The sequence below is a fragment of the Aeromonas sobria genome, assembly GCF_006243315.1.
GTDB classification, from domain to species: Bacteria; Pseudomonadota; Gammaproteobacteria; order Enterobacterales; family Aeromonadaceae; genus Aeromonas; species Aeromonas sobria_A.
In genome coordinates, this window is record NZ_NKWE01000034.1 from 1 (window position 1) to 54,907 (window position 54,907).

Genomic DNA, 54,907 nt, shown 5'->3' on the forward strand with positions numbered 1-54,907 from the left:
ACGTAATTGGGACATAGCCATAAAATTGCGGGGACTATGGCCATTGCCTGCGGTGGCCAGCCACTCCCAATCCAGTTTTGGTGAGCCGGCTTTGAAGCGTTGATAGGCAACACCCTGATGGATGGTCAGAAAGAGGGTCGTGGGGAGTCCCAGCTTGTTGCTGTAGCGCACCATCAGCTCGCCCTGATAGTCCTTGCTTATTCTGACTTTGAGCGCCTGCAGTGTCAGACCGGTTGCATGGCCATGCTCGTCCCAGACTTCAAACATGATGTGAATACTCTGATGTTGATGCTGCCACAATCAGCGATATTGAATGCAGTTACAACTGTCAAATCTGACATGCTCGGGGAAAAATCGGGAGGAGGGCAGAAAGCGAAAACCCGGCGCGAGGCCGGGTTTTCTTGAATGATGGTGGAGGGAGAAGGATTCGAACCTTCGAAGGCAGAGCCGTCAGATTTACAGTCTGATCCCTTTGGCCGCTCGGGAACCCCTCCACAGGGGTAAAGCATATATTATTCGGCCATATCAATCTGGAAAATGGTGGAGGGAGAAGGATTCGAACCTTCGAAGGCAGAGCCGTCAGATTTACAGTCTGATCCCTTTGGCCGCTCGGGAACCCCTCCACGGGGTATTTCCTGATTGTCACTACTTTTGCACTTGAATGGTGGAGGGAGAAGGATTCGAACCTTCGAAGGCAGAGCCGTCAGATTTACAGTCTGATCCCTTTGGCCGCTCGGGAACCCCTCCCCAAGTGCGAGGCGCATACTAGCAGATCCCCAGCGTTTGTGAACCCCTGACAGGCTGATATGGCAGTAAAAAATGACTGTTCGTTGTTTTTTGATACAGCAAGCTCAAAATTCAAACTTATCAGCTAGTTGTAAGCTGATTTTCTGCGCAAACCAGCACAGTACAGCTTGGCGAGCGTGGGGGAGAGGAGGCCAACAGCAGAAGACCGCCAGTGTCGGCGGTCTTCTCGGCTATCACATTTAGCGCTGGAACGGGTAGATAGATCCGAGTTTGAGGATCTGTGTCAGCTCGTCCAGTGCACTGTGGGACTCCTGCACCAGCGCCGGGTCGCGCAGGTCATCGAGGCTCAGGCGGTCGCGATAGTGGCGATCGACCCAGCCGTCGAGGCGGGCGAACTGGCGGTCGTTGATAAGGCAGGCCTGATTGACCGCGGCGAGTTCCTGATCGTTCATGGCAACCCGCAGTCGCAGGCAGGCGGGGCCGCCACCATTGCGCATGCTCTGTTTTACATCCATGTAGTGCACTGCCTTGATCGGCGTGCCCAAGGTCAGCAGCTTGTCGAGATAGGCTGAGACAGCCGGATTGTCGCGACACTCGGTGGGGGCAATGATCGCCATCTCGCCATTGGCCAGGGTGAGGATCTGGGTATTGAACAGGTAGGATTTCACCGCATCCAGCACCGATACCTCGGCGGTCGGCACTTCGATAAAGTGCAGATCCCCTTCGCCAAACTTGCCGCTGATCTCGGCCAGCACCGCCCCGGTGTTGAGGAAGGCTTGTTGGTGGAAGAACAGCACGTTCTGGTTGCCCACCGCGATCACGTCGTTGTGAAACACCCCCTGATCGATCACCTCCGGGTTTTGCTGGATAAACACCACGCTCTCCTCGCCAAGGCCGTGCAGGCGGGCGATGGCCTGGCTCGCTTCCAGGGTCTGGCGGGCCGGGTAGCGCTTCGGCGCCGGGCGGGAGTGGTCGAAGGCACTGCGGCCATAGACGAACAGCTCTACCCCTGCTTCGCCATAGGCGCGGCAGAGCCGGGTGTGGTTGGCAGCCCCCTCGTCGCCGAAGTGATCATTTTCTGGCAGATGGAGGTGATGGCTGAAGTGGTGATCGTTGTTGAACACCGCGCGCAGGATGCGGCCGGTGACATCTGGCTCCAGGGAGCGGTGAAACTTGTTGGTCAGGTTGGCGGGGGTGAAGTGAATGCGGCCATCCCGGGTATCGGCACTGGGCGAGACAGTGGCGGCGTTGGCGGTCCACATGCTGGAGGCGGAGTAACAGGCGGCCAGCACGGCGGGTGCCTGTTTGGCGGCTTGCTCCAGCACCCGGGCATCGTTGCCGGTGAAGCCAAGGCGGCGCAGGGTGGCGAGATCGGGGCGCTCCTGCGGCGCCAGAACTCCCTGGGTCATGCCAAGGTCGGTCAGCGCCTTCATCTTGCGTAGCCCCTGTTTGGCGGCCTCTTTCGGATTGGAGGCTTCCTGGGCATTGCTCTGGGAGGCAACGTTGCCGTAAGAGAGACCGGCGTAGTTATGGGTCGGGCCGACCAGACCGTCGAAATTGACCTCGAAGTGCTTCATTGAGTACATCCTTTTCGATTTTTATGAGAGGTTGCGGTTCCTTCCGCGCGTGCTGCGTCGGGGTTGGGCCATTATAAGGAGATTTTATTTTTTTGTAACAAGCCGGTAACTAGCAGCCGTTTTTATGTCGTTTCAGATATAAAAAGAGGGGCGGTATGGCAGAAAAATGAAAAAGCGGTTGCGTCTGGCCCGCTGCCTTCGCATTAATAAATAAAGAAGCGATAAAAGATGTAATGCGGTTCGGGCTGGTCAGGCAAATTTGCTCACAAGATTGCTTTTTCGCGCCAAATCTCTTATACAGCCCCACAAAACCGCACACCAACCCCGTCGGGTGCAATGAGGATAATAGTTACAGCATGGGCAAATCACTGGTCATAGTGGAGTCTCCGGCCAAGGCCAAGACGATCAACAAATATCTGGGCAAGGACTACGTGGTGAAATCCAGCGTCGGTCATGTTCGCGATCTGCCCACCAGTGGCAGCGCCAGCACCGAGCCCAAGAAACCTGTCATTCGCGGCATCAAGTTGAGCGAAACCGAGAAGGCTGCCAAGGATCGCAAGGCTCTGTTCGCCCGGATGGGTATCAATCCGACCGCTGGCTGGCAGGCTAACTACCAGATTTTGCCCGGCAAGGAGAAGGTGGTCAGCGAGTTGCAAGCGTTGGCTGAAAAAGCTGACATCATCTATCTCGCAACCGACTTGGATAGAGAAGGAGAGGCGATCGCCTGGCACCTGCGCGAGATCATCGGGGGTGACGACAGCCGCTACAAGCGGGTGGTGTTCAACGAGATCACCAAGAGCGCCATCCAGGAGGCGTTTGCTCAGCCATCCGAGCTGAACATCCACCGTGTCAATGCCCAGCAGGCCCGTCGTTTCCTCGACCGGGTGGTGGGTTACATGGTCTCCCCGCTGTTGTGGAAGAAGCTGGCCCGCGGTCTGTCTGCTGGTCGGGTGCAGTCCGTAGCGGTGCGCCTCATCGTCGATAAAGAGCGTGAAATCAAGGCGTTCGTGCCGGTCGAGTTTTGGGATCTCAATGCCGACCTGCTGACCGGTGAGCAGTCTGCCCTGCGCATGGATGTGGTTAGCCGCAATGGTGCCGACTTCAAGCCGGTGACCCAGGCCGAAACCTTCGCCGCGGTCGCAGCCCTGGAAGGGGTCGATTACAAGGTAGTGAACCGGGAAGACAAGCCGACCGGCTCCAAGCCTTCCGCGCCGTTCATTACCTCCACCTTGCAGCAGGCTGCCTCTACCCGCCTGAGCTTCGGGGTGAAGAAGACCATGATGATGGCCCAGCGTCTCTATGAGGCGGGTTACATCACCTACATGCGTACTGACTCCACCAACCTCAGCAAAGAGGCGGTCGAAGCGCTGCGTGAATATATCGGCGAGCAGTATGGCGCAGCCTATCTGCCCGCTGAACCGCTGCTCTATGGTGCCAAGGCGGGAGCCCAGGAAGCGCACGAGGCGATCCGTCCCTCCAGCGTGCTGGTCACGGCCGAGATGCTCGAAGGGATGGAACCGGATGCCATGCGTCTGTACGATCTCATCTGGCGTCAGTTTGTCGCCTGTCAGATGACCCCGGCTCAGTACGACTCCTCCACCCTGACCGTCAAGGCCGGTGAGTTCGAGCTCAAGGCCCGTGGCCGTATCTTGCGCTTCGCTGGTTGGACCAAGGCGCTGCCGCCGATGGGTCGCAAAGGCGACGACAGCCAGCTGCCTGCGGTGACCGTGGGCGAGGTGTTGAAACTGGTCAAGCTGGATCCGCGTCAGCACTTCACCAAGCCGCCGGCGCGCTTTACCGAAGCGGCGCTGGTACGCGAGCTGGAAAAACGCGGCATCGGCCGTCCTTCCACTTACGCCTCCATCATCTCTACCATCGTCGATCGTGGTTATGTGCGGGTCGAGAGTCGCCGTTTCTTCGCCGAGAAGATGGGTGAGATTGTCACCGATCGTCTGGTGGAAAACTTCGTCGAGCTGATGAACTACGAGTTCACCGCCAAGATGGAAGACAAGCTCGATGGCGTTGCCGAAGGGAGCCTTGAGTGGAAGCAGGTGCTGGACAGCTTCTACGCCGAGTTTACTCAAGAGCTGGAAAAAGCGGACAAGTCATCAGAAGAGGGTGGCATGCGTGCCAACCAGATGGTGATGACCGATATAGATTGCCCGGATTGCAGCCGCAAGATGGGGATCCGTACCGCCACTACCGGCGTGTTCCTCGGCTGCTCCGGTTATGCCCTGCCGCCGAAAGAGCGTTGCAAGAAGACCATCAACCTGGTCTCTGCGGACGAGTTTGTCTCCACCACCGACGGGGATGAGGCCGAAACCGAAGCACTGCGCGCCAAGCATCGCTGCGAAGTCTGCGGTACCGCGATGGATGCCTACATCATCGATGACAGCCGCAAGCTGCACGTCTGTGGTCGCAACCCTGACTGCGATGGCTACGAAATCGAAAAAGGCCAGTTCAAGCTCAAGGGCTACGAAGGGCCGAGCATCGACTGCGACCGTTGCGGTAGCGAGATGCAGCTCAAGAACGGCCGTTTCGGCAAGTACATGGGTTGCACCAACGAAACCTGCAAGAACACCCGCAAGATCCTGAAAAACGGTGATATCGCGCCGCCGAAGGAAGATCCGGTACCGCTGCCAGAGCTCAAGTGCACCCAGTCTGACGCTTACTTCGTGCTGCGTGACGGTGCCGCCGGTCTGTTCCTGGCTGCCAGCAACTTCCCCAAGTCGCGCGAGACCCGCGCGCCGCTGGTGGAAGAGCTGCAACGCTTCAAGGATCGTATCTCCGCCAAGCACAAGTATCTGGCCGGTGCGCCGCTCACCGATCCGGACGGCAATCCCGCCATCGTGCGCTTCAGTCGCAAGACCAAGGAGCAGTACGTGATGAGCGAGGTTAACGGCAAGGCGACTGGCTGGACCGCGCACTACGACAACGGCACCTGGCAACAGAGCTTGCCCAAGCCGAAGAAAGCGTGATGAAAAGAGGCCCCGACCAGGGGCCTCTTTGTTTATTGATGTGCGTATACTGAGACAGCTGCAAGGAGTGTAGCGTTGTAACAAGGAGGTTGAGATGGAGATTAACGAGATCCGGCCAGGCATGAGCTGCATGACCCGGGAAGGGGCGGCCTATGTACTGGAGGTGGACCGGCAGAGCCTGCTGGTGCTGCTGCAGCGCGAGGACGAGACCATACCGGTGCAGGTGCGCAGCGACGAGATCCTGGCGCCGCTGGAGTGATCCGGCAGTGACCCCCTCAAAACGGCAGTAGAAAAAGCAGCTCGGCCAAGTCGGGCTGCCATTGCCACTCCTTCATTTTGACCCGCCCGCCGATCACCGGCACCCCCTCTTGCTGCAATCGTCCCGTCTGCTCGGCAAAGCCTTGCGACCCTTTTGGTAGCGAGATAGTGCCCGCTGCGCCCAATACGCGATGCCACGGCAGCACCTTGTCGGTTTCCCGCAATACCTTGCCCACCAGTCTTGCCCGTCCGGGCAGACCGGCCAGATCGGCCACCTGACCATAGCTGACCACCTTGCCAGCCGGGATCAGGGCGAGGATCGCCTCGATTCTGGCAACTTTGTTCAGCGGGACAGGGCTCGATTCCATTCTCATCAACATGACTCGTCAAAAATGACAGAAGCGCCATTGTGGCGCTTCTGTCATCGGGCTGGCAATGCTCAGCCGAAGGTCTGGCTGAGCCCCTTGAGTTGCTTGGCCCGCTCCAGCAGCTCCTGACTGGAGCTGTCGACCTCCTGCATCTTCTGGCTGTTGGCGTGGGAGTATTCGGAGATCTGGTGGATGCTGCGGCTGAGCTCCTCCACGACCGCCTGCTGCTGCTCAGCGGCAGTGGCGATCTGGGTGGAGTGCTCTGTGACCAGTTCAATTTCCTCCAGCACTGCATGCAGGCTGCTAGCGCCCTGGCGGGTCATCTCGGCGCACTCGCGGGTCTGCTGCAGGTTCTCCTGCATCATTCCCTGCCAGCGTCCCAGGGTGTGCTGGATCTGTTGGATGCTGCCCTGGATCTGCTCGGTCGCCTTGTGGGTACGAGTAGAAAGGGTGCGAACCTCGTCAGCCACCACCGCGAAGCCGCGGCCCTGTTCACCGGCCCGGGCGGCCTCGATGGCGGCATTGAGGGCCAGCAGATTGGTCTGGTCGGCGATGCCCTGGATCTCGCTCATCACGCTACCGATCCGCTCTGACTCGCTGGCCAGCTCCACCGCCGAGTTGAATGCCAGTTCAGCTTGTTTGGCGAGCTGTTCGATGCGCTGTTCGGTCTTGCCCAGCTGCTTGTTGGTATGTTCGCAGCGGCTGCGGGCTTCATTGACCTGACCGTTGGAGTCCTGAATGTTGCGGGCAATCTCGTGAGCCGTGCTGGCCATCTGGGTCATGGCAGTAGCCATTTGCTGGGTCTGGGCATCTTGCTTGTTGATGTCGAGGCAGGCCTGATGGGATGCCTGTTTCAGATTGGTCGCCAGAGCCTGCAAGGGATGTGTCGCATCGTTTATCCGGCCCAGTACGGTGCGGATCCGCGCTTGCAGCATCTTGATATGAAAATCGGCGATGGCACCGGGGCCATCCCCGGAATAGACCAGCCGGGTCAGGCTGTCATACTCCCGACCAAGCTGTTGCAGATAGAGGGGCAGCGCAGAGATCTCGCGCCAGTAAGCCCCGCCAATGAGCAACAGGGGCAGCAGCATCAGCAGGGTTGCCACAGCGCCATGGCTGAGAAAGGCCCAGCTGAACAGGCCGATCAACAGCACACCCAGTAACGGTATGCGCAAGTGGCTGAGGGAGGGGAGACCGCGCGAGCCACCTCGCTCGGCCTTGAGCAGAGCCTGATAGGTCTGGCTGGCAACGTGTTTGAGCTGGGGCTCCGGCTTGCAGCGTACCGATTGATAACCGCTAATCTTGCCATCTTCGTAGATGGGGGTGACATAAGCATCGACCCAGTAGTAACGGCCATCCTTGCAGCGATTTTTTACCATGCCACGCCAGGGCTTACCCTCCTTGAGGCGGGCCCAGAGGTCGGCAAAGGCGGCTTTGGGCATGTCGGGATGGCGAACCAGATTGTGGTTGTGGCCCACCAGTTCCTCAACCGAGTAGCCGGCGATATGGCAGAAGGCGGGGTTAGCGTAGGTGATCACACCGCGCAGGTCAGTGGTGGAAACCAGTTGTTGGTCGGCAGGAAACTCCACTTCGTTGTCCTGGGTATGGACGTCTCTGCGAGCCATAGGAAAATCCTCCGATGTTCTTGTTGATAGTTTTGTTTTTATATTGTGGCAGATCTGGATGCGGTTGCTGGCTATCCATGATGACGCATCAGACAAGCCTCATAGGGAGCTGCATTCTGCCCGCAATGAGAGGAGAACGGTAGTCGTAAGTAGATTTTTTGTTGGCAAATGGTAAAAAAAGGCGGCCGATTGGCCGCCAAAATAGAGACAACATTACCTCTGTGGCATCCGGTAGCGCACTTGCAACTGATCGAGGATCTGCAGCTGGCCCGGCAGGCGGGCGGCGAAGTGATCCCAGCCCTTGTGGGCAGGATCGCTCCAGGCCACCTCGGCCGTGGCCAGCATGCGCGGGAACAACATGTAGTCGAGACGATCACGAGAGGTGATCAATTCTGACCACAAGGGGCTCAGCACCCCGAGGATGTTATCGTTGGCATGGAAATCGGCTGGCGCAGGATCGCACGCATAGACCTGCTCCAGATTAAGGGTGCCCGCCCAGTAGAGGCCGGGTTCATGAATGTCCTGGCTCCAGGCCAGATCCAGATAGAGGGACTGGGCGGGCGCCATCACCACCGGATAACCGGCCGCTGCGGCGTCGAGCCCGGCCTGGAAGCTGGTCCAGGCACAGACGGCGGCGTTGCGGCTCACCTTGTCCCCGTGCAGTATCTCCTCCCAGCCGATCATCCGCTTGCCCTTGTCGGCCAGATAGCGCTGGCAGTGGCGCAGCAGATGGCCCTGCAGCTCGCGGCAGTCGGAGTAGCCCTGCTCGGCCATCAGTTGCTGGCAGGCGGGGCTGTCGGTCCAGACCCCGGTCGGCACCTCGTCACCCCCCATGTGGATCTGCGGGCCGGGGAAGAGCTCGCACACCTCGTCCAGCACCGCCTCCAGAAAGTGGTAGGTGCCGGGCAGGGCGGGGTTGAGCACGTTGTCATCGAAATGCTGGACCGAGAGGTAGCGGGAGTGATCCGCCGCTTCCACCAGCAGCTCGGGCAGCGCCTTGATGGCGGCGTGGCAGTGGCCCGGAATGTCGATCTCGGGAATGACGGTGATGCCGAGCGCACCGGCATAGCTCACCAGCTCCTTCACCTCGCTCTGGGTGTAGTAGCCGCCATAAGGCTCGGCGCCGCCGCTCAGCTGGGGGGCAATCGCCAGATCGTGGCCGCGCCAGGCGCCCACGTCGGTCAGCGTCGGGAAGGCCTTGATCTCGATCCGCCACCCCTCGTCATCGGTCAGGTGCCAGTGGAAGCGGTTGAACTTGTAGAGGCTCATCAGCTTGAGCAGGCGCTTGATGGTTGCCGGGGTGTGGAAGTGGCGGGCGCAGTCGAGAAAAATGCCGCGAAAGCCGAAGCGCGGGGCATCCTCCAGGGTGACGCAGGGCAGGCTCTCGCCATGTTGCAGATACCACTGGGCCAGAGTCACCAGCCCGTGGCGCCAACCCGCTTCGTCGGCGGCGGCAATCACCACCTCCTGCGGCGTGATGGTGAGCTGGTAGGCTTCGGGGGCCAGTTTGGCCTCGGTCAGGCGGATTTCAGCGTCGTGATCCTGCTCCAGCGCCAGTGATGTCAGCTCGTTGAAGTGAGCCAGCAGTCGCGGCACATCGCGGGGGGCGCTGACATGGGCCCGCTCGGCCAGCCGGAAGTTCCCCTCCAGCCGCACCAGATGGGCCGGTTGCGGCACTATGCCGTAGAGAGGTTCGTCGCACTCGGGGTCGACCTCGGGCAGGTCCGGTTTGTGGCTGAGCGGATTCTCCAGCGCGAGATCTTGCGCCGCCAGCGTCACCGGCAGTAGCTGGGCCCCGGTAGTCGCCTCTGGCAAGCTGAGAAAGAACCCCTGCGGCATGTCGGAGAGCTTCTTGATGGGGGTCTGACGGCAGCAAAAGCGCAGCTCACTGCTGCCAGCGTTCGGGACAATCACCTTGTAGCTGCCGCTCTGGCGCTCCAGCTCGCCCCCTTGCAAAGAGTCGGGGTCGATATGGCGAGCCAGACAGAAGTGCAGCTTCCACCGGGTGCCCGGCAAGCTGGACAAGGCGAAGGTGAACCAGACATCGTCGCCGTCACGTCGGGCGACCTGGGTGTGGATCAGGGGTGTAGACATGGAAAATCCTTCGATTGGGCAAACAGGATGGCACCATCGAGCGCATCTGCCTGGGGGGGGATCAGGTTAAGCTGGCCGAGACGGGGGGCGAGGCGAGTGCCAATTCCCCCCAGCAGGGCTATTTGTCTGGCACCGAGCTGGGTCATCCCCTCCAGCAGGATCCGCAGTTGTTCGCAGGTTTCGTCCAGCAGCTGGTTGGCGAGCTCGTCACCATCACTGGCGGCATCGAACACCCAGGGGGCAAAGTGGCCATAGTCCGCCGGAATGGCGCGGGCGGCCCAGCGCACCACCTCCGCCTGATCCCGCTTGAAGCGATCAAGCAGTCGCACCGCCAGGGTGCTGGGGGGCAGAATACCGTCGTGGCAGAGCAGGGATTGCTGGATGGCGCGCAGCCCCAGCCAGGCGCCGCTGCCTATGTCTGAAATGGGGAAGCCGCGGCCGGAGCAGGTGCGAATCTGCCCCTCCTGATAAACCAGTCCTACCGAGCCGGTACCGGCGATCAGAATGGCCCCCTCCCGGCCGCCAAAAGCGCCGAGGCAGGCGCCGAAGGCATCGGAGGTGAGCTGGACGCTGGCAAAGGGGAAGGGCATGGCGAGCATGGCGTGGTAGCAGTCGGCCAGCTCGGCGGAGGCGAGTGCCAGCCCGACCCCCATCTGCTGTTCGCACTCTATTCCTAGCCCGGCAGTGATCCGGGCGCTGGCGATGGCGGCCAGTACATTGGCGTGGGCATGGGCAATACCCAGCTCCAGATTGGAGCCTGCCGCGCGCCCTTCACCGAGCAGCTTGCCCGCTCGATCCCGAATGCGGGCGCGGGTGTGGGTGCCCCCGCCATCGACCCCGACCCAGTACTCAATCATGGCGACCTCCCTGGTCATTTCGATCACCCAGGGCACTCTGCCAGCTGATGGCCAGGGCAAACCAGGCGGCGTGAGGGATCCACTGCTCACCCCAGCGCCAGTTTTGATCCAGCCGATCCTTGTAAGCCTCCGGGATAAAGGCCACGTCGTTTTCGTCATCGAACCCGGCAGTGATGCCGTTGCAGATCCCCCCCTGCGCATTGGGATAACCGGCGGTATAAGCGGGGTTGTTGATGCCGTGGCCCGCCAGCATGCAGGCGTTGAACGGGTTCTGCCCGAGGATCCAGTCGAGCTGGCGCTGGCCGTAAACCATCAGCGGCTGGCTCTGGCGGGGGAAGTGGCGGGCGGCGGCAAAGGCCATGGTCGCCAGCGACGCGAGGCGGGCGTTCTCCCCCTGCCACCAGTAACCGGATTCGTTGTGGTGGGGGATAAAGAAGCTGACGCGGGGCGCTTCATCCACCCCTTTCACATATTGGCGGGCGAGAGAGAAGGGGTTGCCCGCCCGGGCGCAGAGCGCCAGCTCGGCAGCCAGCGCCTGTTCCACCACCGTTTGCACCCGAGCCTTGTGCCCCTGATCCGGCTCTACGCCTAGATATTCCAGCAGCGCCAGCACCGGCAGGCCCGCTTCGGCAGCATGATAGTAGGGGCGCGAGCCATCCTCGTTGGCCGACCAGTAGTGACCCAGCTCCGGATGGATGCGCTGGCGGGCACAGAGCTTACTGGCGCGGGCTCTCGCCTCGGCCAGCCACTCGGCGCCGAAGGTGCGGGTCAGCTCCACCGCCGCCAGCAGGGCGCAGTAGTCGTCGATGATGTTCTCGACCCCGTCATCGAGATAGGTGAGGTTGTGCTCGCACAGGTGCTGGTAGCCGCGTCTGGCCGCCTCGGCATAGCGGCTGGCATCGAAGTCGCCGCTGACGCTCTCGCGGGCGGCGCGGGCCAGCGCGGCGATGGCCATGCCGCCCCCTTGCCGGAAACCGGCCTGCCAGTTGGCGGACTTGATCCCCTGCTGGGTGGCGTAGGCGCACAGCTCGCGCTGCTCCGGGTCCTTGCTCCACTTGTCGAACAGGGTCATGTAGAAGAAGCCCGACTCATCCTGCATCCGGCAGAGGAAATCGGCGCCGTGCAGCGCCTCGTCATTGAGCCGCTTGCAGAGGTTCACCCCGTCGATATCGCGGCGCGGGGCCAGCAGTTCCCGGCACTTGAGCAGGGCCCACACCACCATGGGGGTCTGCTGGGGGTTGAGGTAGTTGGCGTAGGAGAGGTGGCTCAGGTACTTGCTCATGTCGCCGCTGGCATCGAACCAGCCGCCGTGCACATCTTTGTGCTGATCGGTGCCAAACAGGCGGGCGCTGCGGTCGGCCCGATCGAAAGTGCCGCTGGCGCGCTGGCCCTTGAAGTAGTGGATGACATCGGAGAGGCAGCGACTGGCCAGCAGATCCTGGCCGATGGCAAAGCGGGTGGAGCGGACAATGCCTTGGGCAGTGATCGCCTCCAGCCGGTAGTGGCCGGGCTCCTGGAATGCGGAGAAGTCGGCCCGCCAGTAAGCGCGGCCCTGCCAGCCGGGGACGCTGCCGGCCGCTTGCAGCGGGGTTTCAAACAGGATCTGGCCATCATCAAGGCGTTGCAGCCTGACATAGCCGCCGAGATCATGGGCGGGGGAGGTTTGCAGCAGGGCTACCTTGTGCCCGTCGCACTCGTAGCCCACTTGATTGATCAAGAGTTCCATCAAGGTATTACTCCTGTGGTTCACCGACGAACGGTGAGGCACATCACGGGGCTGTGGTTTCCCCGTATCGAGGCATGGCCGGACAGGGCTGTCCGGCCGGTATAAGGCTCACCCTCACTCGTAGAGGTAGCAGCGCACGAAGTGGTTGTCGGCAAGCTTGGTGATAGCAGGCAGCGTCTCCTTGCAGCGGGGCATCGCCTGATTGCAGCGCCCGGCAAACGGGCAGCCGCAGGATTCCGGCGTCCAGAGCGGGATCTCCCCCCTGCGGCCACCCTCCAGCTCGGCATGGATACTCTTCTCCGGGTCGGGCACCGCCGAGATAAGCAGTTGGGTGTAGGGGTGCTGCGGATGGTGCAGGATCTCGTCCACCTCGCCCCACTCCACCATGTGTCCCACATACATCACCGCCAGATCTTCCGCCACATAGCGGGCGGTGGCGATGTCGTGGGTGATGTAGAGCATGGAGACCCCCAGTTCGTTCTTCATCTGCTCCATCAGGTTGAGGATGCCGATGCGAATGGAGACGTCGAGCATGGAGGTGGGCTCGTCCGCCAGCACCACTTCCGCCTCCACCGCCAGATTGCGGGCGATGTTGACCCGCTGGCGCTGGCCGCCGGAGAGCTGGTGCGGGTACTTGGCCGCAGTCGCCTTGGCGGGGGTGAGCCCCACCTTCTCCAGCAGGGTGTAAACCATCTCCGGCAGATCTTTTTTATCGATCACCTTGCTGTGCAGCAGCAGGGGACGGGCGATGTGGTGATAGATGGTGTGGGTCGGGTTGAGCGAACCGAACGGATCTTGCCACACCATCTGCACGCTCTGGCGATAGTCCAGCAGGGCAGTGCCCTTGTTGAACTCCTCCAGATCGTGGCCACGATAGAGAATGCGCCCGGCACTGAGCTTGTACATTTTGGCGATGATCTTGGCGATGGTGCTCTTGCCGGAGCCCGACTCCCCGACCACCGCCAGGGCGCGGCCCCGGTGCAGGTTGAAGGTGATGTCGGACAGCGCCCGCATCTTGCCACTCTTGATGGCATTGGAGTTGATGGGGAAGTCCTTGTAGAGGTGCTGGACTTCGATGATGGGTGCATCGGTTTTGGCGATTTGCATGACAGACATCCTTAACAGCCAGCGGCCTTGTCCAGATAGATCACGGAATCTTGTTGCAGCCCCTGCTCTTCATAGAGGTGGCAGGCGGTCTGTTGGCCGGGGCGGATCTCGGCCAATTGGGTGTACTCCTGACGGCAGCGATCGTGCACCTTGTTGCAGCGGGCCTGAAAGCGGCAGCCGACTGGCACCTCCAGCAGGTTGAGCGGGGTGCCGGGGATCCCCTCCAACACGGTTTTCGGGCCGTGCAGGGGCGGGAAGGAGTTGCCGAGCCCCTTGGTATAGGGGTGTAGCGGCGCGGTCAGGATCGCCTTGGAGGGGGCAACCTCAATCAGTTCACCCGCATACATGATGCCGATGCGATCGCAGAACTCCACCATCAGCGACAGATCGTGGGTGATGAACAGAATGGAGAAGTTGAACTTCTCTTTCAGGGCGTAAACCTTCTGCAGGATCTCCCGCTGCACCACCACATCCAGCGCCGTGGTCGGCTCGTCCATGATCAGCAGCTCGGGGTTGAGCGCCATGGCGATGGCGATCACCAGCCGCTGGCGCATGCCGCCGGAGAACTGGTGGGGGTAATCCTTGAGCCGACTCGGGTGGATGTCGACGATGGTGAGCAGCTCTTGGGCACGTTTGATCGCTTCGTAGCGGGTCATGCCGGGGTTGTGGGCCAACAGCACGTCGCAGAACTGCTCCTCCATCCGCAGCACCGGGTTCAGGGCGTTCATGGCGGACTGGAACACCACCGACACCTGTTGCCAGCGGTAGGAGCGCAGCCGCTCCTCGTTGTAGTGGAGGATGTTCTCCCCCTTGAACAGGATCTCGCCGCCGCTGATGTAAGCGGGCGGCTTGTGCAGCCGGGCCACCGAGAAGGCGACGGTGGATTTGCCGCAGCCCGACTCACCGGCGAGACCGAAGATCTCGCCCTGTCTGATATCGAAGCTCACCGAGTTGACGGCGCGCACGTCGCCATTTTCGGTGATGTAGTCGACGCAAAGATTGCGTACTGACAGCAGGGGATGCTTGTTCATGCTGTCTTCTCCTGTGCTGCAGAGAGCGGTGTTGCGACCGGTGTGGCCAGTTTCTTCCAGCGGTTGAGCCCTTTGTGGGAGCGCAGCTGCGGGTTGGCGATCTCGTCGATGGCAAAGTTGAGCAGGGCCAGGCCCGCGCCCAGAGTGGCGATGGCGAAACAGGGGGCCAGGATCTCCCACCAGGCGCCGATCAGGATGGCACTGGAGGTCTGGGCGTTGTAGAGCATGATGCCCCAGCTGACTACGGTCGGATCGCCGAGCCCCAGGAACTCCAGGGTCGCTTCGGTGACGATGGCGTAGATGATGGAGCCGATGAAGCTCACCCCGATGATGGAGATGAGGTTGGGCAGGATCTCCACCAGAATGATGCGCCAGGCCGGCTCGCCCAGCACTTCGGCGGCGATGACGAACTCTTTCTCCCGCAGGGCCAGGGTCTGGGCGCGGATCACCCGCGCGCCATAGGCCCACGAGGTCAACCCTATTATCACGGCAATCACCGTCGGTGACGCCTCCCCGATAAAGCTCGCCAGCACCAGTAGCAAGGGGAGGTTGGGGATCACCAGCACCACGTTCATCAAAAAGGTGAGGCACTCATCGATCATGCCGCCGAAGTAACCGGCAGTGATGCCAATCGCCACCGCCAGGGTGCAGACCAGGATACCGGCACTGAAGCCAACCAGCAGCGAGATCCGGGCGCCGTTGGTGAACTGGGCCCAGATATCGTGGCCCATGCGGGTGGACCCCATCACGAACTCGGCACTGGGTGGCTGGTGCGGGCGGGCCACCCGTTTGGTCGGCTCGTTGCTGGCCAGTATCGGGGCAAAGATGGCCATCAACACGAAGGCGACCACGATGGCGAGGCCGCAGGCGGCTTTGCGGTTGCCCAACAAGATTTTCAGAATAGTCGGCATACGCATCTTATTTGCCTCCTGAACGCAGACGGGGATCCAGGAAGACGTAGAGCACGTCGGCCAGGAAGTTAAAGGTGAGCATGGTGATGGTCATGATGAGCAGCTGCCCCTGAATAAGCGGGTAGTCGCGCGCCAGAATGCCCTGATAGAGGGTCAGTCCCAGCCCCGGGTAGTTGAAAATTACCTCGGTGATGAGGGAGCCACCGATGACGAACCCGAGCGCCATGGAGAGGGCAGTGACGCTGGGCAGAATGGCGTTGCGGGCACCGTAGTTGAAGATCACCCGATTGCTGGAGAGCCCCTTGGCCTTGGCCATGGTGATGTAATCCTCACCGAGCAGGTTGATCATGTTGTTGCGCATGGTGATGAGGAAGCCCCCCACCTGCACGATGGCCAGGGTCAGCACCGGCATGATGGCGTGAGTCATGATGCTCTTGATGTGCTCCCAGCCAAAGTCCGCCGGGATCTCCGGGCTGTAGGCGTAGCCGATGGGCAGCCACTCCAGGCTGACCCCGAACAGGAACAGGGCGAGCAGCGAGACCACCACCGGTGGAATGGCCTGCATCACCAGGGTGAGCGGGGAGAGAATGCTGTCCATCCGGCCACCGCGATACCAGGCGGCAAAGATGCCGACGATGGAACCGATGGAGAAGCTCAGAATGGTGGAGGTGCCGACCAGAAACAGGGTCCAGCCAATGGCACGGCCCAGCACGTCAGAGACCTGCTGCGGGTAGAAACGCACCGAGGTGCCGAGATCCCAGGTGAAGACACTCTTCACATAGGTGAGAAATTGGGTGCCGATGGGGCCGTCAACAAAACCGAAAGTGGCTTTGAGGGCTTCCAGGCCGGCGGGTTCCATCATGGCGCCAGCGCGGGCAAACATCACGGAGACAGGATCGCCAGGCATGGCTCGAGGTAACAGGAAGTTGATGGTGGCGGCGACCAGAAAGGCCACCAGATAGAAGGAAAAACGTCTCAGTATGAATCCCATGATAGTACCTTTTACTGCAAGCCTGCCCCGCGTCGGGTATAGCTACCCCAACCCCGGCAGAGCCGGGCAAGAAGGGATTAACGGGGAAGATGGCCCCCCGCAGGGGGCCGGATTGTTTAGCTGTTTGGCTTGAGGGACAACACGTGCAGCAGACGCTCAGGGGTGTCCGGGTGGAGCTGAGGTTTGGCTACCGGGTTATCAGCACTGAACCAGCCGTTGAAGCGCTTGGTGCTGTACTCATACCAGGTCGGGTTGTTGAAGACCGGAATAATGGTCTGGTTGGCACCAACACGATCCTGAATGGCGAACATGATCTCCTTCTGCTTGGCCGCATCGGCGGTCTGGGTGAAGTCGTCGATCAATGAGTCAAGGGCGGGGTCTTTGAAACGGGGGGCCGCGAAGCGGTTGCCACGGTCACCCATGTTGCGGGAGTGGAATGCGGTCTCGAAGTACTTGTGCGGGTTGGCACCGGCAAAGTAGCCCTGCAGCGCCACGTCAAAGTCACCAGTGATCAGGTTCTCGGTCCAGACGGTGGCTTCCGGGGTGGAGGTCTTGGCGTTCAGACCCAGTGCCTGCAGCCCTTCTACGCCGATCTGTACTGTGTTGACCCAGTCAGTCCAGCCGTTTGGAACCAGTACCTTGAACTCGATCTTTTTGCAGCTCGGGGTGTCGAGGAACTTGTCGCCGTCACAATCCTTATAACCGGCCTCTTTCAGCATGGCCTTGGCGGCTTCCAGATCGAACTTGTTGTACTTGCCGTACTTCTTGTCCACTTCCGGGTTGTTCCAGGAGTCGAACGCCTTGCCCAGACCTGACGGGTACTCGTTGACGGTGGGGTAGCCGTAGCCTGCGATATCCACCATGGACTGGCGGTCCATCGCCATGGAGAAGGCGCGACGGAAGTTGATGTCGTTGAAGGCTTCGTTGTTACCCGGGTTCTTGGTCTGGAAGTTGACGTTGAACGCTACGGTGCCGGAGGCCGGGAACCAGTATTTGTTGTTCTTCGGATCGTTGCCGACGTAGAGGCGCTCGATGTCCGGTACGAAGGAGCCGAACCAGTCGATGTCACCCTTCATGACTGCAGCCAGCACCTGGTCGTTGGTGGCCATTTGCGGCATACGCAGGCAGTCGATGGCCAGGTTGGCGTTATCCCAGTAGTGCGGGTTGCGGCACTGGGTATAGAGCTGGGCGGAGAAGTTGTCCACTTCGGTGAATGGGCCGGTACCGACCGGTTTGTCGTTGGTGAAGGCAACCGGGTCTTTCACCGATTTCCACTGATGCTCCGGCACTATGGGCACCAGCACCAGATCATTCACCACGTTGGTGTTGACCTCGGCCAGCTCGAACTTGACCTTGTTGGGAGCCAGCTTCTCGATGCTCTTGATCTGGGTCCAGATTGAGCGCTCATCCAGCGCCTTGTTGGCCTTGACCAGATTGAAGGAGAAGATGATGTCATCGGCATCAAAGGCTTCGCCGTCAGACCACTTCACGCCGTCACGGAGATCGAAGGTGACGGATTTCAGGTCATCGCTGAACGCATAGTTGGTGGCCAGACGATAGACGGGTTTGCCCCCTTGCATATCGTTGAAGATCACCAATGGCTCATAGATGAAGTGGCGGGTAGTGTGCAGCAGGCCCGCTTGCAGGAAGGGGTTGAAGTTCTTGACCCAGGCGGTCTCTTGTTGCGCGACCATGGTCAGTACGGTTTTGTTGTCTGCGGCCATGACGTTGCTGGCAGCGCCGGCAAGCATCATGGTTCCCAGCATTACAGCGGTAGAGATTTTGGATACTTTGGCAAGCATATGTTTTCCTTTCTTATTTTTTGGCATTCCTGAGGGATTCGCCTTGTTTTGTGTGAGCACCGACGTCGCATGCTGATGAGGTCGGCCCTCGGTGTTGGTCAGGTGTCTAACCTTTGTCGTTCTGTTTTCCAACGCCCTTAGCAAACCAGACTTAACAGAAAAACAACAACTATTGATTTCGTTGTTTCCGTAAAAATTGACGAGGTTACGTCAAACCCGTCAAAATCTGTTTTTATCAGTTTAAAATCATGGCTTTATGTTATTTGCTTTCGCGTAAGAAGTGGCTGTAAAAAAGCGGTAGATGACAAATTTGTGAATTGGATCTGCTCGCTGTTGCAGGGCTTTACGAGGCTTGGTTTTGCGCAAAAAGAAACCGGCTTGCCAACTGTGATCCAGCGCCCGTTTCGGGCACAGGGTCACACCTTGCGATTGGCGAGTTGACGCAGGGTTTGGGCGCTGTGTTGCAGCTGCTGGCGCTGGTGGTCATTGAGCGGGCAGTGACCCAGCACGTACTCGGTGGTGGCCACTACTGTCTTCCAGCGGGGTGATTTGGGCAGGGTATCCAGACTCAGGTATTTATCGAGGGTGCGGGTCTGCGGGCTGGATCTGTCCATATAGACCCGCCACAGCTTGCTCTTCTCCGCCAGCACGATTTTGCCCTTGCCGGTGCCCTGCTGCCAGGCATCCAGGGTGAGCTGCATGGTCTCTACCAGCGCCCGGCGCAGCGGCTCGTCATCCTGCTGGCGAATGAGGTCATCGGCCAGCGAGCGGAACTCGCCGCCAAGGCGGCTCAACTCGCCCAGCAGCTGCTCATCCTCGATGATGGCCTGGCGCGAGAGGTTTTTGAGGGCGTTCTCCAGCGCCATCACCCGGTTCTCATCCTGACGCAGCTCGGTGCTCAGGGTGAGGGCAAAGGCCGCTTGTCCCCCCAGTGCGATGGGCAGGGCGCGGGCATGGAGCAGGTCTTTCTGCCCGGCCACCAGAAACTCCAGATTGTGCTCCCGCTCGCTGGCAAGGTTGGGCCACTGCTGCTGCAGCGGGGTGGCCAGCCACTCATCAAGGCGTTGCCCTTCCATGGCTTTCGGCTCCTGGCCCAGCAAGCGCGCCAACACCCGGGAGGCAAACAGCACTGTGCCCTGCTCGTCGATGAAGATCATGGGGTCGGCCCCTTCGCCGAGCAGGGCCAGCAGCCGCTGCTGATCCTGATGCAGCCGATCCTGCAGGGTGAGGCGATGTTCGATCTCCTGTTTCAGCAGCCGGTTTTCAACCAGTGAAGCGCGGCCAGCCTTGGCCTCCAGCAGCGCCTTGACCCGGGCAAACAGCTCCTCCTTGCAGAAGGGTTTGACCAGATAGTCGTTGGCACCGGCGCCAAAGCCCTCCTCGATATCCTTGGGTTGGTTGAGGGCGGTGAGCAGCAGCACCGGCAGCATCTCTTTCGGGTGCTGCTGGCGCAGGCGGCGGCAAACATCAAACCCGGAGAGGGTCGGCATCATCACATCGAGCAGAATGAGATCGACCGGCTCATCGGCCAGCTTGGCCAGCGCATCGTGACCGTCGCTGCTGGGCAGGATGCGGTAACCGCAGGGCTGCAGCAGATGACGCAGGATGTGCAAATTAATGGGTTCGTCATCCACCACCAGAATGAGCGGTGCATCCGCAGGGGGCGGGGGCAGATCATCGCTCTCCCAGTCCGGCAGGATCAGCGGCTGCTGGCGCACCAATTGATGTTCGATCTGGCGGCTATCGAGAGTCAGATTGGCGGCTTTGCCGGTGGCCAGCGGCAGGGTAAAGGCGAAGGTGGAGCCGACGCTCGGCTCGCTCTCGACGAACAGCTCACCTCCCATCAGGTGCACCAGCTGGCGGGTGATGGAGAGGCCAAGACCCGCCCCCTGCTTGCTCACCTCCGGGCTCATCTGTACCAGCGGTTCGAAGATGTGTTCCAGATAATCCGCGGCGATGCCGATGCCGGTGTCGGTCACCTTGATGCGCAGGAAGTTGTTTTCCACGATGGCACTGAGTACCACCTTGCCCTGCGGTGTGTACTTGATGGCGTTGCCCACCAGGTTGTAGAGCACCTGTTCGAGCCGCTGTTCATCGGCCTGTACCGGCGGCAGTTCGGCCGGGCTGATATCCACCAGCGTGAGCGGTTTGGCCTGTACCAGATGCTGGCAGAGATCCAGCACCAGCCGGATGACCCCCTTGGAGGAGACTGGCTGAGGGTGGATCTCCAGCTGGCCGTAACGCATCTGGTGGTAGTCGAGCAGATCGTCCACCAGACGGGCCAGGCCGTCGGCACTCTTGATAATGAGGCCAAGCTGCTTTTGCTGCCCTTCCGTGAGGCTCTGCTGGCTGGCGAGCATCGACTCTGCCATTCCCTTGATGCCGTGAATGGGGGTGCGCAACTCGTGGGAGGTGTTGGCCAGCAGTTCATCTTTGAGCTTGTCGGCCTGTTGCAGGCTGAGGTTCTGTTTGTGGGTCAGCTTGACCTGTTGTTGCAACTCCTGGGTCTGCTGCTCGATCAGTTCAATCTTCTCTTTGACCGAACGCTGCATATGGCGAAATGCTTCCGCCAGCCGGTCGATGTCATCGCCGGTGCGGGCAATGGCGATGGGGTGATCCAGCGCGCCGTCAGCCACCTGCTCGGCAGCGGCAGTCAGGGAGCGCAGCGGCGCGGTAATGGAGTGAGAGAGCCAGCGCGAGAAGAGGATCAGCAGCAGCAGGGAGCCAGCTCCCAGCACAATCACCAGGGTCTCGAGTTGGCGGATCGGGCCATAAGCCTCCCGCGTCGACACTTCGGCGATAAAGGCCCACTCGGTGTCGAACACCTTGACCTGGGTGTAGGCGGCCAGCACTTCGTCATCCTGATAGGATCTGAACAGTCCGACCCCTTGCTCACCCGACAGTGTTTTGGTGATCAGCGGGGTTTGTAATGGTCTGAAATTGGGGCTGAAGCTGTTCTCGACGCTGAACTCCGGTGCCAACCAGGCATCGGCGCGCATCCGTTTGTCGGGGCCAATCAAAATGGTCTCACCGGTTTCTCCCAGTCCTTCCCGCTCCGCCATGATCTGGTTGAGCTTGTCTGGCAGCAGTTCGAAAATCACCACGCCCCTTACATAGTCGTACTGCATCACCGGGGCTGCCATGTAGGCCACTATCTGGCCGGTCAGTTCATTGCGGCCAAAATCGGTGAATTCGAAAATCTGCTGCGGCTTTTGGCCACCATCGAGGCGGCGTTTGATCTTGGCGAAGGTCTGGCCCAAGCCGCTGCCCTGATAGGGGCCGGAGAGCAGATTGGTGGCAAAGTTAGGGTGCTTGGTGACCGAATAGACCACGTCACCGTTGAGATCCACCAGAAAGATGTCGCTGTAGTTGGACTTGCGCACCATATCGGCATAGCCGCGATGAAAGCGCTGATGGACCCGGCCATACATTTCATCAGCCAGGATCACGGCGCTGATGGATGGCTCGATCTCCACTTGGGGTTCCGGTTTTTGCAGTTGATCCCAGGAGCCAGGCAGATAGCGGGCCTGGGCGCGGGAGCGGGCTTCCTGTGGTGTGGTGCCGAGCTTTTCGAAGGCGCCGGTGAAACCGTAGAAGCGGCCGATACTGTTACCGGCAAAGTCCTGTTGGGAGAAGTTGATAATCTGCTCTTTGAGGTTGTTGAAATAATCCTCGAGCTGACTTTTCTTGATATTACGGACCGAGACCAGATGGTTAGAGGTCTGGGTGGTGAGGTCCTTGCCGTGGCTGTAGAGGAAGAAGAGGGTGATGACCAGGAATGGCACCATCCCCAACATGAAAAAAGCCAGCATTAGCTGCGGCCTGAGTCCACGAAGCTTGAAGATCCATTTCATCTTGTGATTTTCAATTGAGAATCCGGTTATTAAGCCGTTCAAGTTTCGAACTAAAGCCTAATCATTTCAATGACTTTATCCCAAATTCGCTTGGTGGGTCACAGCTGGGTGAGGAAATTTACAGCAAACCGTTTAAACCCTGAGCAAACAGTTGGCCAAGGGGCTCAAAATGACAAAAAAGGGTTGTGCTGGCGCTCGTGATACGTATAATTCGCCTCGTTGTCAGGCAACTGGCACGCGGCAGTAAAGCGGGAATAGCTCAGTTGGTAGAGCACGACCTTGCCAAGGTCGGGGTCGCGAGTTCGAGTCTCGTTTCCCGCTCCAATTTTCCATCGCACCAACGATGGATATCACTTTCAAGACAATCAGTCTTGTCAGCATGGCGCGTTAGCAAAGCGGTTATGCAGCGGATTGCAAATCCGTTTAGTCCGGTTCGACTCCGGAACGTGCCTCCATATTCTTCCTCTCCCTTTTAATAAAATCCCTTATCGGTTCCTCGTGGTCAGTACCCTTGCTGCACCAGCAGTTGTTCACATCCTGCCCGTTTCCACTCCCGCTCAAGATAGTGGTTCACATCCGCCATGTTTTGCCCCCGATATTGAAACTGCACCTCGGCGCTGTGTTGGCTGAGATCCGCAATCTGTTGTTTCAGCGCACCGCATTGCCACAGACTGACGGTTGGTACGCCCGGTTCTGACAACACGATGGCATCGTCTCTATTGAGTTGCCACTCCTCCAGTTGGGTCCAGCTCAGGGCTGCCATCAGCGCCAGCATTGCTACTTCTGTCAGTTTCATCTGTGTGTTCCTTCACCATGTTTCGCCAGTGATAACTGTGGCAAAGCGCACGATTTTCGCAAATGTGTTAATTGTTGGTTAATGACGTAAATTGTTGTCATAAAATCCATCAAAGCGCCCTTTTTTATGAAAAAAGAGGTCATTTTTGTAGTAATCCTACATGGGGAGGAGTAATCTTTACTCAGTGGTCTTACCAGTAGGAGTTGCATCATGTTTCATCCCTTTTCCCTGACTCAGATTATTCTTCGTCGCATCTATGTACTGCTGGTGGGGACTCTGGCTTTCCCCGTGATGCTGTTTCGCAGTGATCGCGCCCGCTTTTACAGTTATCTGCACCGGATCTGGAACAAAACCAGCACCAAGCCGGTGTGGCTCAAAATGAGCGAACGCGGCGAGCGGATCTTCTACTAAAGCCCCTTCACGCTATTTAAAAAAAGAGAGACAGCTGCGGCTGTCTCTCTTTTTTTATCTGTCTGCGGCCAGCAGACGCACCACATTTGAGCCATCTTGCTAGCCGGATGTTGCTCGCATCTTGTACTTGGCCCTGCCTGTTGGTAGGGCTTTGTTACATCGGCGGGTGACATCTCAGGGCGCAACGTTGCGGATCTTTATGTCTTCCCCAATACCGTGCAGGTAGTGAAAGTCGATGGTGCCGCCGTGAAAGAGTGGCTGGAGAAGAGTGCCGTCCAATATCGTCAGATCGACCCGAACTCCGATCAGGCGCAGTGGTTGGTGGTTGATGATTTCCGTCCCTACAACCTCGATGCGATCAAAGGGGTGCGCTACGAGGTGGATGTCACCCAGCCCGCTCGCTATAACCAGGATGGCAAGAAGGTCAGCGACGGTGAGCGGATTAGCCAACTCACCTACAAGGGTCAACCGATCGATCCGCAGCAGAACTTCTATGTGGTCACCAATAACTACCGCGCCAGCGGTGGTGGCAGCTTCCCGGGTATCAACGGCAAGGCGCTGGTACACGAAGATCCGATGGAAACACGTGAAGTGCTCTCTGCCTATGTGAAAGAGTTGACCAGGGCCAACCCGGCCGGTTTTGAGGTCAAAGCCGATAACAACTGGCATCTGAAGCCGTTGCCCGCCAAGACCAAGGTCTACTTCTACTCCTCGCCAAACCCCGAGGTCGAGCAGCTGGCAGGCCCGACTCTGAAACGAGCGGAAGGGGTGGTGCCCAACGATCCCAAGTTTGCCAATCATGGGATCTACCAGCTGTTAGGTCAGTAATACCGGGCGGCCTGCGGGCCGCCTTTTCTTTTTCCTGCCCCTGTCGTGCCTATCACAATGTCGTAGGGTGCAATGAACGAAGTGAATTGCACCGCTTGTTTGGTAACAGAAAAAGTGGTGCCGGAATTTGGAGGTGCAATGCGCTGCGCTTATTGCACCCTGCCGGGTTGATTACACACATGTCCGAATACGCTTCGCTATTTGATATATGTGCATGATTTATATGTGGTTTAACCGCGCCGTCAGATGTGACCCTTCTCATACAAAACCACCATTTCTCTCCTGTCTTTTACCCCGTGTGATAGCGGGTTGGCGCGGCGTTGAATGATGCCCGAGCAGGAGGGCATGAGTTCCGGAACGTCTTCATTAGAAAAAACAGTTTATTGCATATGCCATAAACTAGGAGTATATATGGCATATGCCAATTACGGCGGCGTCATGATCAGACTCTTATCGAGCTGAATGATGCGTGACTAAACCAGTAAAAGTTGATGCGTACGGCTCTTCATCTGGTTGCTGCAAGAGGCTGGGAACATGGCCATGCCAACCGGCAAGCCTGCGGGAAGCACCTGAACAAGGGGACGAGCGCAGAGTGGCAAGGGGCAGGGCCTGAATATCAACAGTGATAGCAGGAGGTCAAATGACCATCATCACAGCCATTCCGATGAATGACGACCATATCGCAGGACATTTTGCCAAGGCAGAGCGCTTTGTATTCGTAGATGAACAGGGGAGCTCCCTGGCAGAGATCGCCAATCCGGTGGCTGCCAACGAGTGCAAGGGCACGCTGGCGGAGCTGTTCCTGGCTCAGGGTGCATGTCGTATCGTGCTGAAAAATATTGGCAGCAAGATGCTTGGCAAGTTGCTGGGTAGCGGGCTTGTCGTCTATCAGGCCAATCAGGGGCGTCTCGCTATAGCCGACATGCTGAGTAATGAGTCGGGCAATCTGACCGAGCTGACATCCGCTGAACAGGGCAGCGCATCCCGCTGCGCCGAGGGGACAGGCCATCGCGGTAAGGGGAGCCATCAATGCGCTCCCCGTGGTCGCCTTGGCAAAGAGGGTTGCTGCAAGTCTGCCTCCGGGCAACAGCAGGGCTGTCAGGGTAACCGTCAGCGCAACCACAAGAAGTGTTGTGAAGAGTAAGCACAACCACTAGGCCGAATTGGAGCTGAAAGTCGATGGAAAACCTGAAAGAGGGTAAGCGAATCCCCTCCATAACCAAGATTGCACATATGCCTGTCACACTGTTTTCAATCATCATGGGGCTGACGGGGGCGGCGATTGCCTGCCGCAAGGCGTTTCCGGATCTGCTGTTACTGCAGTCGGCAGGGTTCCTGTTCGGGGTTTTGTCATCCCTGCTACTGGCGACTTTTCTGGTGATGTATGGCTGGAAAATTGTCAGACACAATGACGAGTTCCGGCATGAGCTGAAGCACCCGGTCAAGAGACCATGATCTCCCATGCCCGTTGCATGGTGTGCGGCACCCATAACCCGGATTCACTGGGAATTCGCTTTTACCAAGGGGAGGAAGGGGCGACGGAAGGGCTGTTTATTGCCGACGAGCGCCATCAGGGTTACAGCGATATTTTGCATGGCGGCATGACCAGCACCCTGCTCGATGCGGTGATGACACATGCTTTGCTGCAACGGGGAATAAGAGGATTAACAGCGGAGCTGACCGTTCGTTTTATTGCTCCTATCGATATCGGCAGCAAGGTAGCGCTGTCGGCCAGAATAGTCGACCAGCGTCGCGGTATCTATCGCCTGAATGCCGTAGCGTCGGTCGGCGGGATCATTGTTGCAAAAGCATCGGCCAAATTTATCAAGCCGAAAGCCAATGACAGTGCCGTAGCGCGGTAGGGTGCAATGAACGAAGTGAATTGCACCGCTTGTTTGGGCAGAAAGTGTGATGGCAAGAGATGGGATGGCTGAAAAGGTAGCGGTGCAATGCGCTGTGCTTGTTGCACCCTACCGAGCTTCGCACAGGCCATCGCCCGGCGGTACGTAGTTGTCCATCTCGTATGTTGGGCCAAACATCGTAGGTTGGTGCTGAACGAAGTGAAGCCCAACGTTCGACAATATCCTAATTGCTTACATCGACTTCAACCGCCCCTGAAAATGGCGGTAAACATCGTCGTTATTAAAGCCATCCACATTCTGGCTGGAGAAGATCAGCGGGGTCGCGCCTTGCGCCAGCGCCAGTTTTTGCGCTTCAACCACCAGCGTATTGATCAGCACCATGCCTGAGATGGAGGAGAAAGCGCCGGTGACGCGCTCATTGACCTCGCACAGGCCGTCGCCCGGCGGTACACAGTTGTCCAGGACCAGATCGGCCAGATCCATCAGTCTCTGGCCAGAGGGGTGACGGCTCGGGTTTTGCGCCGATTGCGCCACCGAAGTAATGGCGATGACCTTGTGGCCGCGCGCTCTGGCGAGCTGGGCCCACTCTATGGGCAGGGCGTTGCGCCCCGAATTGGAGATCACCACCATCAGATCCCCCTCTGCAATGGGCTGCTCGTCCCACAAAATGGCGGCAAGCCCGGGCAATTTTTCCAGCGCCGAACTGCGCAGGGCGCCATCGGCGGTAGTGACGGTGGAGTCGAGCACTGCGTTGATATTACCAAGGCCGCCGGCACGGATAAATCCCTCCAGCCCGACCATATGGGAGTGCCCGGTGCCGAGCATATGGATCATCTTGTTGTGGACGATGGCCTCGCTAAACCAGTGGGCCGCCTGCCGGATCCCTGCTTCGTTCTGGCTGACCATAGTAGTGATGCGCGCTTGCAGTTTTTCGACGTATTCAAACATAACGGGTTGGAATTCCTTCGCTGTTTATTGCGTTGTTTATGGCACTTGTTAAGGCATTCGTTATCGCTGCGAGTGGGTGCTGGCTGGTGGTGTTGTCACGGCATCCACGGCAAAAAAACACGCTACCGCCCGTGGATTACAGCTTCCAGTCTGCTGCTGTTAACAGGTGATATGACGAGAGGGCAGGGTTGCATGATTTGACCTCTCCGCAGCTTGTTTGCCCAGTAGGGCATAGTAACTGGCGGCAGAGGTGGGCAAAACGACACGCGGCGAGAAACCGGCCGGGGATCAACAAATGGGTGAGCGAGCGCGGCTTATTTATGCAAGAACCGGTTGGCCATCGTGCATGGTTGGGCACGGCATGTGCTCAATACTCCAGAAACTTCTCGCCGCAGCACTCGCAGATCAGATGGCGCACATGGGTGGCCTGATAGGCGAGGGTCTGGCCGAAAACCGCGTTGGTCAGACTGCTGGAGCGAAAGGCTTGCCAGAAGGCTTTGCGCGGGTCTTTGGGCATCACATCCTGGCTGTGATCCCGTGGCACCAATACCACGATATGGCGGGTGCGCTCCCTGCATTTGTCACAGCGATGGATTTCACTCGGCGGGTTCTGGTCGTGCGGGTTACTCATAAAGGGGCTCGTGAAGAGAGGAGGCACCCATCATATTCCTCTCCACTTGGCTCTCAATTTCTCCTTGCCAGCGCAGTGAGCAGCCTCACGTTTTGACGTGCGGTTGGCTAGCAGAAGAAGTGAATTATCAAAGCGCGGGCGTGAGCCCCCGCCGTGATGTAAGGTTCAAGCCGACTCGTGCAGAGTGTTGGCATGGGCAAGCCAGGCTTCTTCGGTGACGATACGTACCGAGTGTCCTTTTTCCTGCAACAACATGGCTTTTTCGATTTTTCTGCCGTATGAGGAGAAGCGCCAATCCCGCGAACTGAGCTCACCGATGATGAGGTAATCAAGTTTCTGGGTGACAGAGTCTTGGGGAGTTGCACCCAATAGCAAGGCAGTTTCCTCGCACTGTCGGCGTGTACCGGAAAGAAACATGCCGGTGAAGCAGACAGTACAGTCATATAGGGTATCTATTTCGGAATCACTGATGGCCATCTTGGTCGCCATACCAGTGACAGCCCCCTGCTCGAAGGGATTGCCGATAAACAACATTAATTGTTGCTGCAACTCCTCTCTCTCTTCGGCAGTAATGATGCCATCCAAAAGGATGCGCTCCACCGTCTGATACAGCTGTTTTCCGGGATAGTGGGCCCTCAGCATGCTGTTTTGTTTCATCCACCAACTCAGGTAATGGATCTCGTCATCGGACAGCTGTTGATCTCCAATCAACCCCTGACAGAGCCCCTCGAGTAATAGCTTGTCTGATTCCTCTGAATAGAAGTCGACGCCCGGTAGATGACGATATGTTTCCATCAGACGAGGAAGTGCACTCATAAGGTGGACTTTTTCTTCTTCACACAACTTACCGTCTTGCAGCACATTAGCGACCATTTCCCGTAGCTCACGAAAGATCCAGCCGTTGAGGCTGGTACTCTCTTTGAGCCAAGTATCCAGATAAAGGATCTCCTGCTCATCGATGACACTGTCTGCGACTATGCCATCCAGAATCCCCATCAGATTATTCAACTGTTTGTCGCGGTTGCGTGCTGCATTGTAGTTAGCGACTGGCTGGCCATGACGATTCAATTCACCCATTGCATGATCCCTTGCTGGTTACAAAGAGAGTGGGAACTACCCGTAGAGAGATGAATCGCTGCGGGTGTACCTAATGACTTCATCATATAAAAGTTGGCTTCAATCAGGCCAGAAGACTTGCCTGCAATTAGTCACGCATGTGAGCTTTGTCGAGAAATGGTTTCCTGGAAGATTGGAGAGAGATGCCCTTGCTTGCCGATTGGCGGGCCAACTCATGTTCATCTCCTAAGTGGCGGGAACTCAAGCCGATTCCCGCTTCTGCAGATTTGGGGTGATGATATGGCGGTTGGGGGCGAGCTCGGGTTGCTGCATCCGGGCCAGCAGCCGCCTTGCCGCCTGACGGCCAATCTCCCGCGCCGGTGAGCTGACGAAGGTGAGGGCAGGGGTGGTGAGTTCGGCTTCCGCCACGTCGTCAAAGCCGAGCAGGGCCACCTGCTGGCCGATGTAGTTATCTTTGCCCACGGTGCGCCCGCTTGCCTCCACCCCATAAATACCGCCTAGCGCCACTTCGGGATAGTGGCAGAGCACTGCGGTCACCTTGGGGTGCTGGTGCAGCAGCTGGGCTATGGTGTCGGCGGCGCTGCGCTGGGTGCGCTCGCACTCCAGTACCCACTCTGGTTTGAAGGGCAGGCCGTATTGCAGCAGGCTGGCGCAGTAGCCGCCGATCCGCTCGGCGCGGGTGAGGGAGTCGGCCCGCCCGCCGACGTAGGCGATATGGCGGTGGCCCTGTTCGATGAGATAAGTGGTGGCCTGCTGGGCGGCGTGGGTGTTGTCGGGGCCGATAAAGTCCACGTCATCCCGATAGTAGGAGCGGGCGGCGCACACCACTGGCAGCTCTGAATCGAGCAGGGTCTCCAGGGTTTTGGCCGCCGCGCCGCGCACCGGATTGAAGATGATGCCCGCCACCCCTTGGCGCGACAGGGACTGGATGCTCTGCTGCAACCGCTCCGGGCTGTGGCCACACTGGGTCAGAAACAGCAGGTAGCCCTGCTGCTCCAGCACCTCGCTCACCCCGGCGGTCACTTCGGTATAGAAGGGGTCGGTGATGTCGCGCAGGATCAGCCCCACCAGATTGGATTGCTGGCTGCGCAGGTTGGCGGCGGCGCTGTTGGGCACGTAGTCGAGCTGCTTGATCGCCTGCTGCACCCGCTCGGCGGTGGCTGGTGAGATGCGCCCCTTGCCATTGAGCACCATGGAGACGGTAGTGACCGAAACCCCTGCCAGCTGGGCGACATCGGTGATCTTGACGTTTTTCGAGACGAGCGGTTTGGATGGCATAGGGCGAACGGGGTGCGATGGCTGGTTGAGTGTGAGGCCCCAGCATACCTGCTCAGATGCTCAAGTGAAACGTTACATCACCGTTGGGCCGATCCGGCTCACAAATTTGGATCTCCCTGCCAGCTAGCCCCTTCATTCTGTGATCCTGTCGGCACTTGTTGGCTGATAAAACGATTTATCATCCAACAAAACCTGATGCTGACCCGCGCCCCTGCTTCGACATTGCTTCGAGCTGGGGGAGGGCAGTCACAGACATTGCTGTTTATTCACAAGGAGCCGTTTCATGGCCAAGCCTCAAGCCAAATCCACCATCTGGGAGTTCCTGCAGAGCCTCGGCAAGACCTTTATGCTGCCGGTCGCCCTGCTGGCCTTCTCGGGCATTCTGCTCGGGGTCGGTAGCTCGCTCACCAGCGATGCGGTCAAGCAGAGCATGCCTTTCCTCGACAACACAGTGCTGCAACTGCTGTTCCTCTGGATGACCAAGGTCGGGCTGGTGGCCTTTATCTACCTGCCGGTGATGTTTGCGGTGGCCATTCCGCTCGGGCTGGCGCGGGAAGAGAAGGGAGTCGCGGCCTTTGCCGGTTTCGTCGGCTATGCGGCGCTCAATCTCTCCATCAACTTCTACCTGACCGTGGCCAACGTCATCGGTGACGCTGCAGCGGAGAAGGCCTACGGGGTGAAATCGATCCTAGGCATCAGCTCCATCGACACCGGGATTCTGGGGGCCATCATCGTCGGGGTGATCGTCGCCAAACTGCACGCCCGTTTTTACACCTACCGGATGCCCGATGCGCTCGCCTTCTTCGGCGGTGCCCGCTTCGTGCCCATCATCACAGTGCTGGTACTGGGCGTGGTCGGTCTGGTAGTGCCGTTCGCCTGGCCCTGGTTTGCCGCTGGCATCAATGGTATCGGGGCGCTTATCTCCCACGCCGGTCCCTTCGGCCCCTTCCTGTTCGGTACTGGCGAGCGTCTGCTGCTGCCGCTCGGTCTGCACCACATTCTGGTGGCGCTCATTCGTTTTACCGAAGCGGGCGGCACCCAACTGGTGTGCGGCAACGAGGTGAGCGGCGCGCTCAATATCTTCTACTCCGAGCTTGCCTGCGCTGACACCAGCGGTTTCTCGGTCTCTGCCACCTCCTTCCTCTCTCAGGGCAAGATGCCTGCCTTCCTCGGCGGCTTGCCGGGTGCGGCGCTCGCCATGTATCACTGCGCTCGCCCGGAAAATCGCGGCAAAATCAAGGCGCTGCTGGTCTCCGGCGTGGTGGCCTGCGTTATCGGTGGCATCACAGAGCCGCTGGAGTTCCTGTTCCTGTTCGTGGCGCCGGTGCTCTACGTCATTCACGCCATCCTGACGGGTCTGGGCTTTATGACCATGGGGCTGCTCGGCGTCACCATCGGCAACACCGACGGCAACCTCATCGATTTTCTGGTGTTCGGCGTGCTGCAAGGCACCGCCACCAAGTGGTATCTGGTGCCGGTCGCGGCTGCCATCTGGTTTGCCATCTACTACAGCGTGTTCCGCTTCGCCATCGTGCGCTTTAACCTGAAAACCCCGGGCCGTGAGATTGAGACCAGCGAGGCTGCGCAGCCCGCGGGCAAGAAGGCCGGCAACAGCGGTTACAACGGTGAAATCATCCTCAACGCCCTGGGCGGGGCTGATAACATCCTCGCGCTTGATAACTGCATCACCCGCTTGCGGATGTCGGTGCAGGACATGAGCCGGGTCGATGACAAGGTATTGAAGGCGAACGGCGCCATCGGGGTGATCAAGCTCGACGAGCACAACCTGCAGGTGGTGATCGGCCCGCAGGTGCATCTGGTGAAAAACCAGCTGCAGAGCCTGATGGGGGCCTGAACCGGCCAATGACATTCGAACGGGGGGCGCAAGCCCCCCTCTTTGCCTCTCCCAATATGTCTCCTGTTTATGGAGGGAGAAACTAGATGCACAATATTTATGACTTCGATCACCAGATCGACCGCCACGGTACCTACTGCACCCAGTGGGACTATGTGGCCGACCGTTTTGGCCATGCCGACCTGCTCCCCTTTACCATCTCCGACATGGATTTCGAGACCGCCCCCTGCATTCGCCAGACCCTGGCAACCCGGCTCGAACACGGGGTCTTTGGCTACAGCCGCTGGAATCACGACGACTTCAAAGGGGCGGTGAACAACTGGTTTGCCCACCGTTACGGGGCGAGCCTCGACCCCGAGACGCTGGTCTACGGCCCTTCGGTCATCTATGTGATTGCCCAGCTGGTGAGCCTCTGGTCGGTGCCGGGCGAAGGGGTGCTGGTGCATACTCCCGCCTACGACGCCTTCGGCAATATGCTGGCCGCCAACGACAGGGTGCTGCTGCCATGCCCGCTCAAAAAAACAGAGGGGAGTTACCAGATCGACTGGGCCTGCTTCGAGCAGCAAGCGGCCCGCCCCGATTGCCGGATTTTGCTGCTCTGTAGCCCCCATAATCCTACCGGCCGGGTCTGGACGCGGGATGAACTGAGCAGAATGGCTGCTATCTGCCTGCGCCACGGAGTCAAGGTGATCTCGGACGACATCCATATGGATGTGAGTTTTGCCCGCTACCTGCCGTGGAGTGAAGTGGCGCCGGACGATCACTGGGCGCTGGTGAGCTCGGGCTCCAAATCCTTCAATATTCCGGCCCTTGGCGGTGCCTACGCCTTTATCGCCAATGGTGATGCGCGGGCTGCCTATCTGCAGCGGCTCAAGGCGGCCCACGGCCTCTCATCGCCGCCCATTCTCGGGGTGCTGGCCCATATCAGCGCCTATCGGGATGGCGGTGCCTGGCTCGATGCCCTGAAATCCTATCTGCACGGCAACCTCGCCCATGTGGCAGCGCGGCTCAATGCCGCTTTCCCCGCCATCGACTATCGGGTGCCCGAGGGAACCTACCTCGCCTGGATTGATCTGCGTGGCCTTGGCATCGACTCCAGCGAACGGATGGATGAATTGCAAACCTTGCTGGTGGAGAAATACCGGGTCGCCATCATGCGCGGCGACACCTATGGCCCGGAAGGCACAGGCTATATCCGCCTCAACGTCGGCTGCCCGCGCTCAAAGGTCGATCTGGGGCTCGATGCCCTGATCGGCGCGCTGGGGGAGGTGGGGTAGGGCAAATCCATGCAACATGAGAAACAAAACGGGGCCATCGGTGATGGCCCCGTTTTATTGTCGTCTGGCTGCATCGCAGCAGATATCAGGCGCGGATGGTGGTCTGGATGGCACCCGATATATCGAAAGCCGGGCGCGATATGGTGGACTCGATGGCGGGTGTATTCGCTTCTGGGGTTGCTGGCACGGCTGTTTGGCTCAGGGCTTCGGCCTGATGCAGCATGCGGCTGACCATGTCGGTCAGGAGATCCACATCCAGTTTATCCAGCCACTCGCGACACCAGAGCAGGGTGCTCTTCTCGCTGCCGCGACTGAGCTGCAACACCGGCCAGTCGGCCATGGCGGCGAGGGAGGGGGTCTGAATATCTCCCAGTGGAATAAACAGGGTCACCAGTTGATCCCGCTCGCGAATATGGAGGCTGAAGGGGCCCGCTTGTAGATCCAGCCCATCTTCGTGCAAGCACTCTTGCGGCAGGGAGAGCTGACGGACGAGGGTCGATAGCATGGCATGAAACATCATTAATTCTCCTGATGGGCGTTATCAAAGACCGACTCTGTGGGCGGCCACAGGTTGGCGATGGGGGGCTTGGCTGGTGTGCCGATAAGGGGAGCCCCTATGGTTGCGGCCCAGGGGTCGACCACTTTGGCGTTTGGCCCCCAGCTCTCCGGCTTGGTGAGTTCACTCCCTTCGGCGCGGCCAATTACCACAAAGCAGTGGGTCTCGGCGTGACCGTGTGTGCCACGATGGGCCAGCACTTCGATCCGCTGGTCACTGTTGTGGCGCAGCAGTTCGGCCGCCGCCGAATAGGCCAGGGTTGAGCAGCAACCGGCTTGGGCCTGATCCACCGCCTTGGCAATATTCTCCAGAGTGCGCAGCGGTAGAGGCTGTTTATTGCGAGTCTGGATAGCCGCCATATTGACGCCGCCGTTGGCGCGCTGGTTGGCTACCTTACGCTGGGGATCTTGATCGAATGCGTCAAGTTTGCCGAAGATCTTCTGGTAGTTCGGGTTGTTGGGCTGGACAAAGGTCGGGGCGTCGGTGCAGGCGTAGCTGCCCAGTTTTTCCAGCCCGGCCATGCTCTGTTGCAGCAGGACATGGGTACCACCGGCGACCACTTTTGGTTCGTGTCGCGGCGCTGTTCTGGCGATGGCGCCCTGTTCGGCCAGCGCCTGTTTCAGTTCGGTCAGGCGAGCACCGCGTGCTGCCACCTCTTTGGGGTGGTGCTGCTCCCAGTGCTGGATAGCATCCTGTACCCGTTGCGCCTTGTTGCTATCGGGAGCAGTTTGCAATTGACGCAGGGCGCTAATGACCTGCTTAAGATCACTGCTCTGGAAGTGACCGATGCCACGCTGAACGGACTGAGCGAACAGTTTGTTGCCCCGGGTCAGCAGCGGGCTGGCCTCTGTCTGGTGGGGCGCCGCGGGGCGGTTGAGGTGAATGTGTCCACTGATTGCTGGTAAGGCCATGATGTGATTCCCGACAGGGTTGACGATAAGGGGATGATAACGAGCCGTGGCGGCGCGCTATATCAGGGGGCGGTCGGGGATTTGTCAGTTTCTCGCGGTGTGCGCTGTTTGTTCGGACTGGCGGGCAGCTTGCGGCCCTACCACTGCGGCCCTTCGTGTTGGCGCCACTGCTCCAGCCAGCGCAGTACCTCGGCGGTCGCCTCGATCTGGTCGGCGGGAATGTAGTTGTTGAGCTGGGCGTCCCGATAGAGGGCGCGGGCCAGCGGGATGCGCTGCAGCACCGGAATACCCTCTTCTTCGGCAATCTTGCGCACCTGTAGCGCCTGGGCATCGGTGAACTTGAGGGTCACCACCGGCAGCGGGGTTTCCCCTCGCTCGTAGCGGATACCGATGGCGATATGGGTCGGGTTGGCGACGATCACCGAGGAGCGTTTCACGTCGGCGCGCATGTTGCTCGATTGCAGCTCTTGATGGAACTGACGCCGCTTGCTCTTGATCTCCGGGCTACCCTCCATCTCCTTGTACTCTCGCTTCACCTCGTCCTTGCTCATCTTGAGCTGCTTGGTGTGCTGATACTGTTCAAAGGCGTAGTCGGCGATGGCGATCACCACAAAGCCCATGGCGCAGACCGCCATCAGCTGGCCCATCATGCCCCCCAGTACCGGCTTGATGCAGCTCATGCCACAGCCGGGTAATTGCAGCAGGGCCTGCAGGTTACCCTGAATGGTGATCCAGACCAGCAGGCTGAGCAGGGTGACTTTGAGCAGGGATTTGACGAACTCCATCAGGCTTTTAATGGAGAAGATCTTCTTGGTCCCCTCAACCGGATTAATATGTTTGATGTCGGGTTTGATTGACTCGCCACTTAGCAGAAAACCGTACTGGGCGATGTGAGAGGCGAGTACCACCAGTGCCGCGACCGCCAGGATCGGAATGCAGAGATAGGCCATCTCTTGCAGCAGATTCTCCAGCACATGGTTGAGGGCCTGGGCAAAGGGCAGGTTGAGATGGGATTCCGGGATCAGCATCAACTGGCCCAGATGCTCCAGATAGTAATCTGACATCGCCATCAGCATGCCGACCAGGCTCAGGATGATGGCGGTGGAGACCACCTCCTTGCTCTTGACCACTTGCCCCTTTCTGCGGGCATCCCGCAACTTTTTTGGGGTGGGTAGTTCGGTTTTTTCACCGCTCATCGGGTCTCCTGAGCAAGGTCAATCCGGCTGGCGTCAGCACGGGTTACAGGGTGAGTGGCCATCATGCCCCCCAGACAGGCAGAAACAGACCCAGGGGATCGATCAGGGTCATCACCTCTTTGCCCAGATCATCCAGCAACTGCCATATCCCGTGTCGCAAGCAGATAGCCGTGAGGGCGAGCAGCATGCTGACGAAAAGGAGGGAGGGGATCTTCATGGCTGTGTGTCTGACCATGGGATCATGGTGCCGCCAGAATGGGCATCAGCAACCGCAGTGGATCCATCACCGCCAGTACCTCCCGGTAGGCGTGATCCATCATCAGCTTGATGTAGATGACCAGCAGCAGGCTGGCGACGGCGCTCTTGATCGGCATCGCCAGCACGAAGACGTTGAGGGAGGGGGCAAAGCGACTGATCAGGGCCAGCCCGAACTCCGCCAGAAACATGGCAATCAGCAGCGGCGCGGCCAACAGGGCACAGAGCAGTAACATTTGGCTGAACTGGCCGTAGAAAAAATTGACCCATTGGCTGCCGATAGTCGGAAAAAAGTGGGCCACTGGCCAGCTGCTATAGCTCTGGAACAGGGCGGACAGCAGGGCGAGAAAGGCACCGCTGGCAAAGAACAGGGTGATCAGGGTTTGGGTCAGCAGCAGGCCGGTGGGGCTGGTCTGGCTGCCTAGACTGGGGTTGAACAACGAGCCCATGGCGGCGCCACGCTGGTTGTCGATCAGAAATCCGCTCGCCTCGATAGCCCAAAAGGGAATGGCTGCGACAAAACCGATCAACAAGCCGAGCAGGACCTCCTTGGCGACCAGCAGCATCAGTTCCATCGCATCTATGCCGGTGGGCAGGGTGTCCGCCACCATGGGATAGGCAAACAGGGCCAGCGAGCAGACCACGCCGTTACGGATCATCGCCCCCCCCAGCATCTGCTTGCTGAGCACCGGCAGCATCACGAAACAGCTGATAAAGCGCGGCAGCAACAGGGTATAGGCCAGCATCTGGGCTTGCAAACTCTCCAGGGTCATTGGATCTGCGGCACCTTGAACAGCACCATATCCGCGAAGCTGTAGAGTTCGTTACCCAGCCAGGCGGCGGTGGCAAACAGGGTGATCACCACGGCAATCAACTTGGCGACAAAACCCAGGGTCTGCTCCTGAATTTGGGTCAGTGCCTGCAACAAAGAGACGAGCGTGCCGACCAGCGCCGCCACCAGTACCGGTGGCATGGAGAGGATCAGCACCAGCCAGAGGGTCTGGCTGGTGAAGTGGAGGATCTCGGCGTGACTCATGCTAGCCCCCGTAGCTGATGACCAGCCCATGGGTCAGGCGGGCCCAGCCATCAAGTAGCACAAACAGCAGTAGCTTGAACGGCAGCGAGATGGTCATGGGAGAGACCATCATCATCCCCATCGCCAGCAAGATGTTGGAGATGATGAGATCGATGGCGATAAATGGCAGGTAGATGAGAAAGCCGATTTCGAAGGCGCGACTCAGCTCACTGACGGTAAAGGCGGGCAGCAGGATCAGCAGGCTGTCGGGCTCCAGCCGGTCGGCATATTTGCTTGGCCAGAGCTGCTTGGTACTGTCGATAAAGAAGGCGTGCTCCCGCGGTTTGATCTGCTTTTTCAAAAAGGCCCGGTAAGGGGCTATCCCCTCATCGAGAAATTTCTCCACCGATTCGGCTTTGGCGAGCGAGACCTCGTTCTGGCGCAGGTAATCCTGAGTGGCAAAGCCGACTGGGGCCATCACATAAATGGTGAGGATGATGGCCAGCCCGTACATCGCCATGTTGGGGGGTATTTGCTGTACCCCGAGGGCGTTGCGCAGCAGCGAGAAGACCACCGCCATCTTGACGAAGGAGGTGGCCATCACGGCGATAAAAGGCAGCAGCGCCAGCAGCGCAAGCCCGACGATGAGGTTGAGCTCATCGGGTAGCTGGATCATGACTGCGACTCTCCGCTCAGGGTTTCGATGCGCACGCCAAGTCGCCCCTGGATCTCTACCAGCCGACCGCTCCCCAGCGGGTGGCCGTTGCTGATGATGCGCACTTCGCCATCGATAGGGGTGCCGAGATCGATCAGGGCGCCTGGTTGCAAGCTGGTCAGGGTGTGCCAGTCCAGGGTCTGGCGGCCCACCTCAAAGCTCACCTGAATGGGGAGGCTCTCCAGCTCGGTCGGGTTGAGCGGTTCAGCGGGTGCGGCGGTATGCATGGTAGTCAGTTCCAGATGTTGTTGATGAGGGTGGCAGTAGGCAAAAGGGCGGCCCTCCACGCAGGCGAGCAGCTGTTGGCCCAGCAGTGGATGGGGCGACGGCAGCAGCACATCACCGATAGCGAGGGCGGTGAGCTCATCCATGGTCAATCCCATCTCTCCCCACTGCAGGGATAAAATAAGGGGCAGCGGTAACCGTTGCTGCGCTGGCCGTGACGGCAACTTGGCCAGCAGCGGGACTGGCTGTGGCAGCCAGAGGGCAAGGCTGGCGCCCTCTCGGCGCAGCAGCAGTTGCAGCGCTGGTTCTCCCACCTCTGCGGCAGGGGGCTCCTGCACCAGTGCCGAGCAGCTGAGTCCGCCGAGGGGTTTCCCCAGCCGCTCGATCAGTGCCAGCTGCAGCGGTTCGGGCAGACTGAACAGCGCAGCCTGCTGCAGATCGGTTGCCAGCCAGTGGGCCAGCTCGGCGCCGTGGCACCGCAGGGGCAATGAGAGCCCCTGCCACTGCAGTTGCAGCCGGGTATCCAGGCTGGCGGGTGGCTGGCCAATAGTGAGGGCAAGCTCGCCACCTCCCCAGCCAAAGTGCTGGCGGTATTGGCTCAGGGTCTGTTGCAGGGTTAACTCTGCCAGCGATGCAGAGGGAAACGTTATCTGTGTCATGCGTCGGCATCCCACTCGTCATAGATGGATCGCTGCTGGCGCGAGCCCTGATCGCGATCGGGCTGGCTGAAGAGATCGAGGGTGACCCGCTCGCCGGGATGGAGGCGCTGCAGGCGATCGATCAACTCGCTACGCCCCTGATTGAGTAGCAGCTCTCCTTGGGTAGTGGCGAGGATCTCGATCTGCATCTCGCCATGGTGGTGTTCGATGCGGATGGCAAGTTCTCCCAATGCGGGCAGGGTGAGGCGCAGCAGCGGCGGCCGCTCCGGGCGGCCCAGCTCCTGATAGATATCCACCGCCAGCCGCTCCAGCAGCTGACCCAGTTCCCGATTACTCTCGGCGGGCGCCATCCTGGCCAGCTGCAGATCCCCGGGGGTTTTGAGCTGCGGGTTGAGCGATTGACCGTTGGTGCCGGGCGTCCCGTCTGTCACTTTGGTCGCGTCGGATTCAGTGGAGAGCTGTTCGGCAATTTCACGGGCATCGGCCAGCCGGACATCGCGGGCTGACTGCGCGGTGTTACCGTCTGCCAGCAGCGGATCCGGAACCGGTGGCTTGGCGGCCGTTTGCGGGTCATGTTGCTGGATGGTATTTCCCCCCATTTTCGTCGAAGACGGGGTTGTCTCTTTTTGGTTCCTGGCGCGCTCTTGTGCCGCGGTTGGCAATCCCTCTGCCGCAAGGCGAGCCTGTGTCGTCAGCTTTTGATCTATCGCCTGCTGTTCTGTTTTATCGTGTTTTTCCTGCAGCTCATCCTGCTGCTCACGGGGGAGCCGTGTCGAGGGATCGGCGAATGGGTTAGGCTCATCTTCCTTGCTGGCAGGTTGTTTCAACTGCGATTGCCGCAAGGTTTTCGAGGCCATCTGGTTGTACTGGAGGGCGATGCCGAGCTCGTTTTTCTTCTGTTGTGCCTTCTTGTGCAAACGCTGTTGATCCAGCTGTTCCTGCGATCTGCGCGGCACATTTTCCCCATGCAGGCGGGTCGTTTTTTGTTCCTGCTCCAGCCGCATCGCCTGCTCGAAACGCTGCTGTTGCGCCCGATTGGCCTCTGCCACCGGAACATCGCCCTGTGTTGTCACTGCGCCCGGTATCGGGAGGATTCGGTTCATGGCTCGTTACATCCTGATCTGCTGGCGGAACTCTTCCTGTTCCTGCTCTTCGTTGTAGTCACGCAGGGCTTGCTGTGAGGCCAGCTCCTGACGGTGAAGTTCGGCAAATTTCTGTTGCTGCTGACGGGCGCGGTGAACCGCCTGCTGGCGCTCCTGCAAGCGGATGCGCTCTTCGGCAACGCGCTCGGCCTGCTCGGCGGCACTCTGCTCCAGCTGCGCCTCTTTCTCCCGCAGCAGGGATACTTGCTGTTGCCACGCTTTGAGCCCCTTGCGATCGAGCTGCTCCGCCTGACAGATGGCGAACAGTCGATCCTCCTCGGCAAGGCGCCACAGGCGGTAATCCTTGCTGGCCTGTTCTGCCTCCAACTGGCGGCTACGGGCCAGCTGCAGTCTCCCCTGCTGGGCGATGAGCTGCTGTTCGGCGCGATCCAGCCGCAGGTTTTTGATCTGTTGCAGGCGGCCGATCATCGGGTCAGCGCCGCCAGGGTGGTGAGGGCCTCAGGGAATGAGCTAGGTTCATGAGTCCCTTGCTTGAGCCACTGGCGAATCGCTTCGATGCGGGCGATCGCCTCGTCGGCCACCTTGTCCTGCCCCTTCTGGTATTCGCCGATCTGCAATAGCAGCTCCACCTCTTCATATTTGGCCAGCCAGCTACGCAGCAGACCGGCTTGTGCCTGATGCTCGGGCGCGATGATCTGGTTCATCACCCGGCTGGCGGATCGCAGCACGTCGATGGCCGGGTAGTGGTTGGCCGCCGCCATTTTGCGCGACAGGATAATGTGACCATCGAGGATGGATCGAGTCTCGTCGGCCACCGGCTCGGTCATGTCGTCCCCCTCCACCAGTACCGTATAGAGGGCGGTGATGGAGCCCTTGTCCGATTGGCCAGCCCGCTCCATCAGACGGGGCAGTGCGGCAAACACCGACGGCGGATAGCCCCGTCGGGTTGGCGGCTCGCCAGCGGCCAGACCAATTTCCCGTTGGGCACGGGCAAAACGGGTGACGGAATCCATCAGCAGCAGCACTCGTTTGCCCTGATCCCGGAAATATTCGGCGATGGAGGTGGCGACAAAGCCCGCCTTGGCCCGCTCCATGGCGGGGCGATCCGAGGTAGCCACCACCAGCACCGCCTTCTTGAGCCCCTCTTCCCCCAGATCAGCTTCGATAAATTCCCGCACCTCGCGGCCACGCTCACCGATCAGCGCCAGCACGGTGACATCCACCTCGGCACTGCGGATCAGCGACGCCAACAGGGTGCTCTTGCCGCCACCTGCCGCCGCGAAGATCCCCATCCGCTGTCCCTCGCCGCAGGTGAGCAGGCCGTCGATGGCGCGAATGCCCAGCGAAATGGGCTCGGCAATGCGCTTGCGACTCATGGGGGGCGGGGCATCCCGATAGACCGGATACCAGGCTGCGGGCTCCGGCAGATGGCCGCCACCAAAAGGGTTGCCGAGGCCATCCAGCACCTGACCGAGCAGATGCTCGCCGACCCCGACCTGATGCATGGCGCCGGTCGGGCTCACCTCGGTGTTGGAGGAGATGCCGAACATCTCGCCAAGTGGGGTGAGCAGCGCCTGGTGCTGGGCAAAGCCGATCACCTCCGCCTGCAACGAGAGGGTGTTGTCGGGGTTGCGCAGATGGCAGAGCTCGCCGATCCGCACTCCGGGCACCACCGCCTTGAGCAGGGTGCCTGTCACCTGGGTGACCCGGCCACGGATCTGGATCAGGCGGCACTCATCGATGGCATGACGAAGCTGGCCGGGGATGTGGTCGAGGGAGAGGTTCATAGAGATCTGCACCATTGAAACTGGTGGTCACTATAGGGGATGGCGAACCACGGGGATTTCAGCGCGAGTCGGGACTTTTTAGAAAACCGTTGGGGGCGGCCTAAAAATTCACGACCGATTTTGGCATAGGGGAGCACAGACGATTTTTATAATGCCACCCTCATCAATCCATTCGTCACGGGAGTTTCCATGGCCATTATCCAGAGCAACCCCTATGCCCCTGTCGCCCAGCCCGAGTCGCGTGGCGCAGAGGCAGCATCCCGTCATGCTCCCCTGCCGGGGGGGCAGTTTCAGGGGGAGCGGGTCGTGCTGGCCAGTGCGTCCCAGTCCCTGGCCGATATGGCCGAAGAGCTTACCTTCGTCTTCTCCGAGCGTAAGGAGCTGTCGCTAGACAAGCGCAAGCTGAGCGACAGCCATGCTCGCATCAGCGAGATCGAGGCACTGGTCGGAGACTACCTCGACAAGGTGCCGGAGCTGGAGCGACAGCAGAAGATCAAGGAGATGGTGAGCCACCTTGGCAGCGGCCGCTTGGCCAACCTCTCCCAGTTGCTGGCCTATCTCGAGAGCTATTCGGGGGAGGTGAGCGAGCAGTTCGACGCGCTTTGTCAGGCGCGCAAGGCCCTCTCTGGACGGCCTGAGATGCAGGGCACTCTGGCGCTGGTCGAGCAGGCGCTGGCCAAGCTGGCGGACGAGCAGGGCAGTGCCATCGTGTTGGGGGCTCGCATTAGCGGGCCTGCGGCCGAGGCAGCCCGCGCCGGTGTGGGCGGCGAGCAGGATCTGCGAGATCTCTATCGCGATGCGGTGCAGGACTATCGCGCGCTCTCCACCGCCTGGCGTGATATTCACAGCCGCTTTGGCAACTGCTCGCTGGAGAAGGTGACCGGTTTCATGATGAAGGCTCTCAGCGCCGATCTCGACAGCCAGCAGCGCTGGCTCGATCCGGTCAAGCTGGAGCGGGTGATGAGTGACATGCAGATGCTGCAGCAGATCAAGACCCTCTTGATCGAGGTCGATGTGCTGTTGCTGCGGGTGAAGGAGGGGGCTGCTTATGGCATACGGGCCTTCTGATCTGATGGGCGATCTCATCGTCCTGGTGGAGAAGCGTTGGGCCAGTGTGCGGGATGTGGAGCAGCTTGGCGCCGCCCTAGAAATCTCGGAGTGTCGCCAGCAGGTGATGCTCTATCAGGAGCTTAAACGGTTGATCCGCCTGCTGCCGGTGGCGCTGTTCAGCGAAGAGGAGCAGCGCCAGAACCTGTTGAAGTGCTGTCAGGGGGCGCTCGATAACGCCATCGAGCGGGAAGAAGATGAGTTGTCTGGAGAGTCGTCATGAACTGGATTGAACCCCTGCTGGTGCATTTTTGTCAGGATTTGGGCATCACCATCGGGGATACCACCCACTCGCTGATCCAGCTTGAACTGGAGCAGAGTGGCACCTTGCAGCTGGAGCGCCATCAGGGACAGCTGACCCTCTGGCTGGCGCGCGCCGTGCCTTGGCATCAGAGCGGCGAAGCGATCCGCCGTGCCATGACCCTCACTGCGGCGGCGCAAGGACCTGCCCTGCCGGTACGCTGCGGCTGGCTGGGAGAGGATCAGCTGCTGCTCTTCGTCACCCTCGATGAGCGGGCCGTTACCCTGCCCCAGCTCCATCAGGCGTTGACCACCCTGACCCGGTTGCAACATGAGGTGGTCGCACCATGAGCCGGATTACTGCTGCCAGTGATCCGGGCATCGCGCCGCCGAGCGCCATGACAGCAAACCGCAGTAAGGGGTGGAGCATATGAGTCGAATTACTGCTGCACATATCGGTATCGAGCAGCTCAGCGCCATCTCCCTGGATGATCAGGAACGCAGCCTGCCGGGGCGTTATGCCCTGCTGCCCGATGGCCAGTCTATCGAACCCCATATCAGCCGCCTCTACCCCGAGCGGCTGGCGGAACGGGCGCTGCTCGATTTCGCCACCCCCCATCGCGGCTTTCACGACTTGCTGCGACCCGTTGATTTCAATCAGGCGATGCAGGGGCTGCGAAGTGTGCTGGCCGAGGGGCAGAGCCCCGAAATACGAGCGGCCGCCGCGCTGCTCGAGCAGATGCACGTCGATGAACAACTGATGCAGATGACCCTTCATCTGCTGCACAAGGTATGACCATGGCTCTTACGTCACAGCAGCAGGATGCGCTGCTGCTCACCGGCTGGCTGCAACTGCAATATGGCCACCCCGACAAGGCGAGTGTGCTGCTAGCCGCCCTGCTGCAGATCCACCCCGACCATCAGGGGGGGCGACGAACCCTGCTGGTGGCCCTGCTCAAGCAGGGGGAGGGGGAGGCCGCGCTGGCTCATGTCGACCAGCTGATGCAGCAAGGGGAGGTCGACGGCCCGCTCTGGCTCTGCCGCAGCCGCGCCTGCCAGCTGGCGGGACGGCTCGATGAAGCCCGTTTCGCCTATCAACAATACCTCGAACTGGAAGAGCAGAATGAATCAACGCTCCCTTGAGCTGCTGCGCCGGATAGGCGAGCGCAAGGACATCATGCTGGCGGTGCTGCTGCTAGCCATCGTCTTCATGATGGTCTTGCCGCTGCCGCCGGTGGCCCTCGATATTCTGATCGCCATCAACATGACCATTTCGGTGGTGCTGCTGATGATGGCGGTCTATATCAATTCGCCGCTGCAGTTCTCCGCCTTTCCGGCGGTGCTGCTGATTACCACCCTGTTCCGGCTCGCGTTATCGGTGAGTACCACCCGGATGATCCTGCTGCAGGCTGATGCGGGGCAGATCGTCTACACCTTCGGTAACTTCGTGGTGGGGGGCAATCTGGTGGTGGGGATCGTCATCTTCCTCATCATCACCATCGTTCAGTTTCTGGTGATCACCAAGGGCTCGGAGCGGGTAGCCGAGGTGAGTGCCCGCTTCTCTCTTGATGCCATGCCCGGCAAGCAGATGAGTATCGACGGCGACATGCGTGCCGGGGTGATCGATGTGCATGAGGCGCGGGATCGGCGTGGGGTCATCGAGAAGGAGAGCCAGATGTTCGGCTCCATGGATGGCGCCATGAAGTTCGTGAAGGGGGACGCCATCGCGGGACTCATCATCATCTTCGTCAACATCCTCGGCGGGGTCGCCATCGGGGTGACCCAGAAGGGGTTGTCCGCCGCCGATGTGCTGCAGCTCTACACCATCCTGACGGTGGGGGACGGCATGGTCTCCCAGGTGCCGGCACTGCTGATCGCCATCACCGCAGGGATTATCGTCACCCGGGTCTCTTCCGAAGAGTCCTCCGATCTGGGTACCGATATCGGCGCCCAGGTGGTGGCCCAGCCCAAGGCGCTGCTGATTGGCGGTCTGCTGCTGGCGTTGTTTGGGTTGATCCCGGGCTTCCCGATGATCACCTTCTTTACCCTAGCGGCCATCGTTACGGCCGGGGGGTACTTTATCGGGCTGCGCCAGCGCAAGGAGCAGAGCAGCAACAGTCAGGATCTGCCTTCAGTGCTGGCGCAGGGAGCCGGTGCACCAGCCGCCCGTAGCAAGCCAAAACCCGGTAGCAAGCCAAGGGGCAAGCTGGGGGAGAAGGAGGAGTTCGCCATGACGGTGCCCCTGCTGATTGACGTGGATGCGGCGCTGCAGGCCGATCTTGAAGCTATCGCCCTCAACGACGAGCTGGTGCGAGTGCGGCGGGCCCTCTATCTCGATCTTGGGGTCCCTTTTCCGGGTATCCATCTGCGCTTTAACGAGGGGATGGGACCTGGCGAATACCTGATCCAGTTGCAAGAGGTACCGGTGGCCCGTGGCCTGCTGCGACCGGGTCATCAACTGGTGCAGGAGCACGCCTCCCAGCTCGATCTGTTGGGGATCCCCTACGAAGAGGGTGCGCCGCTGCTGCCGGGCCAGCCCACGCTCTGGGTATCAAGCGAACATCAGGAGCGGCTGGATAAGTCGCGGCTCGCCACCCTGACCACCGATCAGGTGGTGACCTGGCACCTTTCTCACGTGCTACGGGAATATGCCGAGGACTTTATCGGCATTCAGGAGACCCGCTACTTGCTGGAGCAGATGGAGGGGAGCTATGGCGAGCTGGTGAAGGAGGCGCAGCGCATCATACCGCTGCAGCGAATGACCGAAATTTTGCAGCGGCTGGTGGGGGAGGACATCTCCATCCGCAACATGCGCGCCATTCTCGAGGCCATGGTGGAGTGGGGCCAGAAAGAGAAGGATGTAGTGCAGCTCACCGAGTACATCCGCAGCAGCCTCAAACGCTACATCTGCTACAAGTACGCCAATGGCAACAACATACTGCCTGCTTATCTGCTTGATCAGCAGGTGGAAGAGCAGATCCGTGGTGGTATTCGTCAGACCAGCGCCGGTAGTTATCTGGCGCTCGACCCTACCATTACCCAGGGCTTCCTCGATCAGGTGCGCCATACGGTGGGTGATCTGGCCCAAATGCAGAACAAGCCGGTGCTGATTGTCTCCATGGATATCCGCCGCTATGTACGCAAGCTGATTGAGGGGGATTACCATGCCCTGCCGGTGCTCTCTTATCAGGAGCTGACCCAGCAGATCAATATCCAGCCCCTCGGGAGGGTCTGCCTGTGAGTGGTGACCCGTTAATCTCTGACCCCCTGATCCCCTGGCTGCAGGCCAGAGGGCTCGACGTGACGCCCTACCATCTGGGCAATACCCCGATCCAGCTTGGTCACGGTTTTTGTTATCGCCATATCTACCTCGCCTGGCGGGTTGACCTTGCGACCCGGCGGGTCTGGATCCTGCTGGTGCGCCGCCAGGGCGCGCAGGCCGGTCTGGTCAATCCCTTTGCCGCCCTCTATCTGCTGGCCGAAGCCACTCTGTCAGTGCTCGGCCCGGGTTATGCACTTTACGGCAACGTCGATGTCTTTCGCGGCAGTAGCTTGAGCGGTGAGCGGCTCGGCCACTTCTACTTGCGCTGGACGGGAGCCAGCGAACCAGAACCCGGTTGGTTCTGGCTGGCGGCCGAACAGGTCTGTTCGCTGCGGGATATGCGAAAACGACAAAAGCACGGCCTTGCGTGACAGGCATGTCCAAAGGGGCCTCATAGAATAGGAGCCAAGATGAAACAACCGCGTTTTGCCCATCATAGCGAGGCCATCGCCCAGGCGGAGCAAGCCATCGCCGACAGCGATCACCGCAACGCTCTGTTGCAGGAGATGCTGGCCGGACTGGCCCTCTCGGATCAGACCTGTCAGTTGCTGTTTGATGCCCCGACCGAACAGGTGGCGGTGGCCGAACAGGAGTTGTTGGCGGAGATCCAGCGCAGACAGGCGCTATTGCCGGCTCAGTCGGGAGAGGGGCGCAAAAGCAGGCGTCCGACCATGATGCGCGGACTGATGATTTAAGGAGTTGTGATGAGCACTATCCCTGACTACAACAGCAACGCAGCCGGGTTTGTCGGCTGGCTCGATGGGCAAGCGATCGACGCATTGCCGGGCCATAAAAATCTCAAGCTGAACGAGTTGCTCGCCTTGCTTGATGGCAAGATCACCATCAGTGCCGACAAACCGACCCCGCTGACAAGGGAGCAACTGAAGAAGTTGCTGGCTCAGTACTTGACAGATCCGACTACGGTCAACGGGTCATGGCCCACAGATCAGTTTTTGCGAGGCCAAGAAGCAGCCGTTACTGCTATCAATGGGTTGATTGAGCAAGGTGAGAAACGCGAGCCCAAGGTCACCAGCTGGACGGTATCCGAATTTATGTTGCTCTCCCTCAGTGCGCTGACCATGGATCGCATTGATGACGACATCATCAACGTCTTTACCGGGGTGATGGCATTTCAGGACAACCAGCGCAAAGCACTCGGCAATGAACTGAAAGATATGACCGCCGAGCTGAAGATCTACGGGGTGATCCAGTCCGAGATCAACAAAAAGCTCTCGGAGGCATCCGACAAGCCGACCTTCAACACAAATTTCAATCTGCTGGATTACAAGCTCTATGGCTATGAGTCACTGGCCAAATTTATGGAAGGGGCAGAGTTCAAACTGTTGTCAAAAATGTTTACCAATGTAGACGTTAACAAAGCACAGCAAGATTTCACCAACGCTAAAAATGAGCTGGAAAAAGTAAAGTCGGCCAGCCTAGACCCCAAAACCCTGGAGGCAGCTAAGGCCGATTATGAGAGTAAAAAAGCCATTTTTGAGAAGATCGTAGAGAAGCAGAGCATAACCGTTAAAGCGTTTCTCGAAAGTGACCAGAAGAAGAGCGGCGCCATGAGTGGCATAGAAGCCGAGTACAAATATGACAAAGAGAACAACAAGCTTGGCAACTTCTCCACCAGTGTGAGTGACCGCTCCCGTCCGCTCAACGATCAGGTCAGCGAGAAGACGACCCGCCTCAACGATGTCAGCTCGCGCTACAACGCCGCCATTGAGGCACTCAACCGCTTTATCCAGAAATACGACAGCATCATGCGCGACATTCTTGGCGCTATTTAAGGAGAGATCATGCAGACCGACACCACCCTGACCCCGCAATATGACGCCGAGCTGGAAGCCTTTATGGCGGATGGCGGCACCCTGGCCATGCTGCAGGAGATCTCCAGCGATACCCTGGAGCAGCTCTATGCTTTGGCATTTGGCCAGTATCAGGCGGGCAAGTGGGAAGATGCCCACAAGATTTTCCAAGCGCTCTGCATGCTGGATCACTACCAGCCGCGCTATTTCCTCGGGCTCGGTGCCTGCCGTCAGGCGATGGGCGAGTTTGAAACCGCGGTCCAGAGCTACAGCTTTGGCGCCATGCTCGATCTGAAAGATCCCCGTTTCCCGTTTCATGCCGCTGAATGTCGGTTACAACAAGGTGATTTGAACGGGGCCGAGAGTGGCTTCCACTCGGCCCACTTGCTGGCGGACGCCGATCCGCAGCAGGCTGACCTGGCAACAAGCGCCAAGGTGATGTTGGAAGCCGTCGCAATCAGAAGGGATCTGCAAGATGAACCCGATCAGCAATGAAAGAAGCGTTTCCCCGCTGGGAAACATTGGTGAGGTCGCGGGCCTGACGCCCGTTACCCAACCACGTAGTGAAACACGGCTCGATGCTGCGACTGCGCAGGTCAGTGGGCCAGCCCGCAAGTCTGGTGTCTCGTTGAACGCACCGCTGACGGTGAGCAATAGCCAAGTCAGTGCACAGCAGCTTGGTGAAATCGGCAAGTTGGTAGCCTCGGTTAAGGAGAACACTCGCGTGATTCTGCCGCACACCACCGGGTTGGTGACCGCCGCCTTTACGTCGCCCGAAGCGTTCGAGATTGAGTTGGGCAAGCTTACCAGCGATCTGGAGAAGACCCAGACCAAGCTGAAGCTTGAGGATATCAAGCGTGCTCGCGATCTGAATGAGAAGAAGATCGGCGAGAACCAGGAGAAGATCAAAGAGGCGGAAGAGAGTGCCAAGGAGGCCAAGAAGGCCGGTATCTTTGGCAAAATTTTCGGCTGGCTCAGTGCCATCGCCTCTGTCGTTATCGGTGCCATCATGGTGGCAACCGGAGTGGGTGCTGCTGCTGGGGCCTTGATGATTGCCGCCGGTGTCGTTGGCATGGTCAACATGGCCGTGCAGCAGGCCGCTGCGGATGGCCTTATCTCCAAGGAGGTGATGGAGAAGCTGGGGCCAGCCCTGATGGGCATAGAGATTGCGTTGGCAGTGATTTCGGCCGCAGTCAGCTTCGGCTCGACCATTGGTGGTGCGATCACCAAACTGGCCAGCAAGATTGGGGGCAAGGTGGCGGATGTCACCGCCAAGATCGCTGCTAAAGCGGGTGAAGTGGCCGCCAAGTTTGGTGCCAAAGCGACCGTTGAGGCGGTGAAGGTGACAGGTCAGGCGGCGAAAGTTGCCAAAATGGCTACCCAGGGCGCCGATATCCTCATTGATGTGAGCAGTGGCGTGAGTAAATCGGTCCAGTCTGTTAAAGAGTCCGAGTCGCTGAATGCCCAAGCTGACCTTGCCTTGAGCAAGAGTGAGATGACCGAGTTGCAAGGGGTCATCGACAAGCTCAAGGAGGCGATAGCCCAGATGATCGAGGCGTTCCAGCAGACCATGGAGATGATCTTCCAGATGATCAGTGCCAAGGGCGACATGATGAACAATCTGGCCCGCAGACCTGCCGCTATCTAAGGAGTACCGACCATGATTAACAGTGATTATGCAAACAGTGTGACCCAGGCAGTTCCGTTGGCCGACGTGCGTAGCAGTGACGTACAGCCGGCTCGGACTCAGGGCACCAACCATGAAGCGGCTAGCACTATCAACAGCCAAATGCCAGGTAAAACAGGGGTTCCCGTGTTGCCACGCCCCTCCATCCCTTTCGATACCAAAGGGGTGACTCAAATTGTCGGCCAGCTCGAAAGCACAATGGATATGATGTCCTTGCTGTTCAAATTGGCCCGTCAGGCCCGTGAAGAGGGGTTGCTGGTTCGGGATATCGAGAACAAGCTGGTCATCAGCAACCAGCAGGCGCAGGTTGCTGAGATGCGCCACGGCGCCATGCTGATGATCGCGACGGCGGTGGTCTCCGGCGTGATGGCGGGTTTCTCTGCCATTATGGGCGGGATCAGCCTGGGCAAGGGTGCCAAGAGCATCAAGCAGCAGCAATCCCTTGACGGCAAGATTGCCGGTCGCGAAGCCTTGATTGATGCCAAGGTTGATAGCTTGAGCAAGCAGGGCCAACAGGTTGACCGTGCTGAGGTGGGCAAGATCTGGAAACAGGATCAAGTTGCAGACAGTAACGCGACCCGGTTGTTGGACAAGAAGTTTGCTCGCACTTCCGAGCGGAGCCAGGTGTTCAATAGCGTGACCCAGTCGTTAGGGCAAGTAGGCAACTCTGCGGTGCAGGTCGTTCAGGGTGGCAGTCAGGCTGATGCGAAAGAAGACGAAGTCCAGGCGACCATCAGCCAGACCGAGAAGCAGAAGGCCGAGGACAATATGTCCGCCAATGCCAACTTTATGAAAGAGCTGCTGCAGCTGCTTCAGCAGTACTCACAGAGCCAGAACCAGGCTTTGAAAGCGGCATTCGGTGTTGCATAAACACCCTGGTCAGCAAGGCGCCCGTGCGGGCGCCTTTTTGTTTTTCCGGCCATTTTTCTTAAAAGTGGCGCCCTTGAGTGACAGCCTGCATGGACGTGGCAAGCTAACATCCACTCCTCTGTGCTGGAGGAAATCATGGATGTAACTGTCATCATCAATCGGCTGCTCACTGAGTTTGCCACCAAATATGGTTTGTCATCCCTGGCTCTGAATCAGGAGGGGGTCGCCGCGCTTTGCTTTGACGAGCAGCTGCAACTTAGCCTGATCCTGGTGCCGGAGCGGGATCATCTGGTGCTGCAGGTCGATGTGGCCGAGCTGCATCAGGTTGGTGAGGGGATCTTTCGTCAGCTAGCCAGTTTTAACCGTCACTGGTATCAGTTCAATCTCCACTTTGGTTTCGATGAAGAGAGCCTGACGGTGCAACTTTATCGTCAGATGACGGCAAGCCGGTTGACCCTGGCATACCTTGAAGAGAGTCTCGCCAGCATGCTGGAGCATGCCGAGTTCTGGCAAGAGTTGCTGCAACCCGGTACTCGGGACGCAGGCGGCAGTGATCAGGTGATGGGAGTGCGGGTATAACCATGAAGATTCAGGAGTCACAAGGCGCACTGGCCCTGCATGCGGTAGAGCCGGGCAAGGTAGGGGGATTTGCTGGCAGAACCATGAGCGCACAGCCAGCCAGTGCGAGTCCAGTTCCCCTGTCGGCACTGCTGCGACATTCCATTACCCTCAATCAAGTACAGGAGCTGGCGCTTCAGCGACTGCAACAGGGCGAGCATACCTCGCTGGCCGAACGTCGGATCCGGGTGTTATGAGAGGTCTGCTGGCGCTGATGTTGTTGGCCTCGCTTGCCGGTTGTGTTACCACCCCGGAGCTGAAGCCATCCCAACAGCAACTCAAGGGAGAGGTGCATTTTCCTGCAGCCTTGCCGCGACCGGCCACGGTCGAGGTGGCTGTGCTCAGCGTGATTGAGGGGCGCCCCTTGCAAGTGGCGGCTACCCGCTATGAGGTGAGCATGCTGCCATTGTTGTTTGATTTACGCTTGACTCCCTTGCAATTGGCGGAAGGGGAGATCTATCTGCGTGCCAGATTGCGATTTATGGATAGCAGTGCAGTGCAGGCCATGCGTCAGCAGAAAGTTTTTAAGGTTTTTAATGGCGAAAAGATTGTTATTCAATTGCAGCCAAAAGCTTGTTACCCACAATGTCAGTAGTGAGCGTATTTAAATAACAAGCCTCAAATCAATCATTTATTAAATTGTCAGTTAAGATTAAAGGTTTCTTTTTGTAACAAAGTATCTTTTGCTGTAAGTGCAGCATGAAACATGAGCCGCAATATGGGATAAATAGTGTGTTAGCTCTAATTTCTGGCTGGTTTTTCTGCTTGTGACTGTTGTAGGATTCACCCTCATTTCAATGGTGATTAATTTTTAGCTCACCAGATGATGTATTTAATTAAAAAATAATAAATAAAAGCCAATAAGAAACCACCCGACAGAGGCTTGCTTCTATCGAGGTGTCACTGGCACTACACGCAGATTCAGGAAAACAAAACATATGAATGGCATTACTACCGCAGAGAAGGGCGATATGGCCCTGCTCCAGTGGTGCATGTCTGCTTTTAACGTTATCGAACATCCGCAAGAGGGAATTTATATTCTCCTGGAAGGATCGATGAAGTGGCAGGACTGTACCGATACCTATGAATTATCCCCCAACGAACTTCTGTTTGTGCGCCGTGGCAACTACGCGGTCTGTACCGGTGACGGCCCCTGCCGCCTGCTTTGGCTACCTCTGTCAAACTCCTTTTTGCAAGGCTTCTTGCAACGTTTCGGTTCCCTGTTGAGCGAAGTACCCCGGCTGGAGGGGATGGCCCCCACGCTGTTACCGTTTCACTCTTCTCCCCTGCTGACCCAATGCATTCAGGGGCTATGCGGCTTGATTGACCATGAACATCCCCCCGCACTGGCCCAATTACGCACCGAAGAGCTGCTGTTTCTGCTCGCCTTTGGTGAGCAGGGACCTCAACTGATGTCCATTTTTCGTCAGCTGAGTAATCGTCAGGTCGAGCGGTTGCAACAGTTTATGGAAAAGCACTACTTGATGGAGTGGAAGCTCAGCGAATTTTCCAAAGAGTTCGGCATGGGGCTGACCACCTTCAAGGAGCTATTTGGCTCGATATATGGCGTCTCACCGCGCGCCTGGATCAGTGAACGGCGGATCCTGTTCGCTCATCAGCTATTGCTCAATAGCGAAATGAGCATTGTCGATATTGCGATGGAGGCCGGTTTTTCCAGCCAATCCTATTTTACCCAGAGTTATCGCCGTCGTTTTGGTTGTACGCCAAGCCGTGCCAGACACGGCACAGATTAACGCCGGACTAAAATAATCTGACGTTTTTTATAAGCCGCGGAGCGAGGCAATGGATAGAATAGCCAGCATATCGAAACATCATTCCATTACTGCCCGCAGCAAGATGAGCAAGGCATAGCATGAGTCAGCAAGATCACAATTCACCTAACCAGGGCCTGTTTGCAGGTCGTCGGGTTACCGTTGTTCAGCCAGATTCCTTGAGTCGGGATCGTCTGGTCGGCCAGCTGTCCGTGCTCCGTTATCAGGATGCCGGCGTGATCACCTCACAGCAAATGGGCCTGTTGCAACGGCTGTTGCCAAGAACCCGGCTGGAGAGCCTGCTGGAATCCCTCTGGTTCCAGCGTCGTCTGGATGCCGCGCTGAGCGTCTCTCGCGAAGAGTTGCAACAAATTCTGCGACTGGCTGCCGGTGATCGCTGCGACTGGCTGCAACAGCTGGGAGATCGCATCAATCTGGCGGATCGCGCCTTGCTGTGGCACTGGGTGCTCTACCCTTTGCATCGCTGGTGGGTGCAGCGTCTGGAACCGCTCTACGGCGTTTGGCGCAACGAGCTGGTACAGCTGCAGGTGATGCGCCGTCAACTCAATGCCCAGGCGGTGTTCTGGCAGACAGTGGTCGATGTGCCGGCGGATCTGGAGAGCCGGATCGCCGACCAGCTTGCGCAGTTGAGCCAGCGCGAGCAGGCGCTTACACAACTGCAGTCCGATTGCGAAGCGCGTCTTCAGCTGGCTTGGCCCGCCTGGTATGGGCAGACCAGTCAGGAAGGCGACCCGGCACTTCTGATGCCGGTACCGCTGGAGCTTGGCGCATTCTGGCACGCCCTGCAGGCGCTGCCCCACCAGGACGACGTGGCCCTTACGTTGCGCGAGTGGCTGGTCGGTCGGGGTATTGCCCTGGGTCAGGATCACTTCTACTGGCAGCCTGCCGAGCCCTAGATAGCCCGAGGAACTATGCAAACTTTACTGAATAGATTGGCCGCAACCCTTGGCCAAGGGCCTTTTGTTGCCGACGCGCAGGGAAAATACCACCTGCGCCTCGATGGTTATCCGCTCTTTTTGACCCAGAGAAGCGGTGAGTTGCTGCTGAGTACCCCCCTTGCAAGCAGCGGGACGAACGCTGCCGCAACAGATGATCCGGCGTTGCTGAAGCGCTTGCTACAACAGGTGGTGGCCTGGGGTCGTCATACCCCCCATGCCCTGGTGCTGGACGAGCTGGGCAACCTTCAGCTGGAGGCCCGACTCGCTCTGGAGTGGCTCGACGAGCAGTTGCTGGCTGAGCGACTGAGTCAGCACATTGCCCTGCTAGAGCAGTTGGAACCCCAATTAACCGAGGCCGCATTGGCCCCCCAGTGGAGACAGATGATATGGCACCCTTGAGCATGCAGCCCCTGCTGCATCCTTTGTTGTGGTTCTGCCTCGCGGTGGCGATCTGGTCGCGCCCGGTCGCGGCGCAGGAGCTGGATTGGGTGCCAATGCCTTACAGCTATGTGGCGGAAGGGGAGAGCCTGCGCGATGTACTGGTCAACTTCGGGGCCAACTATGAGGTCTCGGTGGTGGTCAGCGACAAGGTCAACGATCAGGTCAACGGCCAGTTTGAACATGACGAGCCGCTGGCCTTTTTGCAGCAGCTCGCCTCCCTCTACAACCTGGTCTGGTACTACGATGGCAATGTGCTCTACGTCTTCAAGAACAGTGAAGTGCAATCCCGACTCATCAATCTGGAGCAGACCGGTGCCGCTGAATTGAAGCAGGCGCTGCAGCGCGCCGGGATCTGGGAGCCGCGCTTTGGCTGGCGCCCCGATGCGGATAACCGGCTGGTCTATGTTTCCGGCCCGCCCCGGTACCTCGAATTGATCGAGCAGACTGCGGTGGCGCTGGAGCAGCAGACTCAGCTGCGCAGTGAGAAGACCGGGCCGCTGGCCATCGAGATCTTCCCGCTCAAGTACGCGTCGGCCACCGATCGCTCGATCCAGTATCGCGATACTGATGTGGAGGCACCCGGTTTAGCAACCATATTGGCCAGACTGCTCAGTGATGCCGGGGTGCAGATGGTCAACGGCGAGGGCAACACGAAAGGGGCGGCGGTCACTTCCGGTCAGGCTATCGTGCAGGCCGATCCCTCTCTCAACGCGGTGATCGTGCGCGATACCCCTGAGCGGATGGCGATGTACGGCAAGCTGATCGCCGC

At 59.1% G+C, this 54,907-nt stretch carries 57 protein-coding genes and 5 tRNA genes (1 of these 62 cut by a window edge); 30 read left to right on the plus strand and 32 right to left on the minus strand.

Annotation, left to right across the window (positions count from 1 at the left end):
* From CF137_RS11225 to astB, 5 genes are all read right to left on the minus strand, one after another.
* Window positions 1-267 (minus strand): hypothetical protein (locus tag CF137_RS11225; RefSeq protein ID WP_139719046.1); only part of this gene is annotated, 267 nt, incomplete at its 3' end.
* Window positions 268-409: 142 nt separating this feature from the next.
* A tRNA-Tyr gene (locus CF137_RS11230) sits at window positions 410-494 on the minus strand.
* Window positions 495-538: 44 nt separating this feature from the next.
* Window positions 539-623, minus strand: a tRNA-Tyr gene (locus tag CF137_RS11235).
* 39 nt (window positions 624-662) lie between these two features.
* Window positions 663-747: transfer RNA gene (locus tag CF137_RS11240), tRNA-Tyr, on the minus strand.
* Between the two features lie 239 nt (window positions 748-986).
* Window positions 987-2,324, minus strand: a complete 1,338-nt coding sequence (gene astB, locus CF137_RS11245; RefSeq protein ID WP_139719047.1) for an N-succinylarginine dihydrolase — start codon at window positions 2,322-2,324, stop codon at window positions 987-989.
* Between the two features lie 356 nt (window positions 2,325-2,680).
* Between astB and topA the strand changes: the two genes are divergently transcribed.
* Both topA and CF137_RS22090 read left to right on the plus strand, forming a co-directional pair.
* Window positions 2,681-5,302 carry a type I DNA topoisomerase gene (gene topA, locus CF137_RS11250; protein WP_101318291.1) on the plus strand — a complete coding sequence of 874 codons (2,622 nt, stop codon included), beginning with the start codon at window positions 2,681-2,683 and terminating at the stop codon, window positions 5,300-5,302.
* A 94-nt stretch (window positions 5,303-5,396) separates the two neighbouring features.
* Window positions 5,397-5,561, plus strand: coding sequence for a hypothetical protein (locus CF137_RS22090; RefSeq protein WP_162850141.1), 165 nt, complete (start codon window positions 5,397-5,399; stop codon window positions 5,559-5,561).
* A gap of 16 nt (window positions 5,562-5,577) precedes the next feature.
* Here the strand turns inward: CF137_RS22090 and CF137_RS11255 are convergent, their stop codons facing one another.
* The 11 genes from CF137_RS11255 to CF137_RS11305 all read right to left on the minus strand — a co-directional run bounded on the left by CF137_RS11255 (window position 5,578) and on the right by CF137_RS11305 (window position 21,926).
* A complete protein-coding gene (locus CF137_RS11255; protein ID WP_139719048.1) occupies window positions 5,578-5,934 on the minus strand; it encodes an MGMT family protein in 357 nt (118 codons plus the stop codon).
* A 65-nt stretch (window positions 5,935-5,999) separates the two neighbouring features.
* Window positions 6,000-7,553, minus strand: coding sequence for a methyl-accepting chemotaxis protein (locus tag CF137_RS11260; RefSeq protein WP_139719049.1), 1,554 nt, complete (start codon window positions 7,551-7,553; stop codon window positions 6,000-6,002).
* Between the two features lie 213 nt (window positions 7,554-7,766).
* Entirely contained in the window at window positions 7,767-9,647 is a 1,881-nt protein-coding gene (locus CF137_RS11265; protein WP_139719050.1) for a beta-N-acetylhexosaminidase, read from the minus strand.
* Window positions 9,632-10,504, minus strand: coding sequence for a glucosamine kinase nucleotide-binding domain-containing protein (locus tag CF137_RS11270; RefSeq protein ID WP_139719051.1), 873 nt, complete (start codon window positions 10,502-10,504; stop codon window positions 9,632-9,634). Before CF137_RS11270 ends, CF137_RS11265 begins: the two co-directional genes overlap by 16 nt.
* Complete coding sequence (locus tag CF137_RS11275; RefSeq protein ID WP_139719052.1) at window positions 10,497-12,230, minus strand: glycoside hydrolase family 9 protein; 1,734 nt, start codon at window positions 12,228-12,230, stop codon at window positions 10,497-10,499. The genes CF137_RS11270 and CF137_RS11275 overlap by 8 nt, the downstream gene beginning before the upstream one ends.
* Before the next feature lie 114 nt (window positions 12,231-12,344).
* On the minus strand, window positions 12,345-13,337 hold the full coding sequence (locus tag CF137_RS11280) for an ABC transporter ATP-binding protein (protein WP_101318281.1): 993 nt from the start codon (window positions 13,335-13,337) through the stop codon (window positions 12,345-12,347).
* An 11-nt stretch (window positions 13,338-13,348) separates the two neighbouring features.
* Window positions 13,349-14,368, minus strand: a complete 1,020-nt coding sequence (locus tag CF137_RS11285) for an ABC transporter ATP-binding protein (protein ID WP_042020612.1) — start codon at window positions 14,366-14,368, stop codon at window positions 13,349-13,351.
* Window positions 14,365-15,285 carry an ABC transporter permease gene (locus CF137_RS11290; protein WP_101325352.1) on the minus strand — a complete coding sequence of 307 codons (921 nt, stop codon included), beginning with the start codon at window positions 15,283-15,285 and terminating at the stop codon, window positions 14,365-14,367. The genes CF137_RS11285 and CF137_RS11290 overlap by 4 nt, the downstream gene beginning before the upstream one ends.
* A gap of 1 nt (window position 15,286) precedes the next feature.
* Complete coding sequence (locus CF137_RS11295; protein ID WP_139719053.1) at window positions 15,287-16,270, minus strand: ABC transporter permease; 984 nt, start codon at window positions 16,268-16,270, stop codon at window positions 15,287-15,289.
* A gap of 116 nt (window positions 16,271-16,386) precedes the next feature.
* Window positions 16,387-18,072: an ABC transporter substrate-binding protein gene (locus CF137_RS11300; RefSeq protein WP_101325350.1), complete on the minus strand. Its 1,686-nt coding sequence runs from the start codon at window positions 18,070-18,072 to the stop codon at window positions 16,387-16,389.
* Between the two features lie 416 nt (window positions 18,073-18,488).
* Complete coding sequence (locus tag CF137_RS11305) at window positions 18,489-21,926, minus strand: hybrid sensor histidine kinase/response regulator (protein WP_162515919.1); 3,438 nt, start codon at window positions 21,924-21,926, stop codon at window positions 18,489-18,491.
* 248 nt (window positions 21,927-22,174) lie between these two features.
* On the opposite strand from CF137_RS11305, the gene CF137_RS11310 reads away from it, so the two are divergent.
* Together CF137_RS11310 and CF137_RS11315 are read left to right on the plus strand one after the other, a co-directional pair.
* Window positions 22,175-22,250, plus strand: a tRNA-Gly gene (locus tag CF137_RS11310).
* A gap of 57 nt (window positions 22,251-22,307) precedes the next feature.
* Window positions 22,308-22,381: transfer RNA gene (locus CF137_RS11315), tRNA-Cys, on the plus strand.
* A 47-nt stretch (window positions 22,382-22,428) separates the two neighbouring features.
* Here the strand turns inward: CF137_RS11315 and CF137_RS11320 are convergent.
* Window positions 22,429-22,722: a hypothetical protein gene (locus CF137_RS11320; RefSeq protein WP_139719055.1), complete on the minus strand. Its 294-nt coding sequence runs from the start codon at window positions 22,720-22,722 to the stop codon at window positions 22,429-22,431.
* Between the two features lie 210 nt (window positions 22,723-22,932).
* Between CF137_RS11320 and CF137_RS11325 the strand changes: the two genes are divergently transcribed.
* From CF137_RS11325 to CF137_RS11345, 5 genes are all read left to right on the plus strand, one after another.
* A complete protein-coding gene (locus CF137_RS11325) occupies window positions 22,933-23,133 on the plus strand; it encodes a YbfA family protein (protein WP_042020622.1) in 201 nt (66 codons plus the stop codon).
* A 171-nt stretch (window positions 23,134-23,304) separates the two neighbouring features.
* Window positions 23,305-23,961 carry a 5'-nucleotidase C-terminal domain-containing protein gene (locus CF137_RS11330; protein ID WP_139719056.1) on the plus strand — a complete coding sequence of 219 codons (657 nt, stop codon included), beginning with the start codon at window positions 23,305-23,307 and terminating at the stop codon, window positions 23,959-23,961.
* 640 nt (window positions 23,962-24,601) lie between these two features.
* Complete coding sequence (locus CF137_RS11335) at window positions 24,602-25,105, plus strand: NifB/NifX family molybdenum-iron cluster-binding protein (RefSeq protein WP_139719057.1); 504 nt, start codon at window positions 24,602-24,604, stop codon at window positions 25,103-25,105.
* A 35-nt stretch (window positions 25,106-25,140) separates the two neighbouring features.
* A complete protein-coding gene (locus tag CF137_RS11340; RefSeq protein ID WP_240037802.1) occupies window positions 25,141-25,416 on the plus strand; it encodes an SLAC1 family transporter in 276 nt (91 codons plus the stop codon).
* A complete protein-coding gene (locus CF137_RS11345) occupies window positions 25,413-25,823 on the plus strand; it encodes a PaaI family thioesterase (protein WP_139719058.1) in 411 nt (136 codons plus the stop codon). The genes CF137_RS11340 and CF137_RS11345 overlap by 4 nt, the downstream gene beginning before the upstream one ends.
* Window positions 25,824-26,054: 231 nt before the next feature.
* On the opposite strand, the gene CF137_RS11350 is transcribed toward CF137_RS11345, so the two are convergent.
* The 4 genes from CF137_RS11350 to CF137_RS11365 all read right to left on the minus strand — a co-directional run bounded on the left by CF137_RS11350 (window position 26,055) and on the right by CF137_RS11365 (window position 29,757).
* The gene (locus tag CF137_RS11350) at window positions 26,055-26,771 is read right to left on the minus strand and encodes a sugar isomerase domain-containing protein (RefSeq protein ID WP_139719059.1); all 717 of its coding nucleotides are present in this window, start codon (window positions 26,769-26,771) and stop codon (window positions 26,055-26,057) included.
* 367 nt (window positions 26,772-27,138) lie between these two features.
* Window positions 27,139-27,402, minus strand: coding sequence for a hypothetical protein (locus tag CF137_RS11355; protein WP_139719060.1), 264 nt, complete (start codon window positions 27,400-27,402; stop codon window positions 27,139-27,141).
* 165 nt (window positions 27,403-27,567) lie between these two features.
* Entirely contained in the window at window positions 27,568-28,479 is a 912-nt protein-coding gene (locus CF137_RS11360; RefSeq protein WP_139719061.1) for a BRCT domain-containing protein, read from the minus strand.
* Between the two features lie 240 nt (window positions 28,480-28,719).
* A complete protein-coding gene (locus CF137_RS11365) occupies window positions 28,720-29,757 on the minus strand; it encodes a Mal regulon transcriptional regulator MalI (protein WP_139719062.1) in 1,038 nt (345 codons plus the stop codon).
* Between the two features lie 283 nt (window positions 29,758-30,040).
* Between CF137_RS11365 and malX the strand changes: the two genes are divergently transcribed.
* The gene (malX, locus tag CF137_RS11370) at window positions 30,041-31,612 is read left to right on the plus strand and encodes a maltose/glucose-specific PTS transporter subunit IIBC (RefSeq protein WP_139719063.1); all 1,572 of its coding nucleotides are present in this window, start codon (window positions 30,041-30,043) and stop codon (window positions 31,610-31,612) included.
* An 86-nt stretch (window positions 31,613-31,698) separates the two neighbouring features.
* Window positions 31,699-32,889, plus strand: a complete 1,191-nt coding sequence (locus CF137_RS11375) for a MalY/PatB family protein (RefSeq protein ID WP_139719064.1) — start codon at window positions 31,699-31,701, stop codon at window positions 32,887-32,889.
* Between the two features lie 85 nt (window positions 32,890-32,974).
* Here the strand turns inward: CF137_RS11375 and CF137_RS11380 are convergent, their stop codons facing one another.
* The 11 genes from CF137_RS11380 to ascN all read right to left on the minus strand — a co-directional run bounded on the left by CF137_RS11380 (window position 32,975) and on the right by ascN (window position 41,311).
* Window positions 32,975-33,409, minus strand: coding sequence for a type III secretion system chaperone family protein (locus CF137_RS11380; protein ID WP_139719065.1), 435 nt, complete (start codon window positions 33,407-33,409; stop codon window positions 32,975-32,977).
* Window positions 33,409-34,356, minus strand: a complete 948-nt coding sequence (locus CF137_RS11385; RefSeq protein ID WP_139719066.1) for a hypothetical protein — start codon at window positions 34,354-34,356, stop codon at window positions 33,409-33,411. Before CF137_RS11385 ends, CF137_RS11380 begins: the two co-directional genes overlap by 1 nt.
* Window positions 34,357-34,493: 137 nt before the next feature.
* Entirely contained in the window at window positions 34,494-35,552 is a 1,059-nt protein-coding gene (sctU, locus tag CF137_RS11390; protein WP_139719067.1) for a type III secretion system export apparatus subunit SctU, read from the minus strand.
* 61 nt (window positions 35,553-35,613) lie between these two features.
* Window positions 35,614-35,787, minus strand: coding sequence for a hypothetical protein (locus tag CF137_RS21980; protein WP_162515920.1), 174 nt, complete (start codon window positions 35,785-35,787; stop codon window positions 35,614-35,616).
* Between the two features lie 4 nt (window positions 35,788-35,791).
* The gene (gene sctT / locus CF137_RS11395; RefSeq protein WP_101317398.1) at window positions 35,792-36,580 is read right to left on the minus strand and encodes a type III secretion system export apparatus subunit SctT; all 789 of its coding nucleotides are present in this window, start codon (window positions 36,578-36,580) and stop codon (window positions 35,792-35,794) included.
* Entirely contained in the window at window positions 36,577-36,843 is a 267-nt protein-coding gene (ascS, locus tag CF137_RS11400) for a SctS family type III secretion system export apparatus subunit AscS (protein WP_101317396.1), read from the minus strand. The genes sctT and ascS overlap by 4 nt, the downstream gene beginning before the upstream one ends.
* 1 nt (window position 36,844) lies before the next feature.
* Window positions 36,845-37,498, minus strand: coding sequence for a SctR family type III secretion system export apparatus subunit AscR (gene ascR / locus CF137_RS11405; RefSeq protein WP_101317394.1), 654 nt, complete (start codon window positions 37,496-37,498; stop codon window positions 36,845-36,847).
* Window positions 37,495-38,421 carry a type III secretion system cytoplasmic ring protein SctQ gene (sctQ, locus tag CF137_RS11410; protein WP_139719068.1) on the minus strand — a complete coding sequence of 309 codons (927 nt, stop codon included), beginning with the start codon at window positions 38,419-38,421 and terminating at the stop codon, window positions 37,495-37,497. The genes ascR and sctQ overlap by 4 nt, the downstream gene beginning before the upstream one ends.
* On the minus strand, window positions 38,418-39,524 hold the full coding sequence (locus CF137_RS22275; RefSeq protein WP_240038548.1) for a type III secretion system needle length determinant: 1,107 nt from the start codon (window positions 39,522-39,524) through the stop codon (window positions 38,418-38,420). The genes sctQ and CF137_RS22275 overlap by 4 nt, the downstream gene beginning before the upstream one ends.
* Window positions 39,525-39,530: 6 nt before the next feature.
* Complete coding sequence (locus tag CF137_RS11420; protein WP_139719069.1) at window positions 39,531-39,992, minus strand: type III secretion protein; 462 nt, start codon at window positions 39,990-39,992, stop codon at window positions 39,531-39,533.
* Window positions 39,989-41,311: a SctN family type III secretion system ATPase AscN gene (ascN, locus tag CF137_RS11425; protein ID WP_101317388.1), complete on the minus strand. Its 1,323-nt coding sequence runs from the start codon at window positions 41,309-41,311 to the stop codon at window positions 39,989-39,991. The genes CF137_RS11420 and ascN overlap by 4 nt, the downstream gene beginning before the upstream one ends.
* A gap of 189 nt (window positions 41,312-41,500) precedes the next feature.
* On the opposite strand from ascN, the gene sctW reads away from it, so the two are divergent.
* The 19 genes from sctW to ascC form a co-directional block, all read left to right on the plus strand.
* A complete protein-coding gene (gene sctW, locus CF137_RS11430) occupies window positions 41,501-42,379 on the plus strand; it encodes a type III secretion system gatekeeper subunit SctW (protein WP_139719071.1) in 879 nt (292 codons plus the stop codon).
* A complete protein-coding gene (locus CF137_RS11435; RefSeq protein WP_139719073.1) occupies window positions 42,360-42,641 on the plus strand; it encodes a TyeA family type III secretion system gatekeeper subunit in 282 nt (93 codons plus the stop codon). Before sctW ends, CF137_RS11435 begins: the two co-directional genes overlap by 20 nt.
* A complete protein-coding gene (gene acr2, locus CF137_RS11440) occupies window positions 42,638-43,009 on the plus strand; it encodes a SycN family type III secretion system chaperone Acr2 (protein ID WP_101317382.1) in 372 nt (123 codons plus the stop codon). Before CF137_RS11435 ends, acr2 begins: the two co-directional genes overlap by 4 nt.
* A 79-nt stretch (window positions 43,010-43,088) precedes the next feature.
* Window positions 43,089-43,454: a type III secretion system protein AscX gene (ascX, locus tag CF137_RS11445; RefSeq protein ID WP_139719075.1), complete on the plus strand. Its 366-nt coding sequence runs from the start codon at window positions 43,089-43,091 to the stop codon at window positions 43,452-43,454.
* Complete coding sequence (gene ascY / locus CF137_RS11450) at window positions 43,451-43,801, plus strand: type III secretion system chaperone AscY (RefSeq protein WP_153227365.1); 351 nt, start codon at window positions 43,451-43,453, stop codon at window positions 43,799-43,801. The genes ascX and ascY overlap by 4 nt, the downstream gene beginning before the upstream one ends.
* Entirely contained in the window at window positions 43,734-45,899 is a 2,166-nt protein-coding gene (gene ascV / locus CF137_RS11455) for a SctV family type III secretion system export apparatus subunit AscV (protein WP_275066018.1), read from the plus strand. The genes ascY and ascV overlap by 68 nt, the downstream gene beginning before the upstream one ends.
* A complete protein-coding gene (locus tag CF137_RS11460) occupies window positions 45,896-46,351 on the plus strand; it encodes an LcrR family type III secretion system chaperone (protein WP_139719081.1) in 456 nt (151 codons plus the stop codon). The genes ascV and CF137_RS11460 overlap by 4 nt, the downstream gene beginning before the upstream one ends.
* 39 nt (window positions 46,352-46,390) lie before the next feature.
* Window positions 46,391-46,675: a type III secretion protein gene (locus tag CF137_RS11465; protein ID WP_139719091.1), complete on the plus strand. Its 285-nt coding sequence runs from the start codon at window positions 46,391-46,393 to the stop codon at window positions 46,673-46,675.
* A gap of 9 nt (window positions 46,676-46,684) precedes the next feature.
* Window positions 46,685-47,773: a virulence-associated V antigen gene (locus tag CF137_RS11470; RefSeq protein ID WP_139719092.1), complete on the plus strand. Its 1,089-nt coding sequence runs from the start codon at window positions 46,685-46,687 to the stop codon at window positions 47,771-47,773.
* A 9-nt stretch (window positions 47,774-47,782) separates the two neighbouring features.
* Window positions 47,783-48,286, plus strand: a complete 504-nt coding sequence (locus tag CF137_RS11475; RefSeq protein ID WP_139691068.1) for a SycD/LcrH family type III secretion system chaperone — start codon at window positions 47,783-47,785, stop codon at window positions 48,284-48,286.
* Window positions 48,267-49,439 (plus strand): type III secretion system translocon subunit AopB, encoded by a 1,173-nt coding sequence (gene aopB / locus CF137_RS11480; RefSeq protein WP_139719094.1) that lies wholly within the window; start codon window positions 48,267-48,269, stop codon window positions 49,437-49,439. Before CF137_RS11475 ends, aopB begins: the two co-directional genes overlap by 20 nt.
* Before the next feature lie 12 nt (window positions 49,440-49,451).
* Window positions 49,452-50,348 (plus strand): type III secretion system translocon subunit AopD, encoded by an 897-nt coding sequence (gene aopD, locus CF137_RS11485; RefSeq protein ID WP_139719096.1) that lies wholly within the window; start codon window positions 49,452-49,454, stop codon window positions 50,346-50,348.
* A gap of 135 nt (window positions 50,349-50,483) precedes the next feature.
* A complete protein-coding gene (locus CF137_RS11490; RefSeq protein WP_101317362.1) occupies window positions 50,484-50,927 on the plus strand; it encodes a type III secretion system chaperone in 444 nt (147 codons plus the stop codon).
* A gap of 2 nt (window positions 50,928-50,929) precedes the next feature.
* A complete protein-coding gene (locus CF137_RS11495) occupies window positions 50,930-51,163 on the plus strand; it encodes a T3SS regulon translocated regulator ExsE family protein (protein ID WP_139719098.1) in 234 nt (77 codons plus the stop codon).
* Window positions 51,160-51,561 (plus strand): YscW family type III secretion system pilotin, encoded by a 402-nt coding sequence (locus tag CF137_RS11500; RefSeq protein WP_139719100.1) that lies wholly within the window; start codon window positions 51,160-51,162, stop codon window positions 51,559-51,561. Before CF137_RS11495 ends, CF137_RS11500 begins: the two co-directional genes overlap by 4 nt.
* 343 nt (window positions 51,562-51,904) lie before the next feature.
* The gene (locus CF137_RS11505) at window positions 51,905-52,720 is read left to right on the plus strand and encodes an AraC family transcriptional regulator (protein WP_139691074.1); all 816 of its coding nucleotides are present in this window, start codon (window positions 51,905-51,907) and stop codon (window positions 52,718-52,720) included.
* 119 nt (window positions 52,721-52,839) lie between these two features.
* Window positions 52,840-53,655 (plus strand): T3SS regulon anti-activator ExsD domain-containing protein, encoded by an 816-nt coding sequence (locus CF137_RS11510; protein WP_139719102.1) that lies wholly within the window; start codon window positions 52,840-52,842, stop codon window positions 53,653-53,655.
* A 15-nt stretch (window positions 53,656-53,670) separates the two neighbouring features.
* Entirely contained in the window at window positions 53,671-54,096 is a 426-nt protein-coding gene (locus CF137_RS11515; RefSeq protein ID WP_139691076.1) for a YscB family type III secretion system chaperone, read from the plus strand.
* A protein-coding gene (gene ascC / locus CF137_RS11520; RefSeq protein WP_193556568.1) for a SctC family type III secretion system outer membrane ring subunit AscC crosses the window boundary here: on the plus strand, window positions 54,069-54,907 show its beginning. It continues 1,018 nt past the right edge of the window; only the first 839 of its 1,857 coding nucleotides appear in the window; the start codon lies at window positions 54,069-54,071; its stop codon lies off the right edge, out of view. Before CF137_RS11515 ends, ascC begins: the two co-directional genes overlap by 28 nt.

Excerpts from the sequence above, each read along its gene's own strand:
- CF137_RS11510 (WP_139719102.1), top strand. The coding sequence starts at position 52,840 with ATGAGTCAGCAAGATCACAATTCACCTAACCAGGGCCTGTTTGCAGGT.
- CF137_RS11355 (WP_139719060.1), bottom strand. The coding sequence starts at position 27,402 with ATGAGTAACCCGCACGACCAGAACCCGCCGAGTGAAATCCATCGCTGT.
- CF137_RS11325 (WP_042020622.1), top strand. The coding sequence starts at position 22,933 with ATGTTTCATCCCTTTTCCCTGACTCAGATTATTCTTCGTCGCATCTAT.
- CF137_RS11365 (WP_139719062.1), bottom strand. The coding sequence starts at position 29,757 with ATGCCATCCAAACCGCTCGTCTCGAAAAACGTCAAGATCACCGATGTC.
- ascS (WP_101317396.1), bottom strand. The coding sequence starts at position 36,843 with ATGAGTCACGCCGAGATCCTCCACTTCACCAGCCAGACCCTCTGGCTG.
- CF137_RS11420 (WP_139719069.1), bottom strand. The coding sequence starts at position 39,992 with ATGATCGGCCGCCTGCAACAGATCAAAAACCTGCGGCTGGATCGCGCC.
- ascN (WP_101317388.1), bottom strand. The coding sequence starts at position 41,311 with ATGAACCTCTCCCTCGACCACATCCCCGGCCAGCTTCGTCATGCCATC.
- CF137_RS11265 (WP_139719050.1), bottom strand. The coding sequence starts at position 9,647 with ATGTCTACACCCCTGATCCACACCCAGGTCGCCCGACGTGACGGCGAC.
- CF137_RS11335 (WP_139719057.1), top strand. The coding sequence starts at position 24,602 with ATGACCATCATCACAGCCATTCCGATGAATGACGACCATATCGCAGGA.
- CF137_RS11380 (WP_139719065.1), bottom strand. The coding sequence starts at position 33,409 with ATGATGTTTCATGCCATGCTATCGACCCTCGTCCGTCAGCTCTCCCTG.
- CF137_RS11435 (WP_139719073.1), top strand. The coding sequence starts at position 42,360 with ATGGCATACGGGCCTTCTGATCTGATGGGCGATCTCATCGTCCTGGTG.
- CF137_RS21980 (WP_162515920.1), bottom strand. The coding sequence starts at position 35,787 with ATGGTCAGACACACAGCCATGAAGATCCCCTCCCTCCTTTTCGTCAGC.
- ascY (WP_153227365.1), top strand. The coding sequence starts at position 43,451 with ATGACCATGGCTCTTACGTCACAGCAGCAGGATGCGCTGCTGCTCACC.
- CF137_RS11260 (WP_139719049.1), bottom strand. The coding sequence starts at position 7,553 with ATGGCTCGCAGAGACGTCCATACCCAGGACAACGAAGTGGAGTTTCCT.
- CF137_RS11515 (WP_139691076.1), top strand. The coding sequence starts at position 53,671 with ATGCAAACTTTACTGAATAGATTGGCCGCAACCCTTGGCCAAGGGCCT.
- acr2 (WP_101317382.1), top strand. The coding sequence starts at position 42,638 with ATGAACTGGATTGAACCCCTGCTGGTGCATTTTTGTCAGGATTTGGGC.
- aopB (WP_139719094.1), top strand. The coding sequence starts at position 48,267 with ATGAACCCGATCAGCAATGAAAGAAGCGTTTCCCCGCTGGGAAACATT.
- CF137_RS11320 (WP_139719055.1), bottom strand. The coding sequence starts at position 22,722 with ATGAAACTGACAGAAGTAGCAATGCTGGCGCTGATGGCAGCCCTGAGC.
- astB (WP_139719047.1), bottom strand. The coding sequence starts at position 2,324 with ATGAAGCACTTCGAGGTCAATTTCGACGGTCTGGTCGGCCCGACCCAT.
- ascV (WP_275066018.1), top strand. The coding sequence starts at position 43,734 with ATGAAGCCCGTTTCGCCTATCAACAATACCTCGAACTGGAAGAGCAGA.
- CF137_RS11300 (WP_101325350.1), bottom strand. The coding sequence starts at position 18,072 with ATGCTTGCCAAAGTATCCAAAATCTCTACCGCTGTAATGCTGGGAACC.
- sctQ (WP_139719068.1), bottom strand. The coding sequence starts at position 38,421 with ATGACACAGATAACGTTTCCCTCTGCATCGCTGGCAGAGTTAACCCTG.
- CF137_RS11295 (WP_139719053.1), bottom strand. The coding sequence starts at position 16,270 with ATGGGATTCATACTGAGACGTTTTTCCTTCTATCTGGTGGCCTTTCTG.
- CF137_RS11305 (WP_162515919.1), bottom strand. The coding sequence starts at position 21,926 with ATGAAATGGATCTTCAAGCTTCGTGGACTCAGGCCGCAGCTAATGCTG.
- CF137_RS11465 (WP_139719091.1), top strand. The coding sequence starts at position 46,391 with ATGAAACAACCGCGTTTTGCCCATCATAGCGAGGCCATCGCCCAGGCG.
- CF137_RS11290 (WP_101325352.1), bottom strand. The coding sequence starts at position 15,285 with ATGCGTATGCCGACTATTCTGAAAATCTTGTTGGGCAACCGCAAAGCC.
- CF137_RS22090 (WP_162850141.1), top strand. The coding sequence starts at position 5,397 with ATGGAGATTAACGAGATCCGGCCAGGCATGAGCTGCATGACCCGGGAA.
- CF137_RS11360 (WP_139719061.1), bottom strand. The coding sequence starts at position 28,479 with ATGGGTGAATTGAATCGTCATGGCCAGCCAGTCGCTAACTACAATGCA.
- CF137_RS11385 (WP_139719066.1), bottom strand. The coding sequence starts at position 34,356 with ATGGCCTTACCAGCAATCAGTGGACACATTCACCTCAACCGCCCCGCG.
- CF137_RS11470 (WP_139719092.1), top strand. The coding sequence starts at position 46,685 with ATGAGCACTATCCCTGACTACAACAGCAACGCAGCCGGGTTTGTCGGC.
- CF137_RS11285 (WP_042020612.1), bottom strand. The coding sequence starts at position 14,368 with ATGAACAAGCATCCCCTGCTGTCAGTACGCAATCTTTGCGTCGACTAC.
- CF137_RS11490 (WP_101317362.1), top strand. The coding sequence starts at position 50,484 with ATGGATGTAACTGTCATCATCAATCGGCTGCTCACTGAGTTTGCCACC.
- CF137_RS11350 (WP_139719059.1), bottom strand. The coding sequence starts at position 26,771 with ATGTTTGAATACGTCGAAAAACTGCAAGCGCGCATCACTACTATGGTC.
- CF137_RS11270 (WP_139719051.1), bottom strand. The coding sequence starts at position 10,504 with ATGATTGAGTACTGGGTCGGGGTCGATGGCGGGGGCACCCACACCCGC.
- CF137_RS11475 (WP_139691068.1), top strand. The coding sequence starts at position 47,783 with ATGCAGACCGACACCACCCTGACCCCGCAATATGACGCCGAGCTGGAA.
- sctT (WP_101317398.1), bottom strand. The coding sequence starts at position 36,580 with ATGACCCTGGAGAGTTTGCAAGCCCAGATGCTGGCCTATACCCTGTTG.
- topA (WP_101318291.1), top strand. The coding sequence starts at position 2,681 with ATGGGCAAATCACTGGTCATAGTGGAGTCTCCGGCCAAGGCCAAGACG.
- CF137_RS11280 (WP_101318281.1), bottom strand. The coding sequence starts at position 13,337 with ATGCAAATCGCCAAAACCGATGCACCCATCATCGAAGTCCAGCACCTC.
- sctU (WP_139719067.1), bottom strand. The coding sequence starts at position 35,552 with ATGAGCGGTGAAAAAACCGAACTACCCACCCCAAAAAAGTTGCGGGAT.
- aopD (WP_139719096.1), top strand. The coding sequence starts at position 49,452 with ATGATTAACAGTGATTATGCAAACAGTGTGACCCAGGCAGTTCCGTTG.
- CF137_RS11345 (WP_139719058.1), top strand. The coding sequence starts at position 25,413 with ATGATCTCCCATGCCCGTTGCATGGTGTGCGGCACCCATAACCCGGAT.
- CF137_RS11375 (WP_139719064.1), top strand. The coding sequence starts at position 31,699 with ATGCACAATATTTATGACTTCGATCACCAGATCGACCGCCACGGTACC.
- ascX (WP_139719075.1), top strand. The coding sequence starts at position 43,089 with ATGAGTCGAATTACTGCTGCACATATCGGTATCGAGCAGCTCAGCGCC.
- CF137_RS11275 (WP_139719052.1), bottom strand. The coding sequence starts at position 12,230 with ATGGAACTCTTGATCAATCAAGTGGGCTACGAGTGCGACGGGCACAAG.
- CF137_RS11255 (WP_139719048.1), bottom strand. The coding sequence starts at position 5,934 with ATGAGAATGGAATCGAGCCCTGTCCCGCTGAACAAAGTTGCCAGAATC.
- ascR (WP_101317394.1), bottom strand. The coding sequence starts at position 37,498 with ATGATCCAGCTACCCGATGAGCTCAACCTCATCGTCGGGCTTGCGCTG.
- CF137_RS11505 (WP_139691074.1), top strand. The coding sequence starts at position 51,905 with ATGAATGGCATTACTACCGCAGAGAAGGGCGATATGGCCCTGCTCCAG.
- CF137_RS11340 (WP_240037802.1), top strand. The coding sequence starts at position 25,141 with ATGGAAAACCTGAAAGAGGGTAAGCGAATCCCCTCCATAACCAAGATT.
- CF137_RS11495 (WP_139719098.1), top strand. The coding sequence starts at position 50,930 with ATGAAGATTCAGGAGTCACAAGGCGCACTGGCCCTGCATGCGGTAGAG.
- CF137_RS11500 (WP_139719100.1), top strand. The coding sequence starts at position 51,160 with ATGAGAGGTCTGCTGGCGCTGATGTTGTTGGCCTCGCTTGCCGGTTGT.
- sctW (WP_139719071.1), top strand. The coding sequence starts at position 41,501 with ATGGCCATTATCCAGAGCAACCCCTATGCCCCTGTCGCCCAGCCCGAG.
- malX (WP_139719063.1), top strand. The coding sequence starts at position 30,041 with ATGGCCAAGCCTCAAGCCAAATCCACCATCTGGGAGTTCCTGCAGAGC.
- CF137_RS22275 (WP_240038548.1), bottom strand. The coding sequence starts at position 39,524 with ATGAACCGAATCCTCCCGATACCGGGCGCAGTGACAACACAGGGCGAT.